The organism is Oceanimonas sp. CAM02 (assembly GCF_032842915.1).
GTDB lineage: Bacteria > Pseudomonadota > Gammaproteobacteria > Enterobacterales > Aeromonadaceae > Oceanimonas > Oceanimonas smirnovii.
This window is the reverse complement of sequence record NZ_JAWJBK010000015.1, coordinates 1-57,671: the sequence shown is the minus strand read 5'-3', so window position 1 is coordinate 57,671 and position 57,671 is coordinate 1. Positions and strand designations below refer to the sequence as shown.

Below are 57,671 nucleotides of genomic sequence, written 5' to 3'. Positions count from 1 at the left end.
GGAATCCACGCCTGGGCCTCGCCCACCAGCACGCCTACCGAAATGGCCATGCAGCGCTGGCCGGCAGCCCCCACAGAGGCCCCCACCAGATTGTTGATGGCCTGCAGCTTGTTGGCATCCGGCATCACCACCATATGGTTCTTGGCCCCGGCAAACACCTGCACCCGCTTCAGTTGCTCGGTGGCGGTGCGGTACACATGCCGGCCCACGGCCACCGAGCCCACAAAAGACACGGCAGCAATGTCGTTGTGAGTCAGTAATTGATCCACCACTTCAGGCCCGCCGTGCACAATATTGAGCAGACCGTCAGGTGCTCCCGCCTCCTTGAACAATTGCGCCAGCTCCATGGGCACAAGCGGATCCTGCTCGGACGGTTTAAGTACAAAAGCATTGCCGCAGGCGATGGCCAGCGGAAACATCCACAGGGGGATCATGGCCGGAAAGTTAAAGGGAGTGATGCCCAGACACACGCCCAACGGCTGACTGAAGCTGTAACAGTCCACGCCGGTGGCCACCTCGGTCTGGATTTCTCCCAGGGTCAGTGAGCTGATATTGGCGGCCTGCTCCACCACCTCTATGCCCCGCCACACATCACCTCTGGCATCTTCCAGGGTCTTGCCGGTATCCCGGCTGAGCAGTTGCGCCAGCTCGTCATGGTGCTCCTTGAGCAGGGCCTGGTAGCGCAGCATTAATCGCGCCCGCTCCGGCACCGGCACCCGTTGCCACTGTTCAAAGACGTTTTTTGCCGCCGCTATCGCCGCCTTTACTTCATCAGCGGTGGCACAAGGCAAATGAGCAATCACCTTTTGGCTGGCCGGGTTGGTCACTTCCAGCCACTGCTGTGTTTTGCTTTGCACCATGCTGCCGTTGATCAGCAGCGGAACCTGATAGGCCATGGGTTCACCTCATTCACACAATTCAACGGCCAGCGCCGTGGCCTCGCCGCCGCCAATGCACAGAGCCGCCACTCCGCGCTTGAGCCCACGCTTACGCAGGGCATGAAGCAGGGTCACCACAATGCGGGCACCACTGGCACCGATAGGGTGCCCCAGAGCACAGGCACCGCCATTCACATTCACCTTGTTCGGATCCAACCCCAGCTCTCTGATAGCCAGCAGGGTGACCACCGCAAAGGCCTCGTTGATCTCAAACAAATTCACCTCACTTGCCTGCCAGCCCAGCTGTGGAAGCAATTTCTGAATAGCTCCAATAGGAGCCAGAGTAAATTCGGCAGGCGCTTGTGCATGAGTGGCGTGGCCCACAATGCGCGCCAGCGGTGTTAACCCCAGCTCAGCCGCCCGCTGTGCGGTGGTCAGCAACAGGGCGGCGGCACCGTCGGAAATGGAGCTGGAGTTGGCGGCAGTCACGGTGCCGTTTTGGGCAAAGGCCGGTTTAAGGGTGGGTATTTTTTCCGGGTTTGCCTTGCCCGGCTGTTCATCGGTATCGACGCTGGTTTCTCCGCGCCGGTCAGACACTGTGACCGGGGCAATTTCCTCGCGAAAGTCCCCTTCCATCATGGCCCGCTGCGCTCTGTGCAGTGAAGTAATGGCAAAATCGTCCATCTCGGCCCGGGTCACGCCAAAACGATCCGCTGTGTCTTGAGCAAAGCAGCCCATCAGGCTCCCTTCATAGGCGTCTTCCAGGCCGTCGCAGAACATGTGATCCAGCAACTGGCCGTGGCCCAGCCGCAAACCGGCTCTGGCTTTGGGTATCAGATAAGGGGCCTGACTCATGCTTTCCATGCCGCCGGCCACTATTACCGAGGCCGAGCCCGCCATTAACTGATCATGCGCCAGCATCAGTGCCTTCATACCCGAGCCGCACATTTTGTTCACCGTGGTACAAGGCACCGACACCGGCAAGCCCGCCCTCAGCGCTGCCTGCCGGGCCGGTGCCTGACCCTGACCGGCAGGCAGCACGCAGCCCATGATCACCTCGTCTACTTGACCGGCCTTCACGCCGCTTTTTACCAGTGCCGCCTCAATGGCCACAGCTCCCAGACCATGGGCCGGCTCACTGCTCAGGGTGCCCATCAGGCCGCCCATGGGAGTGCGGGCGCTGGCGGCAATCACAATGGTATGGTTTGTGCTCATGCTGGCCTCATTGCTGAAAATTACGTCACTTGATAAAGCTTAGCCGGCTTCTCCTGACTATAGTTAATGCATTCAAACGAACCCGATTTATTTCATTAACGGGAGGCATGATGGCGTCATATTCCACGCTTGAGCTTGATCTCGGCGATATGCATATCCTGTTGCGTGAGCAGGTGGCCGCCTTTGCCCACAAAGAAATCGCCCCTCTGGCCGAGGCCATTGACAGAGACAACCGCTTTCCTGCCGAGCTCTGGCCAAAGCTGGGCGAAATGGGGTTGTTCGGCATTACGGTGGCAGAAGAGTTTGGTGGGGTGAACATGGGTTATCTGGCTCATGTGCTGGCCATGGAGGAGATCAGCCGGGCCTCGGCCTCGGTGGGGCTGTCTTACGGCGCTCACTCCAATCTGTGTGTCAATCAAATTCACCGCCATGGCAGTAAGGAGCAACAACACAAATACCTGCCCGCCCTGCTCAGCGGTGAGCATATCGGTGCCCTTGCTATGTCCGAGCCCGGGGCCGGCTCCGACGTAGTGGCCATGAAGCTCACCGCCCGCCGCGACGGCGATCACTTTGTGCTGAACGGCAACAAAATGTGGATCACCAATGGCCCCGATGCTCATATGTTTGTGGTGTATGCCAAAACCGCTCCGCAGGCAGGAACAAAGGGCATCAGTGCCTTTATTGTGGACGCTGGTACCCCCGGATTTTCCACCGCGCAAAAGCTCGACAAGCTGGGCATGCGCGGCTCCAACACCTGTGAACTGGTATTTCAGGACTGCCGGGTGCCCGCCGCCAATCTGCTGGGGCCGCTGAACGAGGGCGTAAAAGTGCTGATGAGCGGCCTGGATACCGAGCGGCTGGTGCTGGCCGGCGGACCGCTGGGCATTATGGCGGCGGCCATGGATCTGGTGGTGCCCTATGTGCGCGAGCGCAAGCAGTTTGGCCGGGCCATTGGCGAGTTTCAGCTGGTGCAGGGCAAGCTGGCTGATATGTACACCCGCATGAACGCCGCCCGCTGTTACACCTACATGACCGCCATGGCCGCCGACAAAGGCAGGCTCAGCCGCCAGGACGCCGCCGGCGTGATTCTGCTGGCAGCCGAAACGGCTACTCAGGTAGCCCTGGATGCCATTCAGCTGCTGGGCGGCAACGGCTATATCAATGAGTACTCCGCCGGCCGCCTGCTGCGGGACGCCAAGCTCTACGAAATCGGTGCCGGCACCTCGGAGATTCGGCGCATGCTGATTGGCCGGGAGCTGGTGCGCGAACCTTAAGGAGCCGTTATGACCCAGTTTGTCAGCCGGGTACAGCCGGCGTCAGCAGAGTTTATTGCCAACCAGGCCGCCATGGCCGCCGAGGTGGCCGCCCTGCGGGAACAGGTAGCCGTCATTGCCGAAGGGGGCGATGCCGAAAGCCGGCAGCGCCACCATGCCAGAGGCAAGCTGCTGGCACGGGAGCGCATTGCCGCCCTGCTGGATGAGGGCGCGCCCTTTCTTGAGCTGTCGCAACTGGCGGCGCTCAACGTATATGACGAGCCGGTGCCGGCGGCGGGCATTATCACCGGCATTGGCCGGGTCAGCGGTGTGGAGTGCATGATTGTGGCCAACGATGCCACCGTCAAGGGCGGCACCTATTACCCGCTCACGGTAAAAAAACACCTGCGGGCACAGACCATTGCCGAACGCTGCCGCCTGCCCTGCCTGTATCTGGTGGACTCCGGCGGCGCGCATCTGCCCAGCCAGGACGAAGTCTTCCCGGACAGAGAGCACTTTGGCCGCATCTTTTTTAATCAGGCGCGCATGTCTGCCGCCGGCATTCCTCAGCTGGCGGTGGTCATGGGTCTGTGCACCGCCGGCGGAGCCTATGTACCGGCCATGGCGGACGAGTCTATTATGGTGCGCAATCAGGCCACCATTTTTCTGGGCGGTCCGCCTCTGGTAAAAGCCGCCACCGGCGAAGTGGTCAGCGCCGAAGAGCTGGGCGGTGCCGGTGTACACACAAAGCAGTCAGGCGTGGCAGATCATGCTGCCGATAACGACCACCAGGCGCTGGCCCGGGCCCGCCGGCTGGTGGCCAATCTCAATCACTGCGCCGTTCCCGCACCGCCTCACGAGCCAGCTCTGCCACGCTACTCAATGGATGAGCTTTACGGCATTGTCGGCACCGATTTGCGCAAACCCTTTGACGTGCGGGAAGTGATTGCCCGGCTGGTAGATGACTCTGTGCTGGACGAGTTCAAGCACGACTATGGCTCCACTCTGGTGACCGGCTTTGCCCGCCTGCACGGCTATCCGGTAGGTATTATTGCCAACAACGGCATTCTGTTCAGCGAATCGGCCCAGAAGGGCGCGCACTTTATCGAGTTGTGCTGTCAGCGCCATATTCCGCTGCTGTTTCTGCAGAACATCACCGGCTTTATGGTGGGCAAAAAATACGAGGCCGAAGGCATTGCCAAACACGGTGCCAAGCTGGTGACCGCCGTGGCCTGCGCCAGCGTACCGAAAATCACGCTGATCATCGGCGGCAGCTTTGGTGCCGGTAACTACGGCATGTGCGGCCGGGCCTATGATCCGGACTTTTTGTGGTGCTGGCCCAATGCCCGCATTTCGGTCATGGGCGGTGAGCAGGCCGCCGGCGTGCTGGCTACTGTGCGCCGGGATGCGCTTGCCAAGGCCGGTAAAGACTGGTCCGCCGAAGACGAAGCCGCCTTCAAGGCCCCCATTATCGAACGCTATGAGCAGCAGGGGCATCCCTGGTATGCCAGCGCCCGACTATGGGACGACGGTGTGATTGACCCCAAAGACAGCCGCACCGTGCTGGTCATGAGCCTGGCGCTGGCAAGCAATCGCACACAAGCCCCCACCCGCTTTGGCGTGTTTCGCATGTAAGGAGGCGTCATGTCCGAACCCGTGTTGCTGCAAGCCGCCGGCCAGGGCGTTTGGCAGCTGGTGCTGAATAACCCCGAACGCTGCAATGTGCTGAACGACGCCACCATTGACGCCTTTCATGACCGCCTGAGCGAAGCCGAGGCCAAGCCAGCGCTGCGCCTGCTGGTGCTGAAAGCCGAGGGCAGGCACTTTTGCGCCGGGGCGGATCTGGGCTGGATGCAGCGGGCCGCCGCGTTACACTCACCACAAAACCGTGCCGATGCCGCCCGGCTCGCCGAGCTACTGTGGCGGCTGGATCGCTTTGCCCAACCCACTCTGGCACTGGTGCAGGGCGCGGCCTACGGCGGTGCCCTGGGGCTGGTGTGCGCCTGCGATATGGTAATGGCCGCCGATGACGCCCGCTTCAGCCTGAGCGAAACCCGGCTCGGGCTGATCCCCGCCACCATCTCCCCCTATGTGCTGCGGGTGCTCGGTGCCCGTCAGGCACGGCGCTATATGCTGAGTGCCGAGGTGATTGACGCGGCCACCGCCGAACGGCTGGGGTTGGTGCATGAAGTGACCACACAGCCTTTGCAGCAGGCCGCCGCCCCCGTCATTGAAGCGCTGCTGCGGGGCGGCCCGCAGGCACAAATCGCCACCAAAGATCTGATCCGGGACTATGCCGGCCAACCGGTAAGCCGGGCTTTGGTCACTGACAGCGCTGCGCGCCTGGCCTCCCTGCGCGTGACCGATGAGGCTAAAGAAGGGCTGGCCGCCTTTCTGGAAAAACGCAAGCCAAGCTGGGAGGACGACGTATGCTGACCAGACTACTGGTGGCCAACCGGGGCGAAATTGCCTGCCGGGTGCTGCGCACCGCGCGCCGGCTGGGGCTGCACACCATAGCCGTGTATTCCGATGCCGACCGCCATGCCCTGCATGTGGCCATGGCCGACGAGGCCTGGTGCATAGGCCCGGCACCGGCGGTAAAGAGTTACCTTAATCAGTCGGCGCTGCTGGAAATCGCCAGCGCCTGCGGCGCCGATGCCGTGCACCCGGGTTATGGTTTTCTGTCGGAAAACGCCGGTTTTGCCCAGGCCTGTGCCGACACCGGCCTGATATTTGTGGGTCCGTCTCCATCCGCCATTGCCGCCATGGGCGACAAGGCCGCCGCCAAGGCGCTGATGGCGGCGGCTGGTGTGCCCCTGGTGCCCGGCTATCATGGCGATGAGCAAAGTAATGAACGGCTGAAAGCCGAGGCCGATAGCTGCGGCTATGCGCTGTTGCTGAAAGCCGTGGCCGGCGGCGGTGGCAAGGGCATGCGCATTGTGCACAACCCCGCCGGGTTCGAGGAAGCGCTGGCCGCCGCCCGGCGCGAGGCAAAAGCCGCCTTTGGCAACGACGCCATGCTGCTGGAGCGCTACCTGCCCGAAGCCCGCCATGTGGAGGTGCAGGTATTTTGCGATGCCCACGGCAACGGTATTTACCTTTCGGAGCGGGACTGCTCGGTACAGCGCCGCCATCAGAAAATTCTGGAAGAAGCCCCCGCTCCCGGCCTGAGCCAGGCCACCCGCACCGCCATGGGCGAAGCCGCGGTACGTGCCGCCAAGGCCATCGGCTATCGCGGGGCCGGCACCGTGGAGTTTCTCTATACCGAGGACGGCCACTTTTACTTTATGGAAATGAACACCCGGCTGCAGGTGGAGCACCCGGTAACGGAACTGATTACCGGGCTGGATTTGGTGGAATGGCAGCTGCGGGTGGCGGCGTGCGAGCCCCTGCCGCTCACTCAGGACCAAATCACGCTGCGCGGCCATGCGGTGGAAGCCCGCATCTACGCCGAAGACGCCGAGCACGGTTTTCTGCCCGCCGCCGGCACCCTGCATGTGCTGCGCGAGCCCGCCACCTCAAGCCGGATACGCCTAGACACCGGCGTGCGTGAGGGCGATGAAGTAGGCATTTATTATGATCCGCTGATCGCCAAGCTGATCGTCCACGATCAAAGCCGGGAAGCCGCATTAAACCGGCTGGCACAGGCACTGGCGCAATATCGTATTGGCGGGGTGAAAACCAATATCGGCTTTTTGCATCGTCTGTGCCGACATTCGGCCTTTGTCAACGAAGAGCTGCACACTCAGTTTATTAAGCAGCATGAGTCCAGCCTGTTTAGCGCCCCGGCTCTTGCCAACGGTGAGGTACTGGCATTGGGGGCGCTGGCACATGTGCTTGGCCTGCCACAAAACAGCTCCTCGCCCTTTGCCGCCGCCACCGGCTGGCGGCTGAACCAGCCTGCGGCTTACTCACTGCGGCTGGACTATGGCGGCGAGTGTTATGCAATCACACTGACCGCCACCGAAGCCGGCTGGCGGGCAGGAGTAAATGAGCAAACCTTTGATCTGCAGGGCGAGCTGGCTGGTGAGCAGCTGAGAGCCATGGTGAATGATCGCCGGATCAGCCTGCATATAGCCAGTATCGATGCTCACCTCTGGCTGTTTTATCAGGGGCAACGCTTTGATTTACGCAAAGTAGCCGACGAAGCCGGAGCCACTCAGCACAGCGCCGGCGGCAGCCTGACCGCGCCCATGCCCGGGCTGGTGGCTGAGCTGAAGGTAGCCGAAGGCGACCGGGTCGCCGAGGGGCAGACCCTGCTGGTGCTGGAAGCCATGAAAATGGAGCATCCCATTCGCGCGCCCATGGCGGGCACAGTGGCGGCCATTCACTTTCGCGCCGGCGAGCAGGTGAGCGAAGGCGACGAGCTGTTACGGCTGGAGCCTGACAATGGATAAGGTCAAACTGGTGGAAATGGGCCCCCGGGACGGCCTGCAGAACGAGCCGGCGCAAGTGCCCACTGCGGTAAAAATCGAGCTGGTGCAGCAGCTGGCGGAGTGCGGCCTCACCCATATCGAGGCGGCCAGCTTTGTCTCCCCCAAATGGGTGCCGCAAATGGCCGATGGCAGTGAGGTGTTAACCGGCCTTAGCCGCAAGCAAGGCGTGGTCTATTCGGCGCTGACGCCCAACCTGAAAGGTCTTGAAGCGGCCCTGGCCGCCGGTGCCGATGAAGTGGCGGTGTTTACCGCCGCGTCCGAACGCTTCTGCCAGAAAAATATCAACTGCTCGGTGGCGGAGAGTCTGGCGCGTTTTGAGCCGGTACTGCAGCTGGCCCGTGAGCGCGGCGTGCGGGTGCGGGGCTATGTTTCCACTGTGCTGGGCTGCCCTTACGAAGGCGACATTGCCCCCGCCGCCGTGGCCCGGGTGGCTGGTGAGCTGTACCGCCTGGGCTGTGATGAAATCTCTCTCGGCGATACCATAGGTACCGGCACCCCGAACAAGGCCATTGCGATGCTGTCGGCGGTACGTCAGGAAGTGCCTCTGCTGCGGCTGGCAGCTCACTTTCACGATACCTACGGCCAGGCGCTGGCCAACCTTTATGCGTTGCTGGAGCAAGGGTTGCGGATTATCGACAGCTCGGTGGCGGGTCTGGGCGGTTGCCCCTATGCAAAAGGTGCTAGCGGCAACGTGGCCAGCGAAGATGTGGTTTATCTGCTCCACGGCCAGGGCCTGGACACGGGAGTGGATCTCGATCGGCTAGTGCACACCGGCCGCTGGATCAGCCGGCAGCTAGGCCGGGAAAACGGTTCAAAAACCGGGCGCGCCTGGAATAGTTAAAGCTGAAATATCGCAATACGAAGCAGCAATGAGGTTGCGCTCCGCCGACACGCTTCGAGCACATCCATGTGGCGCTCGAAAATGCCATCCATGGCATTTAATGGTCGGCTACGGCAATCCCCACTGCTGCTTCGGGCAACATCGGCGTTGTCTGCTTGCTTTCAGTCAACTCAATGCGCTCCGAGGAGGGCAAAGGGTGTCTGCTTCGCCGTGCCCTTCGCGCCAAGGATGGCGCGACGGAGCGTACAGGGAGGTATTCACAGCGTGCCGGAGAAGCAGTGCGCTTTGTCCGACGAAAATGCACAATACTGCAAACGCTTGGGTATAACGAAAAAAGGGAGCCAAAGCTCCCTTTTTGAGTGTTTAACCCGTAAACCTTACTGGTTAACGAACTCCACACCTTTCTCAATGTCGCCACGCAGGGTTTCCAGCATGCCGTCCATTGCAGACTTTTCAAACGCGCTGAGTTCGCCGTAGGGCAGTACTTTTTCTACACCGTTCTTGCCAAGCAGAACCGGCTGGGCGAAGAATTCAGCGTGTTCGCTGCCGCCGTCTACATAGGTGCACTCAACCACGTTGGCTTCACCCTGCATGGCTTTCACCAGAGACAGCGCGAAACGGCAGGCTGCCTGACCCATGGACAGAGTAGCAGAGCCGCCGCCGGCCTTGGCTTCTACCACTTCGGTACCGGCGTTCTGAATGCGGTAGGTCAGCTTCTCGATTTCTTCGTCGGAGAAGGAAGCGCCTTCTACCTGAGACAGCAGCGGCAGTATGGTCACGCCGCTGTGGCCACCGATTACGGGAACCTTGACGTCGGCCACATTCAGGCCCTTGGCTTCCGCCACAAAGGTCTCGGCACGGATCACGTCCAGAGTAGTGATACCGAACAGCTTGTTCTTGTCGTAGATGCCGGCTTTTTTCAGTACTTCGGCAGCGATGGGAACCGTGGTGTTCACCGGGTTGGTGATGATGCCGATGCAGGCTTTGGGGCAGGCAGCCGCGGCTTTTTCAATCAGGTTTTTCACAATGCCGGCGTTCACGTTGAACAGGTCGGCACGATCCATGCCCGGCTTACGGGCTACACCGGCAGAGATCAGCACAATGTCGGCACCGGTCAGGGCCGGAGTGGGATCTTCACCACCAAAACCAACCACGTTAACAGCGGTAGGAATGTGGCTCAGATCGGCGGCTACACCGGGAGTCACGGGAGCAATATCGTACAGGCTCAGTTCAGAGCCGGCAGGCAGGTTGTTCTTCAACAGCAGGGCGAGAGCCTGACCGATACCACCGGCAGCTCCTAGTACGGCAACTTTCATAACTGAACTCCGTTTATAATTGAATAGTTATACGTTTCCTGGGCTTTAGCAAAATAGCGAAACAGCCGTTCAAACACAATGCCCAGGCCAATCAAATGTTATGGTTCTGTGAGCCAACGCAGCACGCAACAGCAGCGCGGTTGTGCTACGCCGACACGCGTTACCCCTGCTGCTGAAACGCCAGCGCGCGCTGTTCCAGCAGGCGGAACAACCAGGTCAGCAGGCTGTTCATCAGCAGATAGATGGCACCGGCCACGCCGAACACCGCCAGGGTGTCGTAGGTCTGACCGTTGATGCGCTGGGCCAGACCCATTATGTCCATAATGGAGATGGTACTGGCCAGCGAGCTGCCCTTCAGTACCAGCACCACTTCATTGGAATAGGCCGGGATCACCCGGCGCATGGCATGGCGCAGCTTGACGCTTAAGGTCTGCCATTCATTCATGCCCAGCGCCCGGCAGGCCAGGGTTTCCCCTTTCGGCACCGCATCCAGCGCGCCTTTGAACAGCCGGCAGGTATAGGCGCCGGCATTCATGCCCAGGGCCAAAATGGCGCAGAACATGGGCTCACGCAAATAGGTCCAGGCCCAGCTTTGCTTGATCCAGTCAAACTGGGCCGGACCGTAATAGATCAAAAAAATCTGCACCAGCAGCGGTGTGCCGGTGATCAGCAGCAAGTAGCCTTCTGCCAGCCAGTGGGCAAGCGGCACCCGCTTGTCCAGCACCCAGGTCAGCACCAGGGCAATGACCAGCCCCAGCAATAAACCGGCACCGGTGATCAGCAGGGTGATCTGCAGACCTTCCAGCAGGGTCATGCCGTAATCCAGTAATTTAGTCATAGCGGGTTACCCTCGCCTGCAGCCGTTTCAGCCCCTGTTGGCTGACCAGGGTAATGGTCAGATAAATCAGCGCCGCCAGCGCATACCAGGTAAAGGGCTCATAGGTACTGGCCGCCGCCGATTTGGCCTGATGCATGAGATCGTGCACGCCAATCAGGGATACCAACGCCGTGTCTTTCAGCAGCACCAGCCACTGGTTGCTGAGGCCTGGCAGAGCATGCCGCCAGGTTTGCGGCAGCACGATACGAAAAAAGGTATACAAGGGCGGCAACCCCAGCGCCTGCGCCGCCTGACGCTGACCGCGGGAAACCGCATTGAGTGCCCCTCGCAGGGTTTGTGCGGCATAGGCAGCAAACAGCAGCGACAGCGCGGTCACCCCGCACCAGAAAGGGCTGAATTCAATATATTCACCGGTTAACAGGAACAATACCTGAGTCGAGCCGAAGTAAATAAAGAACACCACCAGAATTTCCGGCAGGCCTCTGAGCACGGTTGTTAGAGCAAAGGCCGGCAGCCGAAGCAGCCGCCAGCGACTCATCTCGGCACCGCACAACAGAACGGCGAGCACCATGCCCACCGCCAGCGATACCAATGCCAGCCCGAGGGTCATCAGGCCGGCATTCAATAAATGATTCATCATCTTATTTGGGGAAGTACTTACTGTAGAGGCGGTCGTAGGTGCCGTTTTCCTTCAGCTCGGCCAGGCCCTGGTTCAGCTTGTTCAGCAGTTCCTGGTTGCCCTTGGTCACGGCAATGCCAAAACCGGTGCCGAAGTAGTTGTCGTCGGTCACGGCATCGCCCACCACTTCATAGCCGGTATTTTTGCCCAGCCAGTCGCCTACCACGGCGGTATCGGCAAACACGGCTTCAATGCGGCCGTTGGTCATGTCCAGCAGACCGTCCTGCACGCTTTGGTAAGGGCGCGGCTTCAGACCTTCACCTTCCAGATTGTCCTGAATGTATTTCTGGTGAGAAGTACCGTTCTGCACGCCCACGGTCAGGCCTTTCAGCTCATCAATGCTGCTGAACTTGTCATTCGGGGCCACAAATACCGCGGAGTTTTCGTAATAAATATCACTGAAGTCTACCTGCTCGGCACGCTCGGGGGTGATGTCCATGGCGGCAATGGCAGCATGATAACGCTTGAACTTGAGGCTGGGGATCAGGCTGTCAAAGGCCTGATTGTGAAAGCTGCACTCAAGCTCCGCCACCTCACACAGGGCCTTGGCCAGCTCAATATCAAAGCCCTGCATTTCGTTGTTGTCATCAACAAACTCAAAGGGAGGGTAAGCGGCGTTGGTCACAAACTTTACTTCATCGGCCAGAGCAGCAGTACTGCCAAAGGTGGCCAGCAGGGCAACAGACAACAGGGTCTTTTTCATGAGTATGTCCTTATTAATGAGTCAGAAATTCCGCCAGACGCTGGGTCTGAGGATGGTCAAGCAAGCCGGCATTGCCGTATTCCACCAGCTTACCCTGCTCGAGATAGGCCACCCTGGTGGCTACCCGGCGGGCAAAATTCACTTCGTGGGTCACTATAACCTGAGTAATGCCGGTTTTACCCAGCTGTAAAATGATCTCGGCCACTTCTTTGGTAATTTCCGGATCCAGCGCTGCCGTAGGCTCGTCAAACAACAAGACATCGGGGTTCATCATCAGCGCCCGGGCAATAGCCACCCGTTGCTGCTGCCCGCCAGAAAGCGCGCCGGGCCAGGCATGGCGCTTGTCGGCCAGCTTTAACTGCGTCAGCAGTTGCACCGCTTTTTGCTGAGCCTCTGCCTTGCTCATGCCCAATACCTTGCAGGGCGCTTCCAGCAGGTTTTGCTCAACAGTGAGGTGTGGCCAGAGGTGATATTGCTGAAACACCATGCCCACCTTGCTTCGCAGCAGCTGCGCCCGCTTTGACAGCCGGCCATTGTTATCGGCAGGAAAGCTGAACTGCTCGCCGGCAATCGCCAAAGTGCCGGAGTCCGGAATATCCAGCAGGTTCATCAACCGAAGCAAAGAGCTTTTTCCTGCTCCGCTAGGGCCAAGCAGCACTAATGTCTCTCCGGCATCGCATTGCAGCGAAACCTGGCTTAAAATTTCCTGACCAGACCAGGACTTGTTTATGCCGCTGAATTCTATGCCCATGCGCTATATTCACTTCATTCGTCAGAGTCTTTGGCTGATTTTATTTTGCAATATTGTTAATGCAAGCTAATTTTGCATCTTTATGCAAGATAAATGACTATTCCTTGATAAAACCCTATAACGGATAGACAATATGCCCCATTCACTCACGCTTGGTCGACTGCAAAAAATGAACGAAAAACAGGAACAGCTGGTCAAGGCGTTCAAGGCGCTGCTGAAAGAGGAGCGTTTCGGCTCTCAGGCGGAAATCGTTAATGCCCTGCAGGAGCTGGGGTTTGAAAACATTAACCAGTCCAAGGTGTCGCGCATGCTGAGCAAGTTCGGCGCTGTGCGCACCCGCAATGCCAAGATGGAAATGGTCTATTGCCTGCCGGTGGAGCTGGGCGTGCCTACTTCCAGCAGCCAGCTGAAGAACCTGGTGCTGGACGTGGGCCATAACAGTGCGCTGATCGTGATCCACACCAGCCCAGGCGCAGCCCAGCTGATTGCCCGCATGCTCGACTCTCTGGGCCGGGCCGAAGGCATTCTCGGCACCATTGCCGGCGATGACACCATCTTCATCACGCCCACCATGGAAACCCCCATCGAAGAGCTGCACCAGAGTGTGCTGGAGCTGTTCGAGCAATACGTCTGACGCCTGCGGCGAGCCGGAAGCCAGTAGGCCCGGTTTTAACCGGGCAGCAGTGCCATCATCAGGCATGGTTTGCCCGAATAAATTCGGGCCTACAGACCCAGCCATTCCCTGTTCCCTAATCCCCGTTTTTTTCCAGCCAGTCTTCCGACGGCGCGAAAAACGCCGCGCCGGTTTTGGCCTCAGTAAACAACGTTAAATGATCAAAATGGCCGTTGTTGTCTTTGCGGTACATGCTTTCCAGCATGGCGGTAAAGTGGCGCGGCGTATTGCAACAGGAAATAAATACCAGCCCCTGCTCGGTGGCGCTGCCCCAGGGCATGCTCTGGCGCAGAATTTCCATGCTGCGGCCCGTTTCGTCTTTCAGACTGGTGCGCCTGGTATGGGCGGTGGGTGCCTTGTCGGAGGAAGCAAATTCAATATTGTCGGCCTTGGTGCGGCCATAAATGGCTTCCTGCGACGACAGGCTCAGCTTTTGCCAGCGGTTCATACGGTGATGAAAACGCTGCACATGCACATAGCTGCCGCCGGCAAAGGGGCCATCAGCCAGCAGTGCCACGCTGGCTCTGTCTTCGCCTTGCGGGTTTTCGGTGCCGTCCACAAAGCCGGTCATATCGCGACAGTCGAGATAACGGAAGCCCTGGCGCTCGTCCTGCACGTTCACCAGCCCGGCCAGCAGCGCCATTACCCGCTGAACGCCGATATAGGCCACATCCAGCCGGTCGGCTCGCAATTGTACAAAGAGATCGGCCGGAGTTTCCGGTGCAGCGTCTCCCTGCGCGGGAAAGGCGGTCAGTTCGGGCGGGCGGGCATCAGAATAGAGGTTATCCCAGACCCGGTTACCAATGGCTACCAGGCCGGAAAAAGCGGCGTCGGCATAGCTGCTTTCCAGCTCACGCCACAAGGCGGGCAGCCGGGCCAGCGCGGCTGTTACGGCAGCGTGACTGCCCGGCACTATATTCAGGAACAGGTAATGGGCATGCAGATTGGGTTCGGCACAAATGCCGGCTTGTGCTGTCATAATGGCTTATCCGTTACTTCGAAAGAGCCTAATATAACAACAAAAACAGGGATTAGGGACTGGGTTACAATCCCTAATCCCCATTCCCGCAGTTAAGCGACTGCCTGCCGGCGCTGGGCTTGTTCAGAAAAAAAGGTCAGAGCATGTGGGGTTACACTTACCTGTACCCGGCTGACAGCAGGCAGCGGCTCGTTAATACTTACTTCAAGGGTCAGCCCATGGCATTCCACCAGGCAGCGGGTATGGGCACCAAGAAACTGCTGCTCCAGCACGCGGCCATTGCCCTGTTCATGCTCGGTCAGTTGTATCTGGCGCGGACGCAGCAACAAACGGCCTTCACTACCCGGCTCGGCATCAAGCTCCACCTGGCTTTCAATGGGACCGATGGGAGTAACCAGGGTATGGCGGTTATGCACCGTGGCCGGAACATAGTTACTCTGGCCGAGAAAGTCGGCCACAAAGGGCGTTTGCGGATGCTGATACAGGGTTTGCGGCCGGCCCACCTGCTCAATTTGCCCTTCCCGGAACAGCGCCAGCTTGTCGGAGAAAGCAAAGGCTTCTTCCTTGCTGTGAGTCACAAAGATGGCACTGATGCCCTGCTCTTTCAGCAGGGTGCGTATTTCTCCAATCAGACGCATACGCACCTGAGTGTCGATATTGGAAAATGGCTCATCCAGCAGCATCAGCTGGGGCTGGCAGATTAATGCCCGGGCAATGGCCACCCGCTGCTGCTGACCGCCGGAAAGCTGATGCGGATAACGATCACCAAGTCCGGCCAGATTAACCAGCGCCAGCACTTCCTTGACCCGGCGCTGAATGAGCGCCTTGTTGCTTTCTTTGCTTTGCAGACCAAAAGCAACGTTTTGCGCCACATCAAGATGAGGAAACAGCGCATAATCCTGAAAAATCATGCCGATATTGCGCTGCTCCGGCACCGTCGCCTGACCGCCGCCATTGACCTGCTGATCATTAATGGTAATTTCACCCTGGGTGACCGGCAGTAAGCCGGCTACAGCTTTCAATAGTGTGGTCTTGCCGCAGCCGCTGGCACCCAGCAGACACATGATCTCATTACGCTCCACATTAAGCGACAGGCCATCAAGCACCGGCTTGCCGTTATAACTGCAACAAATGTCGTGAATAGTCAGTGCCGCCATCAGTGATGTTGCTCCAGTGAACGGTTGAGAAAAATCAGCGGTATCAGGCCTACCAGCACAATCACGATAGCGGGCAGCGCCCCCAGCTCCAGCTGCTCGTCGGACACAAACTGATAGACATAAGTGGCCAGGGTCTGAAAATTAAAGGGCCGCAGTAGCAGCGCCGCCGGCAGCTCTTTCATGCATTCAATAAAGACCAGCAGGGCGCCGGCCAGCATGCCCTTGCGGATCAGTGGCAGATGCACACGCTTGATCATGGCTGCCGGGCCGTAGCCCATGGTCTGGGTTACCATGTCCAGAGACGGCGACACCTTATTCAGGCTGCTTTCTACCGCACCGATGGCCATGGCGCCGAAACGCACCAGATAACCAAAGGCGATGGCCGTCATGGTGCCGGTGAGCAGCAGGCCCGGCTCAGGCAGATTAAACCACAGCGCCATATCGTTAATGGCAAAGTCCAGCATGGTCAGTGGTACCAGCACACCAATGGCCAGCACTGTGCCCGGCAGCGCGTAGCCCATGGACGCCAGCCGCATGGGCAGCACAGTGTAGCGTTTACCTTTTAAACGGTGAGTCATGCCCAGCAGCAGCGCTACCATCAGCGCCAGCACAGCCACCACCACAGACAGCACCAGACTGTTCAGGCTGTATTCAAAGAAACGGCTGTTCCAGGCCTGATCAAAATAACGCACGGCGTGATAACACAAAATACCAAAGGGCAGTAAAAAGCCCAGCCCCACCAGGCTCCAGCAAAACGCCAGCGCTGCCCACTTGCGACCTCCGGCAAGCCGGTAGCCGCTGTCCTGCTCGTGGCCCATGCTTTTCTGAAATACCTGCTGACGCTTGCGGCTCATGCGCTCCATGCTCAGCAACAGCACCACCACCAGCAGCATAATGGCGGAGATCTTGGCTGCCGCCTGCAGACTGCCGTAGCCCAGCCAGGTGTCGTATACCGCTGTGGTCAGAGTATTGACCGCAAAGAAATTCACGGTACCGAATTCAGCCAGGGTTTCCATTGCCACCAGCGACAACCCTACCGCCAGCGCAGGGCGAGCCAGCGGCAGACTGACTCGCCGAAAACTTTGCCAGGGCGTGCACCCCAGCAGCCGGCTGGACTGAATAAGACTGGTAGACTGCTCCAGAAAGGCGGTGCGCCCCAGCAGATAAACATAAGGATAAAGCACCAGCCCCATCACCAGGGCAGCGCCCCCCAGGGTGCGAATGGGAGGAAAGAAATAGTCAGTGGCCGACTGCCAGCCAAACCAGGTTCGAAGGACCTGCTGTACCGGCCCTGAATAATCGAGCAAATCGGTGTAAACAAAGGCGACAATGTAGGAAGGCATGGCCAGAGGCAATATCAGTGCCCATTGCAGTATGCGCTTGCCGGGCAGCTCGCACATGGCCATCAGCCAGGCCGCAGGCAGACCAAATAACAGACTGAGCCCCATGACCAGCAGCACCAGCCAGAAAGTATTGCCAATATAAGCAGGAAGCACAGAAGCCCACAGATGACGGAAGATGTCTTCTGCGGGCAACAGGGCTTCAATAACCAATGCCAGAACCGGCAAGGTCAGTATCAGGGCAATGACCCAGCTACTGACCGTCCAACCATGTCTTTTCATTTACTACTCAAAGCGGGGGAATCTACCCCCGTCTTTTTACAGATCGTATTTCACTTCGTCTACCAGCTTGATCGCGTCTTTGGCATGTTTGGCCACATCGGCCAGCGGCAGAGTATCGGATTTGAAGTCACCCCAGCCTTTTACCAGCTCGGACGGTTCCACACCCGGCTTAACCGGATATTCATGGTTGGCAGAAGCATACAGGTGCTGGGCTTCATCACCGGCCAGGAATTCCATCAGTTTAAGAGCGGCGTCCTTGTTCTTGGCATGCTTGGCCATGGCTACCGCAGAGATGTTCACATGCGTGCCGCGACCATCCTGATTGGGGAAGTTGATATAAACCGACTCGGCCGCCTCACGCTGATCGTCGTTGGTCAGCATAACGCCATAGTAATAGCTGTTGCCCAGGGCATAATCGCACACGCCATCATGAATGGCCTTGATCTGATCGCGGTCACCACCCTGAGGCTTGCGTGCCAGGTTGTCTTTCAGGCCCTGCAGCCAGTTTTTGGTGTATTCGGTACCGTGCTCGGCAATCATGGAGGCAGTCAGCGCCACATTGTAGGGATGCTTGCCGCTGCGGGTACAGATTTTCCCTTTATACTTGGGATCCGCCAGCTCTTCGTAGGTGATGTCATCACGCTTGCCTACCCGGTCAACCGAACTGTAAATGGCGCGGGCACGCGTAGTAAGGGCATACCAGCTGCCACCGGCATCACGATACTGGGCCGGAATACTCTCTTCCAGCACATCGCTTTGTACCGGCTGTGTAAGATCGGCATTCACTACTTCCATCAGGCGGCTGACATCCACCGTCAGTACCAGATCCGCCGGAGACAGTCGTCCTTCCCGCTCCAGTCGCTCACCCAGGCCGTCTTTCATAAACACCACATTCACATCAATACCGGTTTCCTCGGTAAAGGTATCCAGAATGGGCTTGATCAGGAATTCCTGACGGTTGGAGTAAACGTTCACTTCTTCAGCAAAGGCCTGAGCAGTAAAGCTGGATGCCAGTAAAGCGGCGGCAGAGAGAACAAACTTTTTGGTCATACACAGTTCCATTTGGTTGACTGAGAATAATTAACGTTTAGAAGTATACAGAGAGCATAACGGGAATCAACTACCAAAGCGTATTGAAATAAGAAAAATTTTCATCTGCAATACGATCTTTTGCAGCGGATCAAAAAAGAGGAGCCGAAGCTCCTCAAAAACAAGACAAACTGCCTCGTGACGTAAAGGCATTAACGGGGCTTGAGCGTCACAAACTCAGGATAGGCATCAATGCCACAGTCAATTTGATCCATGCCCGACAGCTCTTCTTCCTCTCCAACACGAATGCCCATGGTGCGCTTGAGCCCGAACCAGACCAGCAAACTCATTACAAAAGACCAGCCGCCAATCACCAGTATGCCTGCCAGCTGAACAAGGAAACTGGCCTCACCATTGGCCACCGGCACCAGCATCAGGCCCAGCATACCGCATACACCATGAACAGATATGGCACCCACGGGGTCGTCAATACGCAACCGGTCCAGCCCGACAATGGCATACACCACCAGCACGCCGGCCAGCAAACCGATGCAGGCTGCCCACAAGTGTCCGGGCGATAAGGGATCGGCGGTAATTGCAACCAGGCCCGCCAGGGCACCGTTGAGGATCATGGTAAGATCGGCCTTGCCCCAGGTCAGCTTGGTGACCAGCAGCGCACCAATGGCACCGGTAGCGGCAGCGGCGTTGGTGTTCACAAAGATTTTGGCTACGGCGGTGGCGTTCTCGACATCAGACACCAGCAGCTGAGATCCACCGTTAAAACCAAACCAGCCCATCCATAAGATAAAAGTCCCCAGGGTCGCCAGCGGCATGTTGGAGCCGGGAATGGGGTGCACTTCGCCATGCTTGCCATATTTGCCTTTACGCGCACCCAGCAGCAGCACACCTGCCATAGCGGCGGCCGCACCGGCCAGGTGCACAATACCGCTGCCGGCAAAGTCAGTGAACCCCCACTCTGAAAGAAAACCGCCGCCCCAGGTCCAGTAGCCTTCTACCGGATAGATAAAGCCGGTCATAACGACGCTGAAGGCAAGAAAGGCCCATAATTTCATGCGCTCGGCCACTGCACCGGAAACAATGGACATGGCGGTTGCGACAAATACCACCTGAAAGAAAAAGTCAGACTCAAGGGCATGATCCGCGCCTTCAGCCACATTGCCAATCAGGCCGCCTAAGCTTGGCATGACACCGCCTTCAGCGTTATTGACATACATGATGTAATAGCCCACCAGCAGATACATGGTGCAGGCAATGGCAAACAGCAGTATGTTTTTGGTCAGTATTTCGGTGGTGTTTTTGGCCCGTACCAGACCGGCTTCCAGCATGGCAAACCCCGCTGCCATCCACATCACCAGCACACCCGACATCAGAAAGTAAAAAGTATCGAGGGCAAACTTCACTTCGGTTAATGCATCCATGACAAATCCCCTTAAATGGCATCCATGTCCCGCTCGCCGGTGCGAATACGTACCGTTTGCAGCAGGTCATACACAAAAATTTTGCCGTCGCCGATTTTGCCGGTGCCGGCAGCTTCCAGAATGGTTTCAATCACCCGCTCAACCTCTTCACTGTGAGTGGCAATTTCCAGCTTGATCTTGGGCAAAAAATCCACCTGATACTCGGCACCACGATACAGCTCGGTATGGCCCTTCTGACGGCCGAAACCTTTCACTTCCGTTACCGTCATGCCGTCTATGCCCATGGCGGCCAGAGCGGCACGCACATCGTCAAGCTTGAAGGGTTTGATAATGGCGCAAATCATTTTCATCCTGTGTTCCTCGCGCTGTTAAAAGAGTCAGGATGATACTTACAAGCTTTATGCCAGTTTTTTATTTATTTAAATTCAAACACTTACAATAATCAGCATGGATGTTCGCAAAGGCACAATGTTATGCTGGTGCAATAGCAAAGCAATCAGCACCAAAACGGTGCAGAGGAAAGAGAGAATGCTGGAGATATCAGCCCGGGTAAGCATCCCGGATAATGAACTGGAGTTTATTACCATGCGGGCCGGTGGCCCCGGCGGCCAGCACGTTAACAAGACCGACTCTGCAGTGCAGCTGCGCTTTGATTACGCCAACAGCCCCAGCCTGCCCGGCATCTATAAAGAAGCCCTGTCCAGAATGAAGGATCACCGGATATTGCCAAGCGGCCTGATACTGATCAGAGTGGAAAGCGAGCGCAGTCAGCTGATGAATAAGGAAGCCGCCAAAGAAGCGCTGGTGGCCCTGTTACAGAAAGCCGGCAGAGCGGTAAAAGTACGCCGCCCCACCAAACCCAGCAAGGCCGCCAAAGCCAGACGTACCGACAGCAAAACCCACAGGGGCAAGATCAAAAGCGCACGGGGGAAGGTGAAGCTGTAAGCGATCAGCGGGAAGTAAAATTGTCACTCCGGCGAAGGCCGGAGTCCATCACACAAACAACAGCAGCTCCATGCAGCTCCGCTTCAGGCTTGAATAAACGCCTGCCATTGGGTTAGCAGGCGGGCGAGATCGTCCAGGCCGCAGCCGGCGTAGTGGGCGTCATCGTAATAGCTCATGCCCTCTTCCAGCGCCTCGCTGTCAAAAGCCAGACCGTGGCCGGCCAGCTCAGCTTCGCCGTCACTCAGTGCCAGCGTGAATTCGGCATATACCTTACGAAACTCCTCCTGGGGCTGAGCGTCGAGTCGAGTGATGGTATTCAGCAACCATCCTGCTTCAGCCGCTGTTACCTCGTCGGTCAGCCATTGCCCAAAGGCCTCGTGGCCCATCTCGCACCGGGCACGGCAGCGGCCGTCCAGATCACGTAAAAATTCAAATTCCATGGTGCAGCTTTCCGGCACAAAAGAGCGCTATTTTAACGAGGTGGTTCATTCGCTCACAAGTAGCATTCGAGTAAAAAAGCAAAGTGACGAATTTTGTCCCGGTAAACCAACTTTTCGGTCAGGTGATGATAAAGCGAACAAAAAATGCATACATTTTATGCTCGTTTTGCATCCGGTTACTGGTCGTCAGCCTGCTTATCCAGTATCCTATGCGCCCTTCAGCCGAGTGCGTTTTCAACCACAGGCCAGAAATAACCATAACAAAACCAACACCCGTAGATACATACCGGAAAAAATATGTCCAACACGCAGCAATCTTCGCACCAGAGTGATCTGGTGTACCGGCTTCATGACAAGCCGCCGTTTATGCAGTCTCTGTTCGCCGCCATTCAGCACCTGCTGGCCCTGTTTGTCGCGGTAATCACGCCTCCGCTGATCATCTGTCAGGCGCTGGGCATTCCTGCTACCGACACCGCCCATATCATCAGTATGTCGCTGTTTATTACCGGTGTGGCCTCATTTATTCAGATGAAACGGTTTGGTCCTGTGGGCACGGGTTTGCTGTCCATTCAGGGCACCAGCTTTAACTTTCTTGGTCCTATCATTGCCAGTGGTCTGGCCATGAAAGACGGCGGCGTGACCACCGAAGCCATGCTGGCGGCGATTTTTGGTACTGCGCTGCTGGCCGCACCTACCGAGATGATTATTTCCCGTTTTCTGCACCTGGCCCGGCGCATTATTTCCCCGCTGGTCAGCGGCATTATCGTGACCCTGATCGGCCTGACCCTGATCCAGCTGGGCCTCACTTCCATCGGTGGTGGCTTTGGTGCCATGGAAGCCGGTGAATTCGGTTCGCTGGAAAATCTGGCTCTGGCAGGTACTGTGCTTGGCATTATTATTCTGATGAATCGCAGCCGTAATCCTTATATCCGGCTGTCTTCCATTCTGGTGGCCATGGTCGCAGGCACCCTGCTGGCCTGGTATATGGGCAAGCTGGCACCGCTGTCCGGCAGCCTGCCGACCATTGCCCTCCCCATTCCCATGCAATATGGTCTGGGTTTTGATGCATCCCTGTTTATTCCGCTGGTGCTGGTGTATGTGATCACCTCACTGGAAGCCATTGGCGATACCACCGCCACATCGGAAGTCTCCGGCGAACCCGTATCCGGCCCTGTATACATGAGCCGTCTCAAGGGCTGCGTGCTGGGTGATGGTGTTAACTCCTCACTGGCCTCCATCTTCAATACCTTTCCGGTATCCACCTTCAGCCAGAATAACGGCGTGATTCAGATGACCGGCGTGGCCAGCCGCCACGTGGGCTTTTATGTGGCCGGTATTCTGGTGGTAATGGGCCTGTTCCCGGCCATCAGTACTCTGGTGCAGCGCATTCCCGAGCCGGTACTGGGTGGTGCCACTCTGGTAATGTTCGGCTCTATTGCCGCCGCTGGTGTACGTATTCTGTCCCGTGAAAAACTGGATCGCCGCGCCCTGTTCATTATTGCCATTTCCTTTGGCATGGGCCTGGGTATTTCCCAGAAGCCGGACATTCTGCAGTTTATGCCCGACATCATTAAGAACGTGTTTGCTTCCGGCATCTCCGCCGGCGGCATTACCGCCATTGTAATGAACATCATTATGCCGATGGGCAAGCCCGAGACCGACGACGCCGCTGACGCCGAAACTCAGCAGGCGTAATCTATCAGGGAATCGGGATTAGGGACTGGGGGACTGGTGAAAAGCGGTTCCCGGTCCCTTTTTCTTTTCCTGCTCCCTGTTCCCCACTCAAAGCGCCCAGCGGCGCAGCAGGTTGTGATAGACACCGGTAAGCTGAATGCTGGTCTCGTTGTCGGCTCCCAGCTGCTGGTTAATGTTCTGAATGCTGGTGTCCAGATCAAACAACAGACTGCGCTGGCCATCGTCCCGCACCATGCTCTGAATCCAGAAAAACGAGCTGATACGCGCCCCTTGCGTCACCGGCAGCACCTTGTGCAGGCTGGAAGACGGATACAGAATCAGATCTCCTGCCGGTAGTTTAACGCTGTGAGCGCCATAGGTGTCTTCCACTACCAGCTCGCCCCCTTCATATTCTTCCGGTTCACAGAAAAACAAGGTCGCCGACAAATCGGTACGAATGCGCTCTCCCGTAACCGGGTGCATACGAATGGAATTGTCTACGTGAATGCCGAAAGCCTGGCCGCCCTGATAGCAGTTGAACAGCGGCGGAAAGATTTTCGCCGGCAGCGCCGCCGCCACAAACAGCGGATGACGGGCCAGCGCCTCTGTGATCATTTTGCCAATCACAGCAGCGGTGTCGCTGTTTTCAGGCAGTTGCAGGTTGTTTTTGGCCTGAGCCGACTGAAAACCGGCAGTAGCATTGCCGTCTATCCAGTCGGCCGCCAGCAAAAGCTTGCGGCATTCGGCCACCTGTTCGGCGCTGAGCACGCCGGGTATATGCAGCATCATGATGAAATTCTCGCTTTCTTGCTAAACAAATAAAGCCCCGGCAGGGGCTTGTTATCAAACTAGAAATGGCATGCCGCTGTCAGATCCTGCACAGGGAAGCACCAGCAGGGTTACCTCCGCCGACACGCTTCAAGCCCATCCCTGGGACGCTCGGCACATGCCGTCCATGGCATGTGACGGTCGGCTTCGGCAATCCCTGCTGTTGCTTCCGGCAGCATCGAGTTGCTAAACGCCAGCAGAAGTTCTGTTCAGACAGATCTATCAGAACCGGTAGTTGGCGGAGAGCACGGCAGAGCGGCCATCACCCAGCTCCACGGCGGAGCTGCGGGTCAGAATGACGGTGGCCGGATCAACCGAGCCGTTGCTGCCGCGAACCCGTTCTACATACTCTTCATCAAACAGGTTGTTCACGTTCAGCTGCAGGCTGAAAGCCTCATTAACCCGATAAGACGCCATGGCATTGTGCACCCAGTAGCTGTCGATTTGAGTATCAGAGCTGCTGGTCACGGCACGGGAGCCCACATAGCGGGCACCATAGCCCAGCTCCACGCCCGGAATCACCTCATAGGTGGTCCACAGGTTGGCGCTGTTGCGGGGCGTGTTCTGCAGCTCCCGGCCCACTGCATCGGGGTTGGTCACCGAGCTCAGGGTTTCGCTGTCGAGCAGAGTATAGTTGGCAAACACTTTCCATTCGTCGGTCAGCACACCGGTCAGCCCCAGCTCGGCACCCTGTACTCGCTGTTCACCCGCGTTATACAGGTTATCGTTGGCGTCTTTTTCATTGACGTTATTCTTGTTAACCCGGAACAGTGCCGCATCCACCCCCAGACGACCGTTCATCAGCTCCCACTTGGTACCCAGCTCCCAGGTTTCATTCTTCTCTGGCTCCAGGCTTTCGGCACCGGCAGCCCCCCGCAGCGGCAAACTGCCTGAGGTGGCCAGCGCTTCGGCAGACGGATTAAAGGAAGTACCGTAAGCCAGGTAAATACGGCCATTATCGGCGGGCTTGTACACTATGCCGGCACGACCGCTGAACATTCGATCACTGGTAGAGGTGGTATCACCGCTGACCTTATTGGAGGTATCACCCGAGATCCAGTCTTGGCGCGCGCCCAGACTCAGATCCCACTGCGGGTGCAGCCTAATGGTATCAAACACATACAATGCACGCGTGTTCAGTGCCGCCTCGGTACCGCCGCTGTTTTTATAATTGACGGGCCCGCTCCAGTGCCCCGGCGGATGGTAGAGATCAAAGCCATTGGCCGGATAATTACCACTCAGGTTATCGCTGCCGGAGGTCAGATCATAGGTCTCGCGCGAAATCTCGCCGCCTACCAGCATGTCATGCCTGAAAGCGCCGGTGTCAAATTCAAAGGCCACACCGGTCTGGTTGATCCACAGCTCGGTTTTGGCATCGCGACGATAGCCCTGCGGCCCGGCAGGCAGATATTGCCCGTCCGGCAAGGCAACCCAATTAGGATTATTCCTGTCGCCCAGGTTTTCCCCCAGACTGACATGAGATGCAGAAATAGTGGTGTCTCTGTCTACCCGGCTGTAGCGGGTCTGGTTCTCGATGCGAGCGGTGTCGCTCAGCTGGTGCTCAAGCTTGAGAGTAATGGCATCGGACTGAATTTTTTCTTCGTCCAGGTTGCGCCAGCCGAAGTAGCTCTCTCTGTCTACACCGGGCAGCACCTTGCCGTTTTGCGCCGGCAGGCCGTAGTCGGGCAGGTTGTCATCTTGCTGGTGGAAGTAGCTGAGGGTGGCCTGAGTCTGCTCGCTCAGCCCTATGGTTACCGAGGGCGCAATACCAAAACGCTGACGATCGATATTGTTGCGCCCGGGCACGTCGTTCTCGTGAGCCATCAGGTTGATGCGGGCAGCGCTGTTCACGCCCACATCCAGGGTGGTGTTGGCGTCCAGGGTCACACGGCGATAGTTGTCAGTGCCCAGGCTGGCACCCAGCTCGGCAAAGTCACGCTGTTGGGGAGTCTTGCTTACCTGGTTGATGGCACCGCCCGTGGTGCCGGCACCGCCAAACACCGAGTTGGGGCCTTTCAGCACTTCCACCTGCTCAATGTTAAAGGTGTCGGTGCGGTTGTTCTGGCTGCTGTCGCGCAGGCCGTCAATCTGCATGTTGGCGTTGGCGCTGAAACCACGAATATTGATTTTGTCACCGGAGCCGCCGCCGCCCTCGCCTGCATCAAAGGTGATGCCCGACACGTTGGACAGCACCTGGCGCAGGCTCAGCGCCTGCTGCTCTTTCATCACTTCTTTGGGCACCACTGTGACTGTCTGGGGCGTGTCCAGCAGGGGCTTTACATATTTGCTCGAGGCCGACGCTTCTGTCTTATAGGCCTGCTCCCGCTGATCCTTGACGGTGACCGTATCAAAACGAGTGACATCCTGCTGGGCATAGGCAGGAACCGCCATGCTGGCCACGGCCAGACCCACAGCGGAACTGAGCATGGTTTTGGGGGAACCGGCGGTTGAGCGAATAAAGGTGCGCACTGACAACTCCTTGTTAGTATTTAAACTTAAAGATACCCTCTGTAAAGAATAATAATTATCATTTATTGTTTGATTTAGATCAAGTTCTGAAATGTCTGTTTCCGCTATTTATTTCAGGCATAAAAAAACCAGCCCGAAGGCTGGTTTTGATATCAGAGTGAATATGTTCGGCGTTTAAACGGCCTGCTGCACTATCACCGTATTGGCTTTTTCCACGTAGCTGTCGAGCTCATCGAAGTTCAGATAACGATAAGTGTCGGCAGCGGTGGCGTTCAGCTCCTGGGCGTATTCCAGGTACTCGGCCACGGTGGGCAGCTTGCCGTGAATGGCGGCCACGGCGGCCAGCTCGGCCGACGCCAGATACACGTTGGCACCCTTGCCCAGACGGTTGGGGAAGTTACGGGTAGAGGTGGACACTACTGTGGTGTTGTCCCCTACCCGCGCCTGGTTACCCATACACAGAGAGCAGCCCGGAATCTCGATGCGGGCACCCACCCGGCCAAAGATACCGTAGTAGCCTTCGGCGGTGAGCTGATCCTTGTCCATCTTGGTGGGCGGGGCCACCCACAGACGGGTCGGCAGCTGGCCTTTAAAGCGGTCCAGCAGCTTGCCGGCGGCGCGGAAGTGGCCGATGTTGGTCATGCAGGAGCCGATGAAGATTTCATCGATACTCTCGCCGGTCACGTCAGACAGCAAACGGGCATCGTCGGGATCGTTCGGGGCACACAGGATCGGCTCCTTGATCTCGCTCATGTCGATTTCCAGCACGTGGGCGTACTCGGCATCGGCATCGGCCTCCATCAGCTCCGGGTTGGCCAGCCACTCTTCCATGCCCTTGATGCGGCGCTCCAGAGTGCGCTTGTCACCGTAACCTTCGGCGATCATCCACTTCAGCATCACTATGTTGGAGTTTAGGTACTCGATGATCGGCTCTTTATCCAGCTTGATGGTACAACCGGCGGCAGAGCGCTCGGCGGTGGCATCGGCCAGTTCAAAGGCTTGTTCCACCTTCAGTTGGGGCAGGCCTTCAATTTCCAGCACGCGGCCGGAGAATTCGTTGATCTTGCCTTCCTTGGCCACGGTCAGCAGACCGTGCTGAATGCCGTAGTAAGGAATGGCGTGCACCAGATCCCGCAGGGTGATGCCGGGCTGCATTTCGCCCTTGAAGCGCACCAGCACGGATTCCGGCATGTCCAGCGGCATCACGCCGGTGGCGGCGGCAAAGGCCACCAGGCCGGAGCCCGCCGGGAACGAGATGCCGATGGGGAAACGGGTGTGGGAGTCACCGCCGGTGCCGACGGTGTCGGGCAGCAGCATGCGGTTCAGCCAGGAGTGAATAACACCGTCACCCGGGCGCAGAGACACACCGCCCCGGTTCATGATGAAGTCGGGCAGAGTGTGATGCGTATTAACGTCCACCGGCTTGGGATAAGCCGCGGTATGACAGAACGACTGCATGGTCAGGTCGGCGGAGAAGCCCAGACAGGCCAGATCTTTCAGCTCATCCCGGGTCATGGGGCCGGTGGTGTCCTGAGAGCCCACTGTGGTCATCTTGGGCTCGCAGTACTGACCGGGGCGTACGCCCTTGACGCCGCAGGCCTTGCCCACCATTTTCTGGGCCAGAGTATAACCCTTGCCGGAGTCGGCTACCGGAGCCGGACGCTTGAATACCTCGGACGGGGCCAGCCCCAGTGCTTCACGGGCCTTGTCGGTCAGACCACGACCGATGATCAGCGGAATACGGCCGCCGGCGCGCACTTCGTCGAGCAGCACGTCGGTTTTCAGTTTGAAGGTGCTCAGTACCTCGTCACTGCCATGGCGACAGATTTTGCCCTCATAGGGGTAAATGTCGATCACATCGCCGGTGTTCAGCTTGGTCACATCACATTCAATGGGCAGGGCACCGGCATCTTCCATGGTGTTGAAGAAGATGGGGGCGATTTTGCTGCCAATGCAGATGCCGCCGGCGCGCTTGTTAGGCACAAACGGAATGTCGTCGCCCATGTGCCACAGCACTGAGTTGGTGGCGGACTTGCGGCTGGAGCCGGTGCCGACCACGTCGCCCACATAAGCCAGTGGATGACCTTTTTGCTTCAGGGCTTCAATGGCGGTGATGGGGCCAACCACGCCGTCTTCGTCGGGCTCAATGCCGGGACGGGCGTTTTTCAGCATGGCCTGGGCGTGCAGCGGAATGTCGGGGCGGGACCAGGCGTCCTGGGCCGGAGACAGGTCATCGGTGTTGGTTTCACCGGGCACCTTGAATACGGTCATGGTGATCTTGTCAGCCAGGGGCGCGCGCTCCAGGAACCACTCGGCCTCGGCCCAGGACTGCATCACCTGCTTGGCAAAGGCATTGCCGGCCTTGGCTTTTTCGTCCACATCGTGGAAAGCGTCAAACATCAGCAGAGTGTGGCTCAGGGCCTTGGCGGCGATGGGCGCCAGGGCGTCCACGTCCAGCAGCTCAACCAGCGGAGCAATGTTGTAACCACCCTGCATGGTGCCCAGCAGTTGTGTGGCCTGCTCGGCAGACACGACCGGCGAGCTCACTTCGCCCTTGGCCACAGCAGCAAGAAAACCGGCCTTTACATAGGCAGCTTCATCAACACCGGGGGGAATGCGAGTGGAAAGGAGTTCGTAGAGGAAAGATTCTTCGCCAGCGGGCGGGTTTTTGAGTAATTCAACCAGGGCAGCAACTTGCTCTGCGTCGAGCGGTTTGGCAACCACTCCCTCAGCGGCACGTTCTTCGACGTGTTTACGATAGGCTTCAAGCACGACTGTATCCTCTTATTATCATTCGCCACCACGGGCGTAAGTATCCTTTATAGGGGGCCTTGGGCGTCGGTGAGACGCCGCGAAAGTATATTAGTTTTAACCGTGAATTAAAATCCGGCCTGCCCTACCTTTGGTCGAATGTTTGACTAACGCCATGTTTTGAATAGCATTTCCGTGCATAAACCACAGTTTTGAGCACCAACAAGCCATTAACATTAAAAGCTGAACAGATTGCCAAAATAGAGGTAGATGCTGCTTTTATTCCCGTCAGCCTGACCAAATGCCAGATAGAGCGGCCCCCAGTTGGTGTCTACACCAACGAATATGCTACCGGCTGTCAGTGATTCATCCCAGCCCACATCGGCACCCGAGTTCCATACGCCCCCCCGCTCCAGTGAAGTACCCAGATAGACGGGTGAGCGAAAAGCACCAAAGTCATTATCCAGCCAGCGGTAGTGATAAAGCAGTCCGGCCAGACCGCTGTAGCGGCCGCTGAGCTGCTCGCTCTGATAACCGGACAAATTGAATAATCCTCCCAAGCTGCGGGCAAATACCGGCAGCGGCTGCTCGGCGGTAGAGCCTCCCAGCGTCAGCTTGGTGATCAGAGTATGACGGCCGGCATTCCAGGGGCGCAGCCAGTCCAGTTCATAGTCAAGGCCGGTGACGTTTTCATTATTACCCTGCCCTTCCAGCCGGTTGCGGTAATAGCCCAGGGTCAGCCCGGCACTTTCCCCGCGGGTGGGGAAAAATACATTATCCAGCGTGTCATGGGTCACTCTCAGATAAGGTCCGGCAGAGAACACATCCAGCCCGCCGTCCAGATTCCGCGCCTCTATGCTGCCGGTCAGCCCCTGAAAACCCAGGGCCAGCTCACTCCAGGGGTTGAGGTTATAGCCCAGCTCGCTCAGCAGGCTCCAGGTGGAATAATCAAAGTCTAGGGTAGTGAGCCGGCCGAACTGCTCATAGGTTTCGTCACCGGGCTCGATAAAAAAAGTGCGCCGGCGCTTCTCATATTCCCCTCTGGCCTTCCAGAAAAAGTCGTAGTCGGTATCCAGCGGCGTGTAGAACTCGGTAGCCAGCAGCTTGTTGCTGCCCAGAGTGACTTCGGCCAGCCACTCGCCCCCCAGCATATTGATATTGGTGCGGCGAAACTGAGCACCAATCTCATAACTGGTGCGGCTGGAGAAGTCATCTTCCAGTGCAAACTTGAGATCCACAAAGCCCGGGCCCCAACCTTTTTCCGTGGTCTGCACCGTCAGCACCTGCTCGCCGTCCCGCTCTTCAATGCGGTAACTGACCTGCTCAAAGGCATCCAGCGCATAGAGCCGGCGCACCCCCTGCTCCAGCTCTTCGGTCTGGTGAAAGTCACCGGGCTGAAGCCCCAGCGCATCACGGATCACGGCCTCGCTCAGGCTGGCATTGCCTTCCACTTCAACCCGGTCGAGAAACACCACATCACTGCGCTGCAGCCGGGCGCGTCTGTCCAGCTTGCGATTGCGATAGTCGGTATAGTCCTGCTCACTCAGTGCCAGTGGCAACAGCTCGGGCAACAGGGCGGTAGCAGCCGCCCTGCCTCTGGCAATGGCTGCAGGCATCAGCCTGAAGTCTCCCACGCCAATGCCGGTGATATCGGGAGTCAGCAGCACATCGTCCTCGGTAAGCAGTGCCTTTTGCCGCTCTGTGCCAGCCCGGGTAAGGTAGTTGGTAAGCTGGGTGACCATGGCCAGGGCGCTGTCGAGGCTTTCTCTGGGCAGCATGGCATCACCGATGTCCACGGCAATCACTACCCCGGCCCCCATGTCTTTAGCCACATCCACCGGCAGATTGTTGACCACGCCGCCGTCGGCCAGCAGCTTGCCGTTCAGATCAACCGGCTGCAGCACACCCGGCACCGACATGGAGGCCTGCATGGCGGTGGCCAGGTGGCCCTTGTTCAGTACCACAGGCGTCATGGTTTCCATGTCGGTGGCCACGGCCCGGTAAGGAATGGGCAGCTGATCAAAGTTCTTCAGCCGAGGAATGGTGAGGGTGCTGCGCCTGAGCAGGGCCCCCAGCGCCTGGCCCTGAAAAAAGCCGCCGGGCAGGCTGAGCTGCCATTGTTCGTTCAGACCGATATCAGTGCGCAGCAAAAATTCATCATTCTGGCGCTTGCGCCTGAGCGAAAGTTCGTCGCGACCGACCTTGTCCTGATAGCCCTGATTCCAGTCCAGGCTCAGCAGCTGCTGCTCCAGCTCATCGGCGTCCAGCCCCAGGGCATACATGCCCGCGATATAAGCTCCCATGCTGGTACCGGTAACAATATCTACCGGAATGCGGTGCGCTTCCAGTACCTGCAGCACTCCCACATGGGCCGCTCCCTTGGCCCCGCCGCCGCTCAGCGCCAGCGCCACACGCGGACGCTCCGCCAGCGCCGGCAAGGACAACAGCAGAATGAGCAGCAACAGAGACAAGCGCATGGCGAACCGACAACGACTGAGCAAATGATGTTCGCATTGTAGGCCTGCGGCCGGGAATGGGGAATGGGGAATGGGGAATGGGGAATGATACCGGTCTCCTTACCCCTTCCCCCTCACTGCGCTTGGCATCAGGCCGGCAAGCTGAACCGCCCCACCAGTTGTTGCAGCTCGTTGCCGAGACCGGCGAGCTGAGCGCTGTTGTCGGCGGCCTGATCGCTGGCGGCGGCGGAATGCTCGGACAGCTCGCGAATGCTGAACACCGAGCGGTTGATCTCTTCCGCCACCGAGCTTTGCTGTTCGGCGGCAGTGGCGATCTGGCTGTTCATCTGCTGGATCTGCGACACCGCTCGGGCAATGGCCTGAATGGCGCTGCCGGTCTCATTGGCGGTGGCCACGGTATCCTCGGCCATGACGGCACTGTGATCCATCATGGTCACCGACTCTCGGGCCTTGCCCTGCAATCCCTGGATCATGCCTTCAATCTGGGAGGTGGCCTGCTGAGTGCGTTGGGCCAGGGCGCGCACCTCATCGGCCACCACCGCAAAACCGCGGCCATGCTCGCCGGCCCGGGCCGCCTCAATGGCGGCGTTCAGGGCCAGCAGGTTGGTCTGCTCCGCCACCCCCTTGATCACGTCGAGGATGCCACCGATATTGAGGCTCTCGCTTTCCAGTTGCTGGATCACCGCCAGTGACCGGCGCACCTCTTCCGCCAACGTGGTGATCCGTTCCGTGGTTTGGGTGACCTTGGCATTGCCGGCACCGGCATCGCTATCAGCGGTCTGGGCCGCGCCAAAGGCGGCCTCGGCGTGGCGCGCCACCTCCTGCACCGTGGCCGCCATCTCGTTCATGGCGGTGGACACCTGCTCCAGCTCCAGCCGCTGCTGGTTGGTGCCACTGCGGCTTTGTTCCGACATGGCCGACAGGCTCTGGGCCGAGCTGGCGATATGACTGCTGTTATTGTTCAGCTCGCCCACCAGGCTGCGCAGGTTTTGGGTCATGGTCTGCATGCTGTCCATCAACTGGCCGAGTTCGTCCCGACGCCGATGAGACACATTCTGGGTAAGATCACCGCTGGCAATGCGATCCGCCTGGGACACCAAAATTTTGAGCGGATTGACGATGCCCTGAGTGATCAGCCAGGCGAACAGGGCGCCCATCACCAGCGCCGCGGCGGTCACCAGCAGGATCAGCATGCCGGACCACTGGCTGACCTTTTCCATGTTCTGTTTCTGGCTGGCCACCAGGGCCGCACTGCTCTCGGCCATGGTACTGGCCAGCTCATCAATGCGAGCCTCCAGGGCCGACAGCTCTTGGGCCAGGCTGACATACTGCTGCTGTTGCTGCTCAAAGCGCTCCAACAGCTGGTAAAACTCGCGCACATCCGCATCGTCTCCCAGCCTGAGGCGGCTTTCCAGCGTCAGCATCAGCCCTTTCAGGCGGCCCGCCAGCAACTTGGCCTGGGACTGATCACCGCTGATCACGTATTCACGCTGGGTCAGGCGTATACCGGTCAGCCGTACCAGCCAGCTCATGTAGGCGGGTTCCCCACCGCTCAGGTATTCGGCCCGTTGCTGGGCGGCAAAACCGAGCTGGCTGAGGGCAAACAGCACGTCGTTTCTCTGCTGGCCCAGCGCCGCCAGCTGATCCAGCTCCTGTTGATAGGTCTGGGCGCCATCCAGCAGCAGCTCAAGACGGGCAAGGTCAGTGTCCTCGTGCAGCTCCGATTGCAATCGGCTGGCCAGCTCACGGGCTTGGGATACGGTGGCTTTCGCCTGGGTCAACTGCTCGCCGTCATGCTGCAGCAGATAGTCCTTTTCCTGCTGACGCGCCTTGCTGAACAACAGATCGATATTGACCGCCCGCTCCTGGCGGTCGGCGCTGCTCAGTGCCTGATTCAGAGAAAAACCACTGATGGCGGCGATAACCAGGGTGGTCAGCAACATCATCACAAAGCCCAGGATCAACTTGAACCTGACACTCATATTGCCGGGATGAAAGCGCATATCGTATTCCTTTACGTCGCGGTAGAGCATTAAGTCCTTAAAACAGGACGTTTAACCATATCGACTAATTGACAAAGGCGCGCGCTTTTTATTCAAAACAGTGATCCGTGGCACAAATGAGGCCGTAGTGCGGGGGATTGGGGATTGGGGATTGGGGATTGGGGATTGGGGATTGGGGATTGGCAGAATACCCCGCCAGTATCTAATCCCAATTCCCTGGTCCCTAAAAAAATCCCCGGCCAGTTGGCCGGGGATTTTTATTGCCGAGGCAAAAAGAATTACTTCTTCTTCTTGGCCTTGGGGTTCGGCATATCGGTGATGGAGCCTTCGAACACTTCGGCAGCCATGCCCACGGACTCGTGCAGAGTCGGGTGAGCGTGAATGGTCAGCGCGATGTCTTCGGCGTCGGCACCCATTTCAATGGCCAGACCAATCTCGCCCAGCAGTTCGCCGGCGTTGGTACCAATGGTGGCACCACCCAGAACACGGTGAGTGTCCTTGTCGAAGATCAGCTTGGTCATGCCGTAGGAAGAGTCGGACGCAATGGCGCGGCCGGACGCCGCCCAGGGGAAAGAAGCCACTTCAAAGTTCAGGCCTTGTTCCTTGGCTTCCTTCTCGGTCACACCCACCCATGCCACTTCCGGCTCGGTGTAGGCGATGGACGGGATCACTTTCGGATCGAAGTAGTGCTTCATGCCGGCAATCACTTCGGCGGCCACGTGACCTTCGTGCACACCCTTGTGCGCCAGCATGGGCTGACCCACTATGTCGCCGATGGCGTAGATGTGCGGCACATTGGTGCGCATCTGCTTGTCGACGTTGATGAAGCCACGCTCATCCACGTTAACACCGGCTTTTTCAGCGTCCAGCGACTTGCCGTTGGGCGCGCGGCCAATGGCCACCAGCACGGCGTCGTACACGTTGGTAACGGTCTGGCCTTTCTTGTCTTCCATGGTGACGTGAATGCCATCGTCTTTGGCTTCAACGGCGGTCACCTTGGTTTCCAGCATCAGGTTGAACTTGCTCTTCACCTGCTTGGTGAAGATCCTGATGATGTCCTTGTCGGCAGCCGGGATCACCTGGTCGAACATTTCAACCACGTCGATCTTGGAGCCCAGGGAATGGTACACGGTACCCATTTCCAGACCGATGATACCGCCACCCATCACCAGCAGCTTCTCGGGCACTTCTTTCAGCTCGAGCGCATCGGTAGAGTCCCACACGCGCGGATCGTCATGGGGAATAAACGGCAGTTTGATCGGACGGGAGCCGGCAGCAATGATGGCGTTGTCGAAGTTAACCGTGGTGTTGCCACCCTCGCCTTCCACCACCAGGGTGTTGGCACCGGTGAACTTGGCCACACCGTTCACCACCTTGACCTTACGCATCTTGGCCATGCCGCCCAGCCCCTGAGTGAGCTGACCGATGACTTTTTCCTTGTGCGCGCGCACCTTGTCCAGATCGATCTGCGGCTCACCAAAGGTCACACCGTGGCTGGCCATGATCTTGGATTCTTCAATCACTTTGGCGATGTGCAGCAGTGCCTTGGAGGGAATACAGCCCACGTTCAGGCAAACACCGCCCAGAGTGGAGTAACGCTCAACGATTACGGTTTCCAGGCCCAGATCGGCGGCACGGAAAGCGGCGGAATAGCCGGCAGGGCCCGCGCCCAGAACCACAACCTGAGCTTTGACTTCTTGACTCATGGTGACCTCTATTATGATTTTTAGCCCTGTTCAGGCAGTGGCGACAGGAGAACCAGACTCAAGACGGCCACTACATTACAAACGGGGAAAAGTTTACTGTTCTGTTATCAAAAAGAAAGTAAAAAGGCAGGCTTATGCCTGCCTTGTCACATTAAAGGGCCAGGCGGCGAAGGTCGCTCAGCACACCACTCAGCATGGTGATGAAACGGGCACCGTCGGCACCGTCAATCACTCTGTGGTCGTAAGACAGCGCCAGCGGCTGGATCAGGCGGGGTTCAAACTCCTTGCCGTTCCATACCGGCTTGATGCCGGACTTGGACACACCCAGAATGGCCACTTCAGGGGCGTTCACGATAGGCGTGAACTGGGTGCCACCAATGCCGCCCAGCGACGAAATGGTGAAGCAACCGCCCTGCATGTCGGCCGCGGTCAGCTTGCCGGCACGGGCTTTCTTGGAGATTTCGCCCAGCTCGATGGCCAGCTCGCGAATGCCTTTCTTGTTCACATCACGAACAACCGGCACCACCAGACCGTTGGGAGTATCTACCGCCACACCGATGTGCACGTACTTCTTCATCACCAGGCTCTGGCCGTCTTCGGAGAGAGAAGAGCAGAACTTGGGGAAGGCTTCCAGCGCCTTGGCGGCGGCCTTCATGATGAAGATCAGCGGGGAGATCTTGTAACCCAGCTTCTGTTTCTCGGCAATGGCGTTTTCGCTCTTGCGGAATTCTTCCAGCTCGGTGATATCAGTCTCGTCAAACTGAGTAACGTGGGGAATTTTCACCCAGTTACGGTGCAGGTTGGGGCCGGAGATCTTCTGAATGCGGGTCAGGGCCACTTCTTCCACTTCACCGAACTTGGCAAAGTCGACCTTGGGCCAGGCCAGCACTTCCATACCACTGCCGGCCACGGCCACGCCCGCGGGCTGACCGGAAACCTGCTTGATAATGGATTTAACGTAGTTTTGTACGTCTTCTTTCAGAATGCGCTGTTTCGGGCCGGTGGCGGATACCTTGGACAGATCCACACCAAACTCGCGGGCCAGACGGCGTACTACCGGGGTGGCGTGCACGTAGGCGTTGTTCTCAACGAACTCGCCCTTGGCAGGTGCGGCAGCAGCGGCCGGGGCAGCCGCCTTCGGTGCTTCGGCTTTAGGTGCTTGTGCTTTCGGCGCTGCGGCCGGAGCAGCAGCAGCCGGGGCGGCACCTTCCACAGCAGCGGCTGCCGCCTCAAACACCATTACCAGCGAGCCGGTGTTCACCTTGTCACCGGTGGCTACCTTGATTTCCTTGACCACACCGGCGAACGGCGCGGGCACTTCCATGGAGGCCTTGTCGCCTTCCACGGTCAGAATGGACTGATCGGCTTCTACCTTGTCGCCCACGGCCACCATCACTTCGGTCACTTCTACTTCGTCACCGCCGATATCGGGCACGTTCACGTCTTTGGCAGCAGCAGCGGCCGGGGCCGCAGCAGGGGCAGCTTCAGCTGGCGCAGCAGCAGCCGGCGCAGCTTCACCCGCCGGTGCGGCACCAGCCACTTCAAAGACCATGATCAGAGAGCCGGTGTTAACCTTGTCGCCTACGGCAGTCTTGATCTCAACAACCTTGCCGGCAAAGGGCGCAGGTACTTCCATGGAAGCCTTGTCGCCTTCCACGGTGATCAGGGTCTGCTCTTCCTCAACCGTGTCGCCTACGGCCACGGCAATTTCGGTGACTTCTACTTCATCACCGCCGATGTCCGGTACGTTTACGTCTTTCTGCGCGCTGGCAGCGGCCGGTGCAGCAGCGTCAGCCTTGGGGGCTTCTTCTGCAGCAGCCGGGGCGGCAGCGCCGCCCTCTGCTTCAAAAACCATAATCAGTGAGCCAGTGTTGACCTTGTCGCCAACGGCAATCTTGATTTCCTTGACCACGCCGGCGGCGGGGGCAGGAACTTCCATGGAGGCCTTGTCGCCTTCCACGGTGATCAGAGATTGTTCTTCCTCAACCTTGTCGCCCACGGCAACCAGGATCTCGGTGACTTCAACCTCATCGGCACCGATATCCGGCACCAGAATATCTTTAGACATGTGTTACCCCTTATGCGTACAGCGGGTTGATCTTGTCGGCGTCGATGCCGTACTTGGCGATGGCGTCGGCAACCACTTTCTTGTCGATGGTGCCCTGCTTGGCCAGCTCGGTCAGCGCGGCAATCACAACATAGTGCTTGTTCACTTCAAAGTGACGACGCAGGTTGTCACGGCTGTCGGAACGACCGAAACCATCGGTGCCCAGCACCTTGTAGCTGGCAGACGGCATAAAGGCACGCACCTGTTCGGCGTAGTTCTTCATGTAGTCGGTGGCAGCAATGGCCGGCTCGGAACCCATCACCTGAGCGATGTAAGGCACGCGGGCCTCTTCGGTCGGGTGCAGCATGTTCCAGCGCTCCACGTCCTGACCTTCACGGGTCAGTTCGTTGAAGGAGGTCACACTGTATACATCGGAGCCGATGCCGTACTCGTCGGCCAGGATTTGAGCGGCTTCACGCACGCCAACCAGGATGGAGCCGGAGCCCATCAGCTGAACCTTGCCGTTCTTGCCTTCCACGGTGTCGAGCTTGTAGATACCCTTGCGGATGCCTTCCTCGGCACCTTCCGGCATAGCCGGCTGATGGTAGTTCTCGTTCAGCGTGGTCAGGTAGTAGTACACGTTCTCGGGGTTGTCGCCGTACATGCGACGCAGACCGTCCTGCACGATTACCGCTACTTCATAAGCGTAGGTCGGATCGTAGGTGATACAGTTGGGGATCACGCCAGCCTGAATGTGGCTGTGGCCGTCTTCGTGCTGCAGACCTTCACCGTTCAGGGTGGTACGACCGGAGGTACCGCCAATCAGGAAGCCGCGGGCCTGCTGGTCGCCAGCCGCCCAGCACAGGTCACCCACCCGCTGGAAACCGAACATCGAGTAGTAGATGTAGAACGGAATCATGGGGCAGTCGTTGGTGCTGTAGGAGGTGGCAGCGGCCAGCCATGAAGACATGGCACCCAGCTCGTTGATACCTTCCTGCAGTACCTGACCCTGCTTGTCTTCCTTGTAGTAGGCAACCTGCTCACGGTCCTGCGGCGTGTAGTTCTGACCATGAGTGTTATAGATGCCAATCTGACGGAACAGACCTTCCATACCAAAGGTACGGGCTTCGTCGGCCAGAATGGGCACAATGCGTTTGCCGATGGACTTGTTCTTCAGCATGATGTTCAGAGAACGCACAAACGCCATGGTGGTGGAGATTTCACGCTTCTGCTCTTCCAGCAGCGGCTGGAAGTCTTCCAGTGCCGGAATGTCCAGCTTGACGGTGGTTTCGGGCAGGCGGGTCGGCACATAGCCTTTCAGGCTCTGACGACGGGCATGCAGGTATTCATATTCGCGGCTGCCTTCTTCAATTTTCAGGTAAGGCAGGTTGGGCAGGTCTTCATCGCTCACTTCAATGTTGAAGCGGTCACGCATGTGCTTGAGCGAAGACATGTCCATTTTCTTGACCTGGTGCGCGATGTTCTTGCCTTCGGCAGAATCGCCCATGCCGTAACCCTTGATGGTCTTGGCCAGAATAACGGTGGGCTTGCCTTTGGTGTCGGCGGCGTTCTTGTACGCAGCGAACATCTTGGCAGGATCGTGACCGCCACGGTTCAGGGCAAAGATTTCTTCGTCGGTCCAGTCTTTTACCAGGGCGGCGGTTTCGGGATATTTACCGAAGAAGTGCTCACGCACATAGGCACCGTCTTTGGACTTGAAGGTCTGGTAGTCACCGTCCAGAGTCTCGTTCATCAGCTGAACCAGTTTGCCGGAGGTGTCTTTGGCCAGCAGGTCGTCCCAGCGACGGCCCCAGATAACCTTGACCACGTTCCAGCCGGCACCGGTGAACAGGCCGTCCAGTTCGTTGATGATTTTGCCGTTACCCACCACAGGGCCGTCGAGGCGCTGAAGGTTACAGTTGATAACGAAGCACAGGTTGTCCAGCTTCTCACGGGCGGCAATGGTAATGGCACCCTTGGATTCCGGCTCGTCCATCTCGCCGTCGCCCAGGTAGGCGTATACGCGCTGCTCGGAGCAGTCTTTCAGGCCACGGTCGGTCAGGTACTTGAGGAAGCGGGCCTGATAGATGGCGTTGATCGGACCCAGACCCATGGACACGGTCGGGAACTGCCAGAAGTCCGGCATCAGCTTGGGATGCGGGTAAGACGGAATACCCTTGCCGTCTACTTCCTGACGGAACATGTCGAGCTGGGCTTCGGTCAGACGGCCTTCGGCAAAGGCGCGAGCGTAGATACCGGGAGAGATGTGCCCTTGAAAGAACACCAGATCGCCGCCGTCTTTCTCGTTACGACCACGGTAGAAGTGGTTAAACGCCACTTCGTACATGGTGGCACTGGAAGCGAAAGAAGACATGTGACCACCCAGGTCCAGATCTTTCTTGGAGCCACGCAGTACAATCATGACTGAGTTCCAGCGGATGATGGCGCGGATCCGCCGTTCCAGATCCCAGTTGCCCGGGTACTCAGGCTCTTCGTCGGTGCTGATGCTGTTGACGTAATCTGAGTGAGCGTTGCGGGCCACGGCTACACCATGCTTGATGGCTTTGGTGGTCAGGCGCTCGTAAATGTACTGAGCGCGCTCAGGTCCTTCTTGACGGATCAAAGACTCCAGGGCGTCAAGCCACTCTTGAGTCTCTATTGAATCCACATCATTTTTCAGGATATCAGACATGGCTGTTTCCTATCTCGTTTGGGGCTGATGCCCATGGGTTTCGTCGCTGCCGAAGGCATTATTATTCCTGTTGCCGGGTCCGGCGCAGAGAACGCTGAATGCGGCTTTCTTCACGCTGGATCTCGAACAGGGTTTCTTCAATAAAGGCCAGGTGCTCATGACAAGCGTCCCTGGCCTTTTCCGGCTCGCGAGACAGTATGGTCTGGATCAGATTGGCGCGATGTTTGCGGATCTGCTCCACCATGCCGGCTCGCCGGTTAAGAATCTGAATGTTGCGCAGAATGCTGGACTCCAGCATGGGCTGAATGGCTCTCAGCAGGTGCAGCAGCACCACGTTGTGAGCCGCGGCCGCCACCGCCAGATAGAATTCGGCGGCATGCTTGGCTTCACCAGCCAGGTCGCCCTGCTCCTGAGCGGTAATAATGGCCTGCTGGGCCGCACGAATGGCATCAAAATCGGTTTCAGTGCCGCGCATGGCGGCGTAGAAGGCAGAGATGCCTTCCATGGTGTGACGAAACTCCAGCAGGTCATACTGAGATTCCGGATGTTCCGCCAGCAGCTGAAACAAGGGATCCGCCAAGCCTTTGGTGAGGGCATTTTGTACGTAGGTGCCCCCGCCCTGCCGGCGGGATACCAGACCGCGCACTTCAAGGTGCTGAATCGCTTCGCGCACAGACGGGCGCGACACCGCAAACTGCTCGGCCAGCTCACGCTCGGGCGGCAACCGCTGACCCGGCTTCAGGCTGCCTTCCACTATCATCTGCTCCAGTTTGGTGGCGATAGTTTCGGCAAGTTTGGGTTGTTTGATTCGCTGGTAGGCCATTCACTCTGCTTTAAAAATTGGTAATACCAATTAACACTGTTAAAAAAAGGTATCAGAGCAGGCAAGAATTGTCCATGGTTTTTGTGATCATTGCATACAAAAGACCATTTGCGCGCGGTAATTTTTTGGGCCGGCTCATAAAACTAGACCAGCCCCGGGAAAACACAAGAATATTGGTAATGGTCAGACCAACCGAAAACCGGGGAATGGGGATTAGGGACTGGGGGTTAGTGGTGTAGCAGGCAACGCCGATGTTGCCCGAAGCAGCAGTGGGGATTGCCAGAGCCGACCATTAAATGCCATGGATGGCATTTTCGAGCGCTACATGGAAGTACTTGAAGCGTGTCGGCGGAGCGCAACCGCGCTGGTGCTTCGTGAGATGAGGTCTCAGAGCAGGGCGCGAAAGCGTTTCCAGTCAAAGCCGGGGCCGGGGTCGGTTTTGCGGCCGGGGGCAATGTCGCTGTGGCCGGTAATGCGGCCGGGCGTGATGGCGGGGTAATGTTGCATCAGTATTTGGGTAACCGCGGCCAGTTGCTGATACTGGGCCTCGGTATAGTCACCGGTATCGGTGCCTTCCAGCTCAATGCCAATGGAAAAATCATTACACTTGTCACGGCCGTCAAAACTCGACAGTCCCGCATGCCAGGCCCGTTTATGAAACGGCACATACTGCACCAGTTCACCGTCGCGGCGAATAAGGCAATGGGCTGACACCCGCAGCTGATGAACAGCCTCAAAATAAGGATGCATATTTGCATCAAGACGGCCCATAAAAAGGTCATCTATGTAATGATCACCAAAACGCCCCGGTGGCAGGCTGATGCAATGCACCACCAGCAGGGAAATATCATTATCAGGGCGGTCATCCTGATGAGGAGACTCACAATAACGGGCCGGACTGAGCCAGCCATGCTCCAGGGTAAAAGACATAGAGGGTCCGTTCACTGTATTCGGGCGGACGTATACTAACAGGGTAACGGCAAACTTTGCCAAGGAGCCGATATGGGACAATCGTCAGATCCGGTGCGCCGTGCCGGGCGCATTATGTGGATTCTGGTATGGGCACTTGGGTTATTGATGCTTACCTGGTATTTCAGCCACCTGCTTGACCGGCAACACAATCCCAATCAGCAGGTGCAGATACTCAGCGCCAACAGCATGGTGCTGGAGCAAAACCGTTATGGCCATTATGTGGCCAGCGGGGCAGTAAATAACCAGCCGGTGGTGTTTTTGCTGGATACCGGTGCCACTCAGATGGCCGTGCCCCGGGCCGTGGCTGCACGGCTGGAGTTGCCGGTAGGCGCACCACTGACGCTGGGCACAGCGGCTGGTCAGGTCACCGGTTACCGCACTCATATTAAATCGTTGTCGCTGGGGCCCTTCACCCTGTACGATCTGAGCGCCGTCATTATGCCCAGCCAGAGTGAGGAAATACTGCTTGGCATGAACGCCCTGCGCCGCTTTGAGCTGATACAGCGGGGCTTACAAATGACCATTACCTATTCCGGGCCGGAGCAGTGATTCCGGCATTTTCAGTACAATTGTGAACTTGTGACAAAGGTAGACTCAATGCCCAACTCCACCCTGGCCAACGAAATCCGCTTAAATGTAACTGCCGCCCTCACCGAGGATCTGGGTGGCAGCACGGATCCTGTGCAGGATATTACCGCCATGCTGCTGCCAGAGAGCCAGCAGGTTACCGCGCACCTGATTACCCGTGAAGACGGTGTGTTCTGCGGCCGGGACTTTGCCGAAGAAACCTTTACCCAACTCGGCGGGCAAGTGGAGTTACACTGGCTGGTAAAAGACGGTGACACCGTGACCGCCGGCCAGCGGCTGCTGACCCTGACCGGGCCGGCCCGTGCCATTCTTACCGGTGAGCGCACTGCGCTCAACTTTATTCAGACCCTGTCTGGCGTGGCTAGCGAAACCAGACGCTATGTCGACAAACTGGCCGGCACTCACTGCCGCCTGCTCGACACCCGCAAAACCCTGCCCGGCCTGCGCCGGGCGCTGAAATATGCGGTAACCTGCGGCGGCGGCCATAATCACCGCATGGGCCTGTATGACGCTTACCTTATCAAAGAAAACCACATCTTTGCCTGTGGCGGCATCGACAAGGCAGTGGCTGAAGCCCGCCGCCTGCAGCCGGAAAAACCGGTAGAAGTGGAAGTGGAGTCTCTGGCGGAGCTTAAACTGGCACTGGATGCCGGTGCCGACATTATCATGCTCGACAACTTCAGCGTGCCCGATATGCGCACCGCCGTGGCCAGCACCGCCGGCCGCGCCAGACTGGAAGTGTCGGGCAATGTGACCCTGCAGACCATCGCCGACTACGCTGCCACCGGCGTGGACTTTATTTCTGTAGGTGCCCTCACCAAGCATGTGCGGGCGCTGGACCTGTCACTGCGGGTTGAAAACTGATCCCGTGACCTGAGCACTGCCATCATGATGCCGGGTTTGCCGATTGGGCAAACCCGCTAACGCTTGCTATAGATATAAGACGGGTAAAACAAAACAGATACCCGTTTGTCAGGCGTTTCAAGGAAGAAGTCATGATGAACCATAAACCAAGCTGCCCTCAGTCCGGCTTTACCCTGATTGAACTGATGATAGTGGTTGCCATTGTTGCCATTCTGGCGGCAGTGGCACTGCCCGCTTACCAGACCTACACTCAGCGCGCCAAATTTACCGAAGTGATTGCCGCCACCGGGGCAGCAAAAACAGCTGTTGAAGTATGTATTCAGTCAGGAAGAACACAAGCAGACTGTGTTACGTTGGGAAATGCAGCAGCTGGAACAAACAACGTACAAACTAAATTGGTGGATAGCGTTGTAGTTGCTAATCCTTCCGATGGAACTTTAACCATTACCGCTACAGCAACAAATAATGGTGGCCTTAATGGCTCCAACTTCATTATGAGTGGAACAGTAAGTAACAACCGAATCACTTGGGAACAGCCAGAGTCAAACTCTACGTGCATTGTCAATGGCTTGTGCTAACCCTATGAGCACCTTCACTTCTCCCTCCAGCAGCGGCCTTGCCAGAAGCCTGGTGGCGGCGGCCCTGCTGTCTGCCGAAGAGCTGGAGCTGGTACAGGAGCAGGCCAGAAAAGAAGGCAGGCCGCTGGGCTCGGTGCTGGTAGAAAAGCAGTGGCTGTCTTCCGAGGAGCTGGCGCGCTTTTGTGAGCGTGAGTTTATGCTGCCGCTGAGCAATCTGCATGATTTCGATATCAAGCAGATTGCACCTGAATATCTGAGCATGGATCTGATAGAGCATCACCATGCCATTCCGGTGCTGCTGGAAGACAAAGTCCTTTACCTGGCCATGTCTGACCCCACCAATATAGGTGCACTGGAAGACTTCAGCTTTCGCTTTAATCTGGTCACCGATGCCCTGCTGGTAGAAGAAGGCAAGCTGCAGGCATTACTACAGCAGCTGCAGCAGCAACATGGTGCCGGGCTGGAGTTTGAACATACCCTTGATGATGATATTGCCGCCCTTGAACAGGATGAACAAAACGCCTGGCAGGAAAAGGACAGGATCAGCGCCGATGATGACGCGCCCATTGTGCGCTATATCAACAACATCATGATCAATGCGGTACGCAAGGAAGCGTCCGATCTGCACTTTGAGCCCTATGAACGTTTTTTTCGTATTCGCTTTCGCATTGACGGCATACTGCACGAAGTGGCATCGCCGCCGGTGCAGCTGGCGGCGCGCCTGGCTGCCCGGCTCAAGGTAATGGCAAAGCTCGATATCGCAGAGCGGCGCTTGCCTCAGGATGGCCGTATCAAACTGCACTTGTCCGGCTCAAAATCCGTCGACATGCGAGTGAACACACTGCCCACCCAATGGGGAGAAAAGGTCGTCATTCGTCTGCTCGACAGCGCTGCCACCCGCCTTGGCATTGAGCAGCTGGGGCTGACTGACGCGCAGAAAACCTTATATCTGCAGGCATTACAGCGCCCTCAGGGCATGATACTGGTCACCGGGCCCACCGGCTCGGGCAAAACCGTGACACTGTATACCGGCCTGAGTATTCTCAATCAGGTCACTGCCAATATTTCTACTGCCGAAGACCCTATTGAAATTAATCTGCCGGGTATCAATCAGGTACAAATTAATCCCAAAGTCGGATTGAGCTTTGCCTATGCATTGCGGGCATTTCTACGGCAGGACCCCGATATTATTATGGTGGGCGAAATTCGTGATCTGGAAACCGCTGAAATTGCTGTGAAGGCAGCACAAACCGGTCATCTGGTGCTTTCTACGCTGCATACCAACTCGGCGGCAGAGACCCTGACCCGCCTCAGCCATATGGGGCTGCCCGCTTACAATATTGCTTCATCCATCAGCCTGATTATTGCCCAGCGCCTGGCCCGTAAACTCTGTGTTCATTGCCGGGAGCCGGAACAGCTGTCCCCCGGGCAACTGAGCCAGCTTGGCTTTACGCCTGCACAGCAGGCCAGTGGCATCACACTTTATCGCGCCACAGGCTGCGACCAGTGTACAGATGGCTATAAAGGGCGCACCGGGGTTTATGAAATCATGACCATGAGTGAGCAGCTGGCTGAGCTGATTATGAACAATGCCGGTGCCCTTGCCATTGCACGGGCGGCACAGCAGGAGGGGATGATCTCATTACGCCACTCGGCGCTGGCCAAGGCAGGCCAGGGGCTGATCAGTCTGGCTGAGGTAAACAGAATTACCGGATAATGCCGTTCACGGGGAGCTGAACATGGCCGACACCAACGCATTCCGAGTGTACTCGTATAAGTGGGAAGGCATTAATCGTCAGGGCCGGAAAACAACAGGTCTGCTGCAGGCAACCGATGTCAGATCGGCCCGCCGTGAACTGCAACGCCAGGGCGTAAACACGCTTAAAATTAAACGTCAGCGGCAGGGGATGCTGGCGCGTTACAGCAACATTATCAAGGCTGCCGATATTGCCATTGTTACCCGCCAGATTGCCACCATGCTGGAAGCCGGCGTGCCTCTGGTGCAGACACTGCAGATTATTGCCCGTTCTTCGGGAAAGCCGGCACTGCGGGAGCTGGCCAGCGCGCTGGCTGCAAACGTGGAAGGCGGCACACCGCTTTCTGAGGTATTAAGAAAATATCCGCATTACTTTGATACTCTTTATTGCGATCTGGTGCATTCCGGTGAGCAGACCGGGGCACTTGAGCATATTTTTGATCGTATTGCTGTGTACCGGGAAAAAGCCGAAACCATCAAATCCAAAATTCGCAAGGCCCTGTTTTATCCCGCCCTGATTGTGCTGGTGGCCATGGCCGTCACGGCAATTTTACTGCTGTTTGTTATTCCCCAGTTTGAAGATATATTTGCCGGTTTTGGCGCTCCCCTGCCCCTGTTTACACAAATGGTGATCAGCCTGTCGCGCTGGTTACAGCAGTATTGGCTTTATATAGTAACCGGCGTCATTGTGGGTATTTTGCTGTATATTCAGGCCTGGCGGCGTTCACAAAAAGTGCGCAATATGACAGACCGCTTTTTGCTGCGCCTGCCCGTTGTGGGCACCATTTTGCATAAGGCAGCCCTGTCTCGTTTTGCCCGCACGCTGGCCACCACTTTTACCGCCGGCATTCCGCTGGTCGAAGGGCTGGTGTCGGCCGCCGGTGCCTCTGGCAATGTGGTGTACCGGCGGGCGGTGATGAAGATGCGTGATGAGGTTATTGCCGGTATGCAGATTAATCTGGCCATGCGCACTACCCGGTTGTTTCCGGATATGGTGGTGCAGATGGTAATGATTGGTGAAGAATCGGGAGCCATTGACACCATGATGCACAAAGTGGCCACCATTTATGAGCGTGAAGTGGACGATGCCGTAGACGGGCTGTCGAGTCTGATTGAACCTTTGATTATGGTGGTGCTGGGCATTCTGGTTGGCGCTCTGGTCATTGCCATGTATCTTCCCATCTTTAACCTGGGCAGTGTGATACGCTGAATTCAACTTGCCTGTTGGGCCATACGAGTTCGTCGGACAAAGGGCACTACTTCGCCGACACGCCGTGAACCCCTCCTTGTCAGGCACCGAGTTGACTGTCAGTATTCTGCAGACAGCTCTGCAACATCACGAAACGGCAGCGTGGATTACCGGAGCCGGCCATCAAATGCCAGGGATGGCATTTACTGAGCGCCCCATGGATGGGCCTGAAGCGTGCCGGCGGAGAGTAACCGCGCTGTCGCTTCGCACTGCGTTCGCTCAGGCAATTTGCAACGATAAGTCGGGTAAAAGCCGAGAGAAAATAATGATACTGGAAACCTCATGACCCAACTGCTCGACCATACTTATCTGCTTTATATTGTGATCCCCCTGCTCGGCCTGCTGGTGGGCAGCTTTCTTAATGTGGTGATTCACCGGCTGCCGCTGATGATGCAGCGAGAGTGGCAGCAGGAATGCGCCGCATTAAATGAACAGCCGGTGGTGGAGCAGGCTCCCTTTAATCTGTGTATGCCCCGCTCGCGCTGCCCGCACTGCGAACACCCGCTGGCGGCCAGAGATAATATTCCCCTGCTCAGCTGGCTGTGGCTGAAAGGCCGGTGCCGCTATTGCCGCGCGCCTGTAGCCAAACGTTATCCGCTGGTAGAGCTGACCTCGGCCCTGCTGGCAGGGCTGGTGCTGTGGCGCTTCGGGCCCGGAGCGCAACTGGTGGCGGCGCTGGTGTTCAGCTGGGTGCTGCTGTGCATGACCCTGATTGATCTCGATCACCTGCTGCTGCCCGATAACCTGACCCTGCCGCTGCTGTGGCTGGGCCTGCTGCTGAATGTGGGCGAACTGTTTGTATCCCTGCCGTCGGCGGTGATTGGCGCTGCGGCCGGTTACGGTATTTTATGGAGCCTGTTCTGGCTGTTTAAACTGGCCACCGGCAAGGAAGGCATGGGCTATGGTGACTTCAAACTGCTGGCTGCCATTGGTGCCTGGTTTGGCTGGCAAAGTCTGCTGCCGGTGCTGTTGCTGGCGTCCTTTACCGGTGCCGTGCTGGGCCTCGGCCTGATGGCATTGCGTCGCCTGAATGAAGATCGCGTGCTACCCTTTGGTCCGGCGCTGGCACTGGGGAGCTGGTGTTATCTGATGTGGGGGACGGAAGTGGTGGACCTGTACTGGAGTATTGCGCTGTGACTTATGTAATTGGCCTGACCGGCGGTATTGGCAGCGGAAAAAGCACAGTAGCCAGCCTGTTTGCCGGGCTGGGCGCAGACATTATTGATGCGGATATTATCGCCCGCGAGGTGGTGGCCCCCGGCGAGCCGGCACTGGCCGCCATTGCCCATCATTTTGGTGCCGGTATCCTTGCCGGGAATGGCGAACTGGACAGGCGCGCCCTGCGGGCCCGGGTGTTTGACAACCCGCAGGAAAAGGAGTGGCTCAATGCCCTGCTGCACCCGGTTATTCGCGAGCGCATGGTGGCCGCCTGTGCCGCCAGCACGTCCCCTTACTGCCTGCTGGTGGTACCCCTGCTGGTAGAAAACCAGCTTACCAGCCTGTGCCACCGGGTATTGGTGGTGGATGTCAGCCCCGAGACTCAGCTTGCGCGCACGGTAAAGCGGGATAACGCCAATGAAGCACAAATTCGCGCCATTATGGCCGCTCAGGCCAGCCGTGAACAACGGCTGGCCGCCGCCGACGATATTATCAACAACAACAGCCCCGACCAGGCGGGGCTGTTGAAAGAAGTGCAGCAGCTGCATCAATACTACCTGACACAGGCTCAGGCCATTACAGAATAACGCCGCCGCCTTCAGCAGTTTGCGTATTCTGTTTGGCCGGGGCACTGGTGGTGCGCTGGCGCGGTGCCGGCTTACGGGCCGGGGCCTTGGCCGGACGCACTATCTGGCCTTTCTCCACCAGGCTGGCTTCTCCTTCCACCAGAGTGGCATAGGCCATTTTGGGCTTGACCGTGGTAATGCGAATTTTACCAATGGCCGCTTCATCCTGCCCCAGCACTTCGCCGGTGTAAGGATCCACCAGTTTTTCACCCAGGCTGTATACCGTAAAGTAGCTGCCGGATTTCAGGGTTTTACCACCCTGATTAATAATAATCCGGTCTCCGGTGACGCTGATCACCCGCAGCGGATAGATATTATCCATCGACTCCTGGAAAATTTTGTTAACCGCCTGATTAATCAGACCATTCAGATTACCGTTGCTGGCACTCAGACTCACGGTATCGGACCATTTCACCTGCCGCGTGGGCACTTCAATAATCTGATAGCGCACCTTGAGCGCACTGCGGGCATAATGGTTTACCTCGCCGGTCATGGCCACCGTCTCGGACCAGCGCCGGGTGCTGGCATTTTCAACCTTGCCCACCAGCATATAGTCCAGCCCCAGCACCTGCCCCATGCGTGCTTTTTCGGTCAGCGCCGTATCATCACTTTCCCACAGCTGACGTTCTTGCTGATAAGCCTGATCCTGCTCTCTGTCCAGCACCGCAAAACGGCGGCTTTGGGTATACAGATCCTGCAGCTCACGGCTGAAGGTGGCTCCATGGCGGCCTTTGAACGGCAGCACCGCCAGCTTGCGCCGGCTGTCGGCAGACATGCCTGCTGGCTTGTAGCGCAGCACATTAACGTGCAGCTCTACCCGGCAGCCGGTTTCATCACAGTGCTGCGACAGCATCTGATAGCTGTCTACCATGCCCTTGGCGGCCATGCGGCCGTCACGCTGAGTGTGAGTCAGGCTTTCGGTTTCGCCATTTTTCTTATGCAGCAGCTGCTCAACCTGCTGTGAGCTGTTGATATCTACGCCATTGACCTGACGCACCGCTTCTATCAGCGCATTTTCTACCGCCAGCTGCTCGGTAACACCATGGCCGGTGACCTGTACCGGCGTCACATTTGCCTGAGCCATTCCAGACAAAAATAATAAAGGCAGCAAGGCTGCCAGTAACCACTTTTTCATCACATCACCCTCAGAAGTCCGACACATCCATCATGTCCAGGCTGGCTCCCTGATTGCTGCCGCCCTGATAGCCTGCCGCGCCTTTCTGCCCCGGCACCTTGCCGGCCTTGAAAGTGCGCATGGCCTGCTCTTTCTGAGGATGCCAGGCCACCACTACACCATTGATTTCACGGTCTGAAGTAGGATGCTTGTGGGTCCAGCGCTTGGCCACCTGCAGCCCCACCAGGCCTTTCACTGATGAGCTCATGCGCGACATTTGCCGGGTTTCCTTGAGCAGCTTGGTGGTCAGCTCATCTACGGTTTCTTCGCCTTCGTCCGTTTTGGTCAGCGTTGCATTTTCTTCACGACTCTGGCCCGTGGTGACTTCGGCACTGACAGTGCCATAGAGGTTGTAGGCTTCAGAAATATGGGCATAAGCGGCTTGTTCGGCTTCAATAAAGGCAAAATCCCGGTTGTCATTGCACTCTTCATAATCCACCGGGTTACAGTCGTTGCCGGCCATGCCAAACGACACCAGCATGGGATAACCCTGCTCGTCATGCAGCAACTTGACGCCGTATTCATACATCAGGTTGGCTTTGTTGGACTCAAGAAACTGGTCCAGATTAATGCCGCGCTTTTCCGGCTCGGCTTGTACATGACCTTTGCTCTGCTGCAAAGAAGCCAGCACATTTTTCATTTTATTGGAGGTAGACAACACCGCCGCCACGGCCGTATTACCGTTGTCGTCGGTAATTTCAAACGTGCGGATGATCATGGCACCGCTGATTTCACCCCGTGAGCGAGTCCCCACAGTGCGGCTGATGGCCTTGCGCATCATCAGCTTGCGCTTGGACGGAGGCGCAGCATTATATTCCTGAGGATCCACGCCCAGCTCTACCAACTTTTGGCTCAGTGACGCATCGGCTACCGCCACCACCTTGTCGAACATGGCTTCCAGTTTGCTGCTTTGCTGCAATTCTTCAGGCGTAAACTCCGGCTCTTTGCTGGTTTTAAATGCTTCCCGCATGACCTCGGACGAAATATCAATATAGAGCTCTTTGATTAAGGCTTCCCGCGCCTTGGTTTGCGCCTGCAGATAAGCAATATTGCGGGCATCAGCCCAGTCCGGTGAGGTAGGTGCACGGCTGACATCAGCTACGCCATATTGCAGGAATACTTCCTGGCCACGGCCCTGACGCTGATAGGCTGCTTTACGCTCGCGCACATATTTGTCGGCCTGCTCCTGCACGTACAGGTGGGCGTTATCAATGCCACGCTCGGCAGATTTTACAATTTCCAGCTCGGTCTGCGCCGGAGCCGCCGGCTCATCCACCACTTCTGCAGCCGGTGGCGGTGCCGTAACCGGTGCCGGTGCATTGGCCGGAGCAGGCTCATTCTGAGCGTGTGCGGCAGGAATCATGGCCAGCAGCAAACAGGCCGCAAGATACTGTTGTTTCATTCATTTATCCCTAAAAACAACGGGGCCATCAGGCCCCGTGCCATTACCAGGTAACAGTGCGGCTGTCACCGCGCTTGATGATGGGGTATTCGCCTTCCCAGTAGGCCAGGCCGTTTTCCAGATTGGTCAGGGTCAGCTGGAAGTAGTAGTCGGACTGCTGAGTACGGCGATCCACCCGGTTATTACGCTGAATGATTTTGCCGCTCAGGCTGAAGTCGGGGGCAATCACCGCATTGTTGCCCTTTACGGTGCTGCGTTTGACCATGGAGGATTTGCGCAGCTCACGCACCTGCTGGGTCATGGCGTCTTCCGGCCCGTTCAGACCGATGGCCGTGGTGGTAATGAATTTGCCGCTTTGCAGCAGGCTGACCCGGATTTTCTTGGTCAGCTGATCGGTATCAATACGCTGAGTGGTATCGTTGATCATGGAAGAGACCGCCATGACATAGCGGCCGCCCTGAGATGCCTTGGGGTGTACCAGCAGCGGGCTGGCAACCATGTCATCCACCGCCTGAGACGCCGCCTTCTCAAAGTCTTTATAATCCAGGCCCATCACTACTGTCTGGTCTTCACCCGGGTTAACATAATGGGCCGTAGTGGCACAGCCAGACAGGGCAGCCATCAGGATCACGGCGGACATTTGCTTTTTCATTGTGCTCTCTCTTGTATTTGCTTTTACAGATTCATCACTTCAACCTGGGGAGTCTGCATGGGCGAGGTTGCCTTTACATACACCAGGTGAAAGCGGCTTTCAGGATCCAGGGTGACATTCAGCGGCTGATCCAGCTCCGCAACCTTAATATTCAGCTTACCGTTCGACGGACGCTGCACCCGCGCCAGCTGCCACTCTTTGGGCAGTGCACTCCAGTCGCGAATATCAGCCCCGGTTGTGGCGGCCTGAGTCAGGCCGGCGGCCAGACCCAGCAGCTGGTTTTGATCCTGCAGCTGTTTCTGGGCCACGGTTTTAAGGGTGGCGCGAATGACTTCGCGGCTCAGAATGTAGGGAAACTCGGTTTTAAACTCGGCCTGAATAATGCGGTCCATGCTGGCCAGAGGGCGGGTTTTTACCGGGCCCATCTGCAGATTGCTGAAAGCCGGCTCACGGTCTACCAGCTTAGGCAAGGCAATACCGCTGTAACTGACATTGGAGGTGAGCACAAACAGCGGCAAATCAATGCGGAACTCTTCTTTTTTGCTGCCCAGACCGTTTTCAAACAACACCCACACAGTGGGTTTCTGGCGCTCCATCGACTGACCACGGCGCAGCGCATTGGCCATGTTCATGTCGGTTTTCACATCGGCGTGCTTGGTCAGTCCATATACTCGCTTGAAACTGTCATGAGCCTTGCTGTAATCACTCTTGTCCTGAGCCTTGAGCATGAAATACAGTCCATGCATATAAGTGGCAAAGGGGTTTACATAACCGTCGTAGGCCTGCCACTCAGACAAGTCAACGCCCTGCTGGGCCAGTAACGGATCGGCCGCTTCCAGCGTGCGATTTACGTTTTCCTTATCGACTTTTTCTTCTTCCTCGGCCAGCTCTTCTTTCTGTGCTGCAATTTTGGCGGCGAAATGTTCCGCGGCACGGCGTTGCCGGTCTTCAGTGCGGTTCCACTCAATACGGGCATTGGCATAGTCGCCCTGTGCCATAAAGTTAAGGGCTTTATAGGTATTGAGCATGACGCCGTCATACTGGGTCTGGGTATAACTGGTAATGCTGTCATTCACCAGCATGGAGCCGGCAAGCTCAACGCCCTGCATCAGCACATGCTTGGTATCTTCATCCTTCATGCCGTGCTCGGCCTGATCAAACAGGCTGTTGGAGCGGGCGTATATTTTCTCCTGGCGCATCAGGCTGGCTGCCTGCAGTGACCATAACAGGTCATCGGCCCTGCCTGTGTCATCCAGACCTGAGTGCTGCTCGGCAATGGCAAGCGCATCGAGACTGCGGCCTTCAGCCAGCGCCTGGTCAAAATCACCGAATTTGTTTTTCTGATAAGCCGTGGTACAGCCAGACAACAGCAGTATGCCTGCCAGGGCGAAGGGAAATTTTCCTGCGAGGGGATTCATTATGCGCTCTTCCGTGCGTTTTTAATTAAAGTTAATAAGTGCGTCTAAAACTGACGCAGCATATTAAACACAAAAAGAGGACCTGTTTGAACTGTTCGTTAGTATTAAAATGATATTATTGCGATGAAATATCAGAAATTAAGCAAAAAATCGCCATATAGAAGAAAAGTGCAACACAGAACTGCTTACATAACGAAACAGGGCCGGCAATGCCGACCCTGTTACTTGAGCGCAGGAATAACCTTGCGTTATGACGTACGGGTAAAAATCAGATCCCAGACGCCATGGCCCAGTCGGTGGCCGCGCTGTTCAAACTTGGTCAGCGGGCGGTAATCGGGGCGCGGCATATAGTCGCCGGAAGCAGCAGCATTGGTATAACCCGGCGCGGCCTGCATCACTTCCAGCATATGTTCGGCGTAGTTTTCCCAGTCGGTGGCCATGTGGAATTCACCGCCGATTTTCAGCTTGCTGCGAACCATTTCCACAAACTCGGGGCGTACTATGCGGCGTTTGTGATGACGTTTTTTGTGCCAGGGATCCGGGAAAAACAGCTGCACTCTGTCCAGGCTCTGCTCGGGCAGCATTTGTTCAAATACTTCCACCGCATCGTGGCACATCACCCGCAGATTGGTCAGACCGGCTTCCGCCGCGCCCATTAAACAGGCACCCACACCCGGCGTATGCACTTCAATCCCGATAAAGTCCTGCTCCGGTGCCGCTGCGGCCATTTCCACCAGGGATCCGCCCATGCCAAAGCCAATTTCCAGCACTCGCGGGGCGGTGCGGCCAAATACCGTGTCCAGGTTCAGCAGCTCACCACTGAATTCAATGCCCATCACCGGCCATTGCTCTGCCATGGCTTTTTCCTGCCCCTTGGTCAGGCGGCCTTCCCGGCGCACAAAGCTGCGAATTTTACGTTGGCGCAGCTCTTCTTCGGTCTGAGCGGGCTTGTGTTCTGTCATTTTGTTTCTCCGGCGAGCAATGAAGAGCGAATTATCCAAAGTTAGGGCCAAGGTGCAAGCCGAAATACACCGGCAAAAAAAGCCGGTGTTTTTTCGGCACTTTCAAAAAAAACACAATGCCGTTGCCGCCATTACCAAAAAAACAGCCAGCGCCTGCCGCCTAGACTGAACACATCAGTAAAAACCCGACCCATGCAGGAGATCGCTTATGACCGCCATGGAACGCCTTATGCCCAACGGCAAAGTGACCGATGCCCTTATGCCCTACCTGCAAGACCCGCGTCTGGTGCGGGAGCTGGCCTACATTAACGGCCAGTGGGTGCACAGCCAGAGTGACCTGCCGGTGTTCAACCCGGCCACCGGAGATGTGATTGGTCATGTGCCCGAGCTTGACGCCGGGCATGCCACTCAGGCAGTGGATGCCGCTCAGGCCGCCTTTGGCCCCTGGGCCGGCCTGATGGCCGATGAAAGAGCCGCCCTTCTGCTGCGCTGGCATGACCTGATCCTGGAGCACAAGGAAGATCTGGCCACCCTGATGGTGCTGGAGCAGGGCAAGCCCCTGCAGGATGCCAGAGGCGAAATTGATTATGGCGCTTCTTTTATTCGCTGGTTTGCCGAAGAATGCCGGCGCGCCTATGGCGACACCATTCCCGGTCATATTGCCGGCGCACAGCTACTTACCCTGCGCGAGCCCGCAGGGGTAGCGGCGCTGATCACGCCCTGGAACTTTCCTCATGCCATGATCACCCGCAAGGCCGCGGCCGCTCTGGCCATTGGCTGCACTGTGGTGATTAAGCCTGCCAAAGAAACACCTTTTTCAGCCCTGGCGCTGGCAGAGCTGGCAGAGCGGGCCGGCTTTGCCCCCGGGGTTATGAATGTGCTCACCGGCCCGGGCAAGACGCTGGGCGATGCTCTGTGCGCCGACAACCGGGTGCGGGCGCTGTCGTTTACCGGCTCTACCGGGGTGGGCAAGCAACTGCTGCAAGCCTGCGCCGGCACCGTAAAGAAATGCGCCATGGAGCTGGGCGGCAATGCGCCCTTTATTGTGCTGCCCGATATGGATATACAGGAAGCCGCCAAAGCGGCCGTGGCCGCCAAGTTTCAGACCGCCGGTCAGGATTGCCTGGCCGCCAACCGCATTCTGGTGCCCCAAAGCCAGTATGAAGAGTTTCTCGATGCCTTTGCCGGCGAAATGGCGCGCATTCGGGTGGGTAACGGCCTCACCGCCGGCACCACCATGGGGCCGCTTATCCACCGTAAGGCTGCGGATAATGCCCAACGTCTGGTGGACGATGCGCTGGCCAAGGGTGCCCGGCTGTTTGCGGGCAGCCAGCAGGCCGTGCCCGGTGAAAACTTTTTTATGCCGGTGCTGCTGGCGGATGTAACGCCTGCCATGCGGGTGTTTCGCGAAGAAACCTTCTGTCCGGTCGCCGCCGTACTGCCTTATTCAAATACAGACGAGGTGCTGGCCCTGGCCAACGACACTGAATATGGCCTGGCCGCCTACATATTTGGCCATGACCAACGGCTGATCTGGCCACTATTGCAAGGGCTTGAGTTCGGCATGGTGGCAGTGAACTCGGTAAAAATGACCGGCCACAGCATTCCCTTTGGCGGCGTTAAACATTCGGGCCTGGGCCGGGAAGGCAGCCGCCACGGCTTTGATGATTTCAGCAACATAAAATACGCCTGCCTGGGCGGGCTTTAATCGCGTATTTTTGAAGGAGGTTTATCATGACCATCAACACCAAACAGTGGCTTGAAACCGATCGCAATACCATTTTTCACGCCTCCACTCCTCTTGGCCAGTATGCCCGGGGCGAAATGGGCGGACGCATTATTACCGGTGCCGAAGGCATTCGCATTAAAGACTCAGAAGGCATTGAGCTCATTGACGCCTTTGCCGGCCTCTATTGCGTCAATATCGGCTATGGCCGCATGGAAATGGCCGAGGCTCTTTATGAGCAGGCCAAAAAGCTGGCTTATTACCACACCTATGTGGGCCACAGCAGCGAGGCACTGATTGAGCTGTCCAGCCGTATTCTCGACAAGGCCCCCGCCGGCATGAGCAAGGTGTATTACGGTCTGTCGGGCAGTGATGCCAACGAAACCCAGATCAAACTGGTGTGGTACTACAACAACGTGCTGGGCCGGCCACAGAAGAAAAAAATCATCTCCCGGGAGCGGGGTTATCATGGCTCTACCATCGCATCCGGCTCGCTCACCGGCCTGCCGCTGTTTCATGCTCACTTTGACTTGCCGCTGGAGCGCATTCATCACACGGTGGCCCCCTGTTACTACCGTCGTGAAGACAGTGCCATGAGCGAGCAGGACTTTTCCCGCTGGTGTGCCGAGCAGCTGGAAGCCAAAATTCTGGCGGAAGGGCCGGATACGGTGGCCGCCATGATTGCCGAGCCGGTGCTGGGTACCGGTGGCATAGTGCCGCCGCCGGCGGGCTACTGGGCCGAAATTCGCAAAGTACTCGACAAATATGAAGTACTGCTGATTGCCGATGAAGTAGTGTGCGGCTTTGGCCGGCTGGGGGCCGAGTTTGGCTCCATTTATTACGATATGCAGCCGGATCTGATGACCATTGCCAAGGGCCTGACCTCGGCCTATCAGCCGCTGTCCGGCGTGATAGTGGGAGACAGAGTCTGGCAGACCCTGGAGCGGGGCACCGACGACTGGGGCGCTATCGGCCATGGCTATACCTATTCCGGTCATCCCATGGGGGCAGCGGCGGCATTGTGCAACCTGGATATTATTGAGCGGGAAAACCTGGTAGGCAACGCCGAAACGACCGGTGCTCACCTGCAGCAGCGCATGCAGGCGGCCTTTGCTCATCATCCGCTGGTGGGTGACTGCCGCGGCATAGGCCTGCTGGCGGCACTGGAGTTTTCTGCCGATCCGGCCAAGCGTACGCCGCTGGATCCTGCCCTCAAGGTAGGCCCGCGCATTGCTGCCGCCTGCCTGGAGCAGGGGCTGATTGCACGGGCCATGCCCCACGGCGATATTCTGGGCTTTGCCCCGCCGCTGGTGGTCACTCCGGACGACATTGACGATATCGTTGCCCGTACCGAAAAGGCGGTGAACAAGGTGACTGACGAGCTGGTGCGTAACGGTGAATGGCGACCGGCCAGGGATTGAAGTTCAAAAAAAGTGAAGGGTGAACAGTGAACAGTGAAGAGTGAAGAGTGAAGAGTGAAAAAGGCCTGTTGGACTGGCCCGAGAAAAGTAGACACCTTCATTTAATGAGAAGGTGTTATGAAATACAAACCCCGCCGTCGCTTTAGCGACACATTCAAACGTGAGGCCGTCGAGGCCTCGCTGTCTACCACCAAGACACAAGCTCAGTTTGCTGACAAACTTGGTGTTCATCCATCCCAATTACAGCGCTGGCGTAGAGAGTGGATCATGGCCAAAAAAGCATCTGATAAAGCAGTTGAAAACACCGGACCAGAAAAAAGCTTGCAGGATCTGGAGCGTGAAAATGCTCGACTGAAGAAGCTGCTTGAACGAAAAGAGCTGGAGAACGAAATCCTAAAAAAGGCGCAAGAGTACTTCGCCAAGCACAGCAAGTAAGGTTTGCCTTTATCGAGGCCCAACGA

47 protein-coding genes (1 of these 47 running past the window's edge) are annotated in these 57,671 nt (G+C 57.4%); 18 read left to right on the top strand and 29 right to left on the bottom strand.

Going from position 1 to position 57,671, the window contains the following annotated elements; all coding sequences use genetic code 11:
• Together R0I78_RS04510 and R0I78_RS04505 are read right to left on the bottom strand one after the other, a co-directional pair.
• On the bottom strand, positions 1 to 896 hold the 5' portion of the coding sequence (locus R0I78_RS04510) for a CoA-acylating methylmalonate-semialdehyde dehydrogenase (RefSeq protein WP_317074476.1). It extends 598 nt beyond the left edge of the window; only the first 896 of its 1,494 coding nucleotides appear in the window; the start codon lies at positions 894 to 896; the stop codon falls past the left edge of the window.
• A 9-nt stretch (positions 897 to 905) separates the two neighbouring features.
• Positions 906 to 2,093, bottom strand: coding sequence for an acetyl-CoA C-acyltransferase (locus tag R0I78_RS04505; protein WP_317074475.1), 1,188 nt, complete (start codon positions 2,091 to 2,093; stop codon positions 906 to 908).
• 110 nt (positions 2,094 to 2,203) lie between these two features.
• Between R0I78_RS04505 and R0I78_RS04500 the strand changes: the two genes are divergently transcribed.
• Genes R0I78_RS04500 through R0I78_RS04480 form a run of 5 tightly spaced genes read left to right on the top strand, consistent with a single transcriptional unit; the run spans position 2,204 to position 8,623 of the window.
• On the top strand, positions 2,204 to 3,367 hold the full coding sequence (locus tag R0I78_RS04500; protein WP_317074474.1) for an isovaleryl-CoA dehydrogenase: 1,164 nt from the start codon (positions 2,204 to 2,206) through the stop codon (positions 3,365 to 3,367).
• A gap of 9 nt (positions 3,368 to 3,376) precedes the next feature.
• On the top strand, positions 3,377 to 4,981 hold the full coding sequence (locus R0I78_RS04495; protein ID WP_317074473.1) for a carboxyl transferase domain-containing protein: 1,605 nt from the start codon (positions 3,377 to 3,379) through the stop codon (positions 4,979 to 4,981).
• 9 nt (positions 4,982 to 4,990) lie between these two features.
• Positions 4,991 to 5,782 carry an enoyl-CoA hydratase-related protein gene (locus R0I78_RS04490; protein ID WP_317074472.1) on the top strand — a complete coding sequence of 264 codons (792 nt, stop codon included), beginning with the start codon at positions 4,991 to 4,993 and terminating at the stop codon, positions 5,780 to 5,782.
• Positions 5,776 to 7,743, top strand: a complete 1,968-nt coding sequence (locus R0I78_RS04485) for an acetyl/propionyl/methylcrotonyl-CoA carboxylase subunit alpha (RefSeq protein ID WP_317074471.1) — start codon at positions 5,776 to 5,778, stop codon at positions 7,741 to 7,743. The genes R0I78_RS04490 and R0I78_RS04485 overlap by 7 nt, the downstream gene beginning before the upstream one ends.
• Positions 7,736 to 8,623 carry a hydroxymethylglutaryl-CoA lyase gene (locus tag R0I78_RS04480; RefSeq protein WP_317074470.1) on the top strand — a complete coding sequence of 296 codons (888 nt, stop codon included), beginning with the start codon at positions 7,736 to 7,738 and terminating at the stop codon, positions 8,621 to 8,623. Before R0I78_RS04485 ends, R0I78_RS04480 begins: the two co-directional genes overlap by 8 nt.
• A 377-nt stretch (positions 8,624 to 9,000) precedes the next feature.
• On the opposite strand, the gene mdh is transcribed toward R0I78_RS04480, so the two are convergent.
• From mdh to R0I78_RS04455, 5 genes are all read right to left on the bottom strand, one after another.
• On the bottom strand, positions 9,001 to 9,939 hold the full coding sequence (gene mdh / locus R0I78_RS04475) for a malate dehydrogenase (protein WP_317074469.1): 939 nt from the start codon (positions 9,937 to 9,939) through the stop codon (positions 9,001 to 9,003).
• 160 nt (positions 9,940 to 10,099) lie between these two features.
• Entirely contained in the window at positions 10,100 to 10,777 is a 678-nt protein-coding gene (gene artM, locus R0I78_RS04470; protein ID WP_317074468.1) for an arginine ABC transporter permease ArtM, read from the bottom strand.
• Positions 10,770 to 11,417: an arginine ABC transporter permease ArtQ gene (gene artQ / locus R0I78_RS04465; RefSeq protein ID WP_317074467.1), complete on the bottom strand. Its 648-nt coding sequence runs from the start codon at positions 11,415 to 11,417 to the stop codon at positions 10,770 to 10,772. Before artQ ends, artM begins: the two co-directional genes overlap by 8 nt.
• A gap of 1 nt (position 11,418) precedes the next feature.
• Positions 11,419 to 12,159, bottom strand: coding sequence for a transporter substrate-binding domain-containing protein (locus R0I78_RS04460; protein WP_317074466.1), 741 nt, complete (start codon positions 12,157 to 12,159; stop codon positions 11,419 to 11,421).
• A gap of 13 nt (positions 12,160 to 12,172) precedes the next feature.
• Positions 12,173 to 12,910, bottom strand: a complete 738-nt coding sequence (locus tag R0I78_RS04455; protein ID WP_317074465.1) for an ATP-binding cassette domain-containing protein — start codon at positions 12,908 to 12,910, stop codon at positions 12,173 to 12,175.
• 133 nt (positions 12,911 to 13,043) lie between these two features.
• Here R0I78_RS04455 and argR point away from each other — a divergent pair, with 133 nt between their 5' ends.
• Positions 13,044 to 13,544, top strand: a complete 501-nt coding sequence (argR, locus tag R0I78_RS04450; RefSeq protein WP_019933155.1) for a transcriptional regulator ArgR — start codon at positions 13,044 to 13,046, stop codon at positions 13,542 to 13,544.
• A 115-nt stretch (positions 13,545 to 13,659) separates the two neighbouring features.
• Here the strand turns inward: argR and R0I78_RS04445 are convergent, their stop codons facing one another.
• From R0I78_RS04445 to R0I78_RS04420, 6 genes are all read right to left on the bottom strand, one after another.
• Positions 13,660 to 14,562: a Dyp-type peroxidase gene (locus R0I78_RS04445; RefSeq protein ID WP_317074464.1), complete on the bottom strand. Its 903-nt coding sequence runs from the start codon at positions 14,560 to 14,562 to the stop codon at positions 13,660 to 13,662.
• A gap of 92 nt (positions 14,563 to 14,654) precedes the next feature.
• A complete protein-coding gene (locus R0I78_RS04440; protein ID WP_317074463.1) occupies positions 14,655 to 15,719 on the bottom strand; it encodes an ABC transporter ATP-binding protein in 1,065 nt (354 codons plus the stop codon).
• On the bottom strand, positions 15,719 to 17,341 hold the full coding sequence (locus R0I78_RS04435) for an iron ABC transporter permease (RefSeq protein WP_317074462.1): 1,623 nt from the start codon (positions 17,339 to 17,341) through the stop codon (positions 15,719 to 15,721). The genes R0I78_RS04440 and R0I78_RS04435 overlap by 1 nt, the downstream gene beginning before the upstream one ends.
• 36 nt (positions 17,342 to 17,377) lie before the next feature.
• The gene (locus tag R0I78_RS04430) at positions 17,378 to 18,391 is read right to left on the bottom strand and encodes a Fe(3+) ABC transporter substrate-binding protein (protein ID WP_019933151.1); all 1,014 of its coding nucleotides are present in this window, start codon (positions 18,389 to 18,391) and stop codon (positions 17,378 to 17,380) included.
• 191 nt (positions 18,392 to 18,582) lie between these two features.
• Complete coding sequence (locus R0I78_RS04425) at positions 18,583 to 19,809, bottom strand: ammonium transporter (protein ID WP_317074461.1); 1,227 nt, start codon at positions 19,807 to 19,809, stop codon at positions 18,583 to 18,585.
• An 11-nt stretch (positions 19,810 to 19,820) separates the two neighbouring features.
• Positions 19,821 to 20,159 carry a P-II family nitrogen regulator gene (locus tag R0I78_RS04420; RefSeq protein WP_019933149.1) on the bottom strand — a complete coding sequence of 113 codons (339 nt, stop codon included), beginning with the start codon at positions 20,157 to 20,159 and terminating at the stop codon, positions 19,821 to 19,823.
• Positions 20,160 to 20,337: 178 nt separating this feature from the next.
• Here R0I78_RS04420 and arfB point away from each other — a divergent pair, with 178 nt between their 5' ends.
• Positions 20,338 to 20,754 (top strand): alternative ribosome rescue aminoacyl-tRNA hydrolase ArfB, encoded by a 417-nt coding sequence (gene arfB, locus R0I78_RS04415; protein WP_317074460.1) that lies wholly within the window; start codon positions 20,338 to 20,340, stop codon positions 20,752 to 20,754.
• An 83-nt stretch (positions 20,755 to 20,837) separates the two neighbouring features.
• Here the strand turns inward: arfB and R0I78_RS04410 are convergent, their stop codons facing one another.
• A complete protein-coding gene (locus R0I78_RS04410) occupies positions 20,838 to 21,194 on the bottom strand; it encodes a YacL family protein (protein WP_317074459.1) in 357 nt (118 codons plus the stop codon).
• A gap of 297 nt (positions 21,195 to 21,491) precedes the next feature.
• Here R0I78_RS04410 and R0I78_RS04405 point away from each other — a divergent pair, with 297 nt between their 5' ends.
• Positions 21,492 to 22,889 (top strand): uracil-xanthine permease family protein, encoded by a 1,398-nt coding sequence (locus R0I78_RS04405; RefSeq protein ID WP_019933146.1) that lies wholly within the window; start codon positions 21,492 to 21,494, stop codon positions 22,887 to 22,889.
• An 87-nt stretch (positions 22,890 to 22,976) separates the two neighbouring features.
• Here the strand turns inward: R0I78_RS04405 and R0I78_RS04400 are convergent, their stop codons facing one another.
• The 10 genes from R0I78_RS04400 to ampD form a co-directional block, all read right to left on the bottom strand.
• Complete coding sequence (locus R0I78_RS04400) at positions 22,977 to 23,657, bottom strand: Fe2+-dependent dioxygenase (RefSeq protein WP_317074458.1); 681 nt, start codon at positions 23,655 to 23,657, stop codon at positions 22,977 to 22,979.
• A gap of 261 nt (positions 23,658 to 23,918) precedes the next feature.
• Positions 23,919 to 26,165 carry a TonB-dependent siderophore receptor gene (locus R0I78_RS04395; RefSeq protein ID WP_317074457.1) on the bottom strand — a complete coding sequence of 749 codons (2,247 nt, stop codon included), beginning with the start codon at positions 26,163 to 26,165 and terminating at the stop codon, positions 23,919 to 23,921.
• Between the two features lie 174 nt (positions 26,166 to 26,339).
• Entirely contained in the window at positions 26,340 to 28,937 is a 2,598-nt protein-coding gene (acnB, locus tag R0I78_RS04390; protein WP_317074456.1) for a bifunctional aconitate hydratase 2/2-methylisocitrate dehydratase, read from the bottom strand.
• A gap of 215 nt (positions 28,938 to 29,152) precedes the next feature.
• A complete protein-coding gene (locus R0I78_RS04385; RefSeq protein ID WP_317074455.1) occupies positions 29,153 to 31,393 on the bottom strand; it encodes a patatin-like phospholipase family protein in 2,241 nt (746 codons plus the stop codon).
• A 128-nt stretch (positions 31,394 to 31,521) separates the two neighbouring features.
• Positions 31,522 to 33,396, bottom strand: a complete 1,875-nt coding sequence (locus R0I78_RS04380) for a methyl-accepting chemotaxis protein (protein WP_317074454.1) — start codon at positions 33,394 to 33,396, stop codon at positions 31,522 to 31,524.
• A gap of 278 nt (positions 33,397 to 33,674) precedes the next feature.
• The gene (lpdA, locus tag R0I78_RS04375; RefSeq protein WP_317074453.1) at positions 33,675 to 35,102 is read right to left on the bottom strand and encodes a dihydrolipoyl dehydrogenase; all 1,428 of its coding nucleotides are present in this window, start codon (positions 35,100 to 35,102) and stop codon (positions 33,675 to 33,677) included.
• A 151-nt stretch (positions 35,103 to 35,253) separates the two neighbouring features.
• A complete protein-coding gene (gene aceF, locus R0I78_RS04370; RefSeq protein WP_317074452.1) occupies positions 35,254 to 37,170 on the bottom strand; it encodes a pyruvate dehydrogenase complex dihydrolipoyllysine-residue acetyltransferase in 1,917 nt (638 codons plus the stop codon).
• A gap of 10 nt (positions 37,171 to 37,180) precedes the next feature.
• The gene (gene aceE / locus R0I78_RS04365) at positions 37,181 to 39,841 is read right to left on the bottom strand and encodes a pyruvate dehydrogenase (acetyl-transferring), homodimeric type (protein WP_317074451.1); all 2,661 of its coding nucleotides are present in this window, start codon (positions 39,839 to 39,841) and stop codon (positions 37,181 to 37,183) included.
• A gap of 61 nt (positions 39,842 to 39,902) precedes the next feature.
• Positions 39,903 to 40,664, bottom strand: a complete 762-nt coding sequence (gene pdhR / locus R0I78_RS04360) for a pyruvate dehydrogenase complex transcriptional repressor PdhR (RefSeq protein WP_019933138.1) — start codon at positions 40,662 to 40,664, stop codon at positions 39,903 to 39,905.
• Between the two features lie 387 nt (positions 40,665 to 41,051).
• Positions 41,052 to 41,594: a 1,6-anhydro-N-acetylmuramyl-L-alanine amidase AmpD gene (ampD, locus tag R0I78_RS04355; RefSeq protein WP_317074450.1), complete on the bottom strand. Its 543-nt coding sequence runs from the start codon at positions 41,592 to 41,594 to the stop codon at positions 41,052 to 41,054.
• A gap of 72 nt (positions 41,595 to 41,666) precedes the next feature.
• On the opposite strand from ampD, the gene R0I78_RS04350 reads away from it, so the two are divergent.
• From R0I78_RS04350 to coaE, 7 genes are all read left to right on the top strand, one after another.
• Complete coding sequence (locus R0I78_RS04350) at positions 41,667 to 42,185, top strand: retropepsin-like aspartic protease (protein WP_317074449.1); 519 nt, start codon at positions 41,667 to 41,669, stop codon at positions 42,183 to 42,185.
• 48 nt (positions 42,186 to 42,233) lie between these two features.
• Entirely contained in the window at positions 42,234 to 43,088 is an 855-nt protein-coding gene (gene nadC / locus R0I78_RS04345) for a carboxylating nicotinate-nucleotide diphosphorylase (protein WP_317074448.1), read from the top strand.
• Between the two features lie 131 nt (positions 43,089 to 43,219).
• Entirely contained in the window at positions 43,220 to 43,666 is a 447-nt protein-coding gene (locus R0I78_RS04340; RefSeq protein ID WP_410506567.1) for a pilin, read from the top strand.
• Between the two features lie 4 nt (positions 43,667 to 43,670).
• A complete protein-coding gene (gene pilB / locus R0I78_RS04335) occupies positions 43,671 to 45,383 on the top strand; it encodes a type IV-A pilus assembly ATPase PilB (RefSeq protein WP_317074447.1) in 1,713 nt (570 codons plus the stop codon).
• A 22-nt stretch (positions 45,384 to 45,405) separates the two neighbouring features.
• A complete protein-coding gene (locus R0I78_RS04330; RefSeq protein WP_317074446.1) occupies positions 45,406 to 46,632 on the top strand; it encodes a type II secretion system F family protein in 1,227 nt (408 codons plus the stop codon).
• A 321-nt stretch (positions 46,633 to 46,953) separates the two neighbouring features.
• Positions 46,954 to 47,808, top strand: coding sequence for an A24 family peptidase (locus R0I78_RS04325; RefSeq protein WP_317074445.1), 855 nt, complete (start codon positions 46,954 to 46,956; stop codon positions 47,806 to 47,808).
• On the top strand, positions 47,805 to 48,416 hold the full coding sequence (coaE, locus tag R0I78_RS04320; protein WP_317074444.1) for a dephospho-CoA kinase: 612 nt from the start codon (positions 47,805 to 47,807) through the stop codon (positions 48,414 to 48,416). The genes R0I78_RS04325 and coaE overlap by 4 nt, the downstream gene beginning before the upstream one ends.
• Here the strand turns inward: coaE and R0I78_RS04315 are convergent.
• The 5 genes from R0I78_RS04315 to trmB all read right to left on the bottom strand — a co-directional run bounded on the left by R0I78_RS04315 (position 48,406) and on the right by trmB (position 54,063).
• Positions 48,406 to 49,590, bottom strand: coding sequence for a CsgG/HfaB family protein (locus R0I78_RS04315; protein WP_317074443.1), 1,185 nt, complete (start codon positions 49,588 to 49,590; stop codon positions 48,406 to 48,408). The two genes, coaE and R0I78_RS04315, sit on opposite strands and share 11 nt — an antisense overlap.
• 10 nt (positions 49,591 to 49,600) lie before the next feature.
• Positions 49,601 to 51,031 (bottom strand): DUF6844 domain-containing protein, encoded by a 1,431-nt coding sequence (locus R0I78_RS04310; protein WP_317074442.1) that lies wholly within the window; start codon positions 51,029 to 51,031, stop codon positions 49,601 to 49,603.
• A 43-nt stretch (positions 51,032 to 51,074) separates the two neighbouring features.
• Positions 51,075 to 51,683, bottom strand: coding sequence for a penicillin-binding protein activator LpoB (gene lpoB, locus R0I78_RS04305; protein ID WP_019933125.1), 609 nt, complete (start codon positions 51,681 to 51,683; stop codon positions 51,075 to 51,077).
• A 23-nt stretch (positions 51,684 to 51,706) separates the two neighbouring features.
• Positions 51,707 to 53,101 carry a hypothetical protein gene (locus R0I78_RS04300; protein ID WP_317074441.1) on the bottom strand — a complete coding sequence of 465 codons (1,395 nt, stop codon included), beginning with the start codon at positions 53,099 to 53,101 and terminating at the stop codon, positions 51,707 to 51,709.
• A 248-nt stretch (positions 53,102 to 53,349) separates the two neighbouring features.
• Entirely contained in the window at positions 53,350 to 54,063 is a 714-nt protein-coding gene (trmB, locus tag R0I78_RS04295) for a tRNA (guanosine(46)-N7)-methyltransferase TrmB (RefSeq protein WP_317074440.1), read from the bottom strand.
• Positions 54,064 to 54,271: 208 nt separating this feature from the next.
• On the opposite strand from trmB, the gene R0I78_RS04290 reads away from it, so the two are divergent.
• The 3 genes from R0I78_RS04290 to R0I78_RS04280 all read left to right on the top strand — a co-directional run bounded on the left by R0I78_RS04290 (position 54,272) and on the right by R0I78_RS04280 (position 57,645).
• Positions 54,272 to 55,771: an NAD-dependent succinate-semialdehyde dehydrogenase gene (locus R0I78_RS04290; RefSeq protein WP_317074439.1), complete on the top strand. Its 1,500-nt coding sequence runs from the start codon at positions 54,272 to 54,274 to the stop codon at positions 55,769 to 55,771.
• 26 nt (positions 55,772 to 55,797) lie between these two features.
• A complete protein-coding gene (locus tag R0I78_RS04285) occupies positions 55,798 to 57,210 on the top strand; it encodes an aminotransferase (protein WP_317074438.1) in 1,413 nt (470 codons plus the stop codon).
• A gap of 117 nt (positions 57,211 to 57,327) precedes the next feature.
• Complete coding sequence (locus R0I78_RS04280) at positions 57,328 to 57,645, top strand: transposase (protein ID WP_317074437.1); 318 nt, start codon at positions 57,328 to 57,330, stop codon at positions 57,643 to 57,645.
• The last annotated feature ends 26 nt before the right edge of the window (positions 57,646 to 57,671 follow it).

Coding starts and splice junctions, on each gene's coding strand:
- R0I78_RS04505 (WP_317074475.1), bottom strand. CDS start 2,093: ATGAGCACAAACCATACCATTGTGATTGCCGCCAGCGCCCGCACTCCC.
- R0I78_RS04500 (WP_317074474.1), top strand. CDS start 2,204: ATGGCGTCATATTCCACGCTTGAGCTTGATCTCGGCGATATGCATATC.
- R0I78_RS04495 (WP_317074473.1), top strand. CDS start 3,377: ATGACCCAGTTTGTCAGCCGGGTACAGCCGGCGTCAGCAGAGTTTATT.
- R0I78_RS04490 (WP_317074472.1), top strand. CDS start 4,991: ATGTCCGAACCCGTGTTGCTGCAAGCCGCCGGCCAGGGCGTTTGGCAG.
- R0I78_RS04485 (WP_317074471.1), top strand. CDS start 5,776: ATGCTGACCAGACTACTGGTGGCCAACCGGGGCGAAATTGCCTGCCGG.
- R0I78_RS04480 (WP_317074470.1), top strand. CDS start 7,736: ATGGATAAGGTCAAACTGGTGGAAATGGGCCCCCGGGACGGCCTGCAG.
- mdh (WP_317074469.1), bottom strand. CDS start 9,939: ATGAAAGTTGCCGTACTAGGAGCTGCCGGTGGTATCGGTCAGGCTCTC.
- artM (WP_317074468.1), bottom strand. CDS start 10,777: ATGACTAAATTACTGGATTACGGCATGACCCTGCTGGAAGGTCTGCAG.
- artQ (WP_317074467.1), bottom strand. CDS start 11,417: ATGATGAATCATTTATTGAATGCCGGCCTGATGACCCTCGGGCTGGCA.
- R0I78_RS04460 (WP_317074466.1), bottom strand. CDS start 12,159: ATGAAAAAGACCCTGTTGTCTGTTGCCCTGCTGGCCACCTTTGGCAGT.
- R0I78_RS04455 (WP_317074465.1), bottom strand. CDS start 12,910: ATGGGCATAGAATTCAGCGGCATAAACAAGTCCTGGTCTGGTCAGGAA.
- argR (WP_019933155.1), top strand. CDS start 13,044: ATGCCCCATTCACTCACGCTTGGTCGACTGCAAAAAATGAACGAAAAA.
- R0I78_RS04445 (WP_317074464.1), bottom strand. CDS start 14,562: ATGACAGCACAAGCCGGCATTTGTGCCGAACCCAATCTGCATGCCCAT.
- R0I78_RS04440 (WP_317074463.1), bottom strand. CDS start 15,719: ATGGCGGCACTGACTATTCACGACATTTGTTGCAGTTATAACGGCAAG.
- R0I78_RS04435 (WP_317074462.1), bottom strand. CDS start 17,341: ATGAAAAGACATGGTTGGACGGTCAGTAGCTGGGTCATTGCCCTGATA.
- R0I78_RS04430 (WP_019933151.1), bottom strand. CDS start 18,391: ATGACCAAAAAGTTTGTTCTCTCTGCCGCCGCTTTACTGGCATCCAGC.
- R0I78_RS04425 (WP_317074461.1), bottom strand. CDS start 19,809: ATGGATGCATTAACCGAAGTGAAGTTTGCCCTCGATACTTTTTACTTT.
- R0I78_RS04420 (WP_019933149.1), bottom strand. CDS start 20,159: ATGAAAATGATTTGCGCCATTATCAAACCCTTCAAGCTTGACGATGTG.
- arfB (WP_317074460.1), top strand. CDS start 20,338: ATGCTGGAGATATCAGCCCGGGTAAGCATCCCGGATAATGAACTGGAG.
- R0I78_RS04410 (WP_317074459.1), bottom strand. CDS start 21,194: ATGGAATTTGAATTTTTACGTGATCTGGACGGCCGCTGCCGTGCCCGG.
- R0I78_RS04405 (WP_019933146.1), top strand. CDS start 21,492: ATGTCCAACACGCAGCAATCTTCGCACCAGAGTGATCTGGTGTACCGG.
- R0I78_RS04400 (WP_317074458.1), bottom strand. CDS start 23,657: ATGATGCTGCATATACCCGGCGTGCTCAGCGCCGAACAGGTGGCCGAA.
- R0I78_RS04385 (WP_317074455.1), bottom strand. CDS start 31,393: ATGCGCTTGTCTCTGTTGCTGCTCATTCTGCTGTTGTCCTTGCCGGCG.
- R0I78_RS04380 (WP_317074454.1), bottom strand. CDS start 33,396: ATGCGCTTTCATCCCGGCAATATGAGTGTCAGGTTCAAGTTGATCCTG.
- lpdA (WP_317074453.1), bottom strand. CDS start 35,102: ATGAGTCAAGAAGTCAAAGCTCAGGTTGTGGTTCTGGGCGCGGGCCCT.
- aceF (WP_317074452.1), bottom strand. CDS start 37,170: ATGTCTAAAGATATTCTGGTGCCGGATATCGGTGCCGATGAGGTTGAA.
- aceE (WP_317074451.1), bottom strand. CDS start 39,841: ATGTCTGATATCCTGAAAAATGATGTGGATTCAATAGAGACTCAAGAG.
- pdhR (WP_019933138.1), bottom strand. CDS start 40,664: ATGGCCTACCAGCGAATCAAACAACCCAAACTTGCCGAAACTATCGCC.
- ampD (WP_317074450.1), bottom strand. CDS start 41,594: ATGTCTTTTACCCTGGAGCATGGCTGGCTCAGTCCGGCCCGTTATTGT.
- R0I78_RS04350 (WP_317074449.1), top strand. CDS start 41,667: ATGGGACAATCGTCAGATCCGGTGCGCCGTGCCGGGCGCATTATGTGG.
- nadC (WP_317074448.1), top strand. CDS start 42,234: ATGCCCAACTCCACCCTGGCCAACGAAATCCGCTTAAATGTAACTGCC.
- R0I78_RS04340 (WP_410506567.1), top strand. CDS start 43,220: ATGATGAACCATAAACCAAGCTGCCCTCAGTCCGGCTTTACCCTGATT.
- pilB (WP_317074447.1), top strand. CDS start 43,671: ATGAGCACCTTCACTTCTCCCTCCAGCAGCGGCCTTGCCAGAAGCCTG.
- R0I78_RS04330 (WP_317074446.1), top strand. CDS start 45,406: ATGGCCGACACCAACGCATTCCGAGTGTACTCGTATAAGTGGGAAGGC.
- R0I78_RS04325 (WP_317074445.1), top strand. CDS start 46,954: ATGACCCAACTGCTCGACCATACTTATCTGCTTTATATTGTGATCCCC.
- R0I78_RS04315 (WP_317074443.1), bottom strand. CDS start 49,590: ATGAAAAAGTGGTTACTGGCAGCCTTGCTGCCTTTATTATTTTTGTCT.
- R0I78_RS04310 (WP_317074442.1), bottom strand. CDS start 51,031: ATGAAACAACAGTATCTTGCGGCCTGTTTGCTGCTGGCCATGATTCCT.
- lpoB (WP_019933125.1), bottom strand. CDS start 51,683: ATGAAAAAGCAAATGTCCGCCGTGATCCTGATGGCTGCCCTGTCTGGC.
- R0I78_RS04300 (WP_317074441.1), bottom strand. CDS start 53,101: ATGAATCCCCTCGCAGGAAAATTTCCCTTCGCCCTGGCAGGCATACTG.
- trmB (WP_317074440.1), bottom strand. CDS start 54,063: ATGACAGAACACAAGCCCGCTCAGACCGAAGAAGAGCTGCGCCAACGT.
- R0I78_RS04290 (WP_317074439.1), top strand. CDS start 54,272: ATGACCGCCATGGAACGCCTTATGCCCAACGGCAAAGTGACCGATGCC.
- R0I78_RS04285 (WP_317074438.1), top strand. CDS start 55,798: ATGACCATCAACACCAAACAGTGGCTTGAAACCGATCGCAATACCATT.
- R0I78_RS04280 (WP_317074437.1), top strand. CDS start 57,328: ATGAAATACAAACCCCGCCGTCGCTTTAGCGACACATTCAAACGTGAG.